The organism is uncultured Veillonella sp., assembly GCF_963534045.1.
GTDB lineage: Bacteria > Bacillota > Negativicutes > Veillonellales > Veillonellaceae > Veillonella.
Genome location: NZ_CAUSQT010000002.1, coordinates 1 through 57,671, shown reverse-complemented (window position 1 = coordinate 57,671; position 57,671 = coordinate 1). Strand labels below are relative to the sequence as shown.

The 57,671-nt window shown below is 41.6% G+C and carries 53 protein-coding genes, 2 pseudogenes and 1 other annotated feature (1 of these 56 running past the window's edge); of the genes and pseudogenes, 4 read left to right on the top strand and 51 right to left on the bottom strand.

Features of this window, described 5'->3' with window-relative positions; all coding sequences use genetic code 11:
* Nucleotides 1-171 carry the 5' end (the start) of an isoleucine--tRNA ligase gene (gene ileS, locus RYP29_RS00925; protein WP_311531607.1) on the bottom strand. 2,664 nt of this gene lie to the left of the window's left edge, so 171 of the gene's 2,835 nt are visible here — the first part of the coding sequence; it begins with the start codon at nt 169-171; its stop codon lies beyond the left edge, outside the window.
* A gap of 424 nt (nt 172-595) precedes the next feature.
* On the bottom strand, nt 596-1,522 hold the full coding sequence (locus tag RYP29_RS00920) for a hypothetical protein (protein ID WP_311531605.1): 927 nt from the start codon (nt 1,520-1,522) through the stop codon (nt 596-598).
* A gap of 653 nt (nt 1,523-2,175) precedes the next feature.
* Here RYP29_RS00920 and RYP29_RS00915 point away from each other — a divergent pair.
* Nucleotides 2,176-3,171: an STAS-like domain-containing protein gene (locus tag RYP29_RS00915; protein WP_311531603.1), complete on the top strand. Its 996-nt coding sequence runs from the start codon at nt 2,176-2,178 to the stop codon at nt 3,169-3,171.
* A 52-nt stretch (nt 3,172-3,223) separates the two neighbouring features.
* On the opposite strand, the gene RYP29_RS00910 is transcribed toward RYP29_RS00915, so the two are convergent.
* The 7 genes from RYP29_RS00910 to RYP29_RS00880 form a co-directional block, all read right to left on the bottom strand.
* Nucleotides 3,224-3,754 (bottom strand): hypothetical protein, encoded by a 531-nt coding sequence (locus RYP29_RS00910; protein WP_205095455.1) that lies wholly within the window; start codon nt 3,752-3,754, stop codon nt 3,224-3,226.
* Between the two features lie 164 nt (nt 3,755-3,918).
* On the bottom strand, nt 3,919-4,989 hold the full coding sequence (leuB, locus tag RYP29_RS00905) for a 3-isopropylmalate dehydrogenase (RefSeq protein WP_156719348.1): 1,071 nt from the start codon (nt 4,987-4,989) through the stop codon (nt 3,919-3,921).
* Nucleotides 4,990-5,264: 275 nt separating this feature from the next.
* Nucleotides 5,265-5,756 carry a 3-isopropylmalate dehydratase small subunit gene (locus tag RYP29_RS00900; RefSeq protein WP_009661705.1) on the bottom strand — a complete coding sequence of 164 codons (492 nt, stop codon included), beginning with the start codon at nt 5,754-5,756 and terminating at the stop codon, nt 5,265-5,267.
* A 1-nt stretch (nt 5,757) separates the two neighbouring features.
* Entirely contained in the window at nt 5,758-7,017 is a 1,260-nt protein-coding gene (gene leuC, locus RYP29_RS00895; protein WP_311531599.1) for a 3-isopropylmalate dehydratase large subunit, read from the bottom strand.
* 4 nt (nt 7,018-7,021) lie between these two features.
* Complete coding sequence (locus RYP29_RS00890; protein WP_311531598.1) at nt 7,022-8,563, bottom strand: 2-isopropylmalate synthase; 1,542 nt, start codon at nt 8,561-8,563, stop codon at nt 7,022-7,024.
* Between the two features lie 359 nt (nt 8,564-8,922).
* Nucleotides 8,923-9,126, bottom strand: a binding site (T-box leader).
* 216 nt (nt 9,127-9,342) lie between these two features.
* Nucleotides 9,343-9,750, bottom strand: a complete 408-nt coding sequence (locus RYP29_RS00885) for a hypothetical protein (protein WP_311531596.1) — start codon at nt 9,748-9,750, stop codon at nt 9,343-9,345.
* 359 nt (nt 9,751-10,109) lie between these two features.
* Nucleotides 10,110-10,739 carry a hypothetical protein gene (locus RYP29_RS00880; RefSeq protein WP_311531595.1) on the bottom strand — a complete coding sequence of 210 codons (630 nt, stop codon included), beginning with the start codon at nt 10,737-10,739 and terminating at the stop codon, nt 10,110-10,112.
* A gap of 184 nt (nt 10,740-10,923) precedes the next feature.
* Between RYP29_RS00880 and RYP29_RS00875 the strand changes: the two genes are divergently transcribed.
* Entirely contained in the window at nt 10,924-11,205 is a 282-nt protein-coding gene (locus tag RYP29_RS00875; protein ID WP_004697933.1) for a type II toxin-antitoxin system RelB/DinJ family antitoxin, read from the top strand.
* A 294-nt stretch (nt 11,206-11,499) separates the two neighbouring features.
* Nucleotides 11,500-11,847: a hypothetical protein gene (locus RYP29_RS00870; RefSeq protein ID WP_311531592.1), complete on the top strand. Its 348-nt coding sequence runs from the start codon at nt 11,500-11,502 to the stop codon at nt 11,845-11,847.
* 159 nt (nt 11,848-12,006) lie between these two features.
* Here the strand turns inward: RYP29_RS00870 and tnpA are convergent, their stop codons facing one another.
* The 21 genes and pseudogenes from tnpA to RYP29_RS00770 form a co-directional block, all read right to left on the bottom strand.
* Complete coding sequence (gene tnpA, locus RYP29_RS00865; protein ID WP_005375295.1) at nt 12,007-12,471, bottom strand: IS200/IS605 family transposase; 465 nt, start codon at nt 12,469-12,471, stop codon at nt 12,007-12,009.
* A gap of 185 nt (nt 12,472-12,656) precedes the next feature.
* Nucleotides 12,657-15,209: a S8 family peptidase gene (locus tag RYP29_RS00860; RefSeq protein WP_311531590.1), complete on the bottom strand. Its 2,553-nt coding sequence runs from the start codon at nt 15,207-15,209 to the stop codon at nt 12,657-12,659.
* A gap of 19 nt (nt 15,210-15,228) precedes the next feature.
* Nucleotides 15,229-16,212: an ATP-binding protein gene (locus RYP29_RS00855; protein ID WP_311531589.1), complete on the bottom strand. Its 984-nt coding sequence runs from the start codon at nt 16,210-16,212 to the stop codon at nt 15,229-15,231.
* A gap of 51 nt (nt 16,213-16,263) precedes the next feature.
* The gene (locus RYP29_RS00850) at nt 16,264-16,503 is read right to left on the bottom strand and encodes a single-stranded DNA-binding protein (protein ID WP_311531587.1); all 240 of its coding nucleotides are present in this window, start codon (nt 16,501-16,503) and stop codon (nt 16,264-16,266) included.
* 221 nt (nt 16,504-16,724) lie between these two features.
* Nucleotides 16,725-17,025: pseudogene (locus RYP29_RS08910) on the bottom strand (plasmid mobilization relaxosome protein MobC).
* A gap of 35 nt (nt 17,026-17,060) precedes the next feature.
* On the bottom strand, nt 17,061-17,291 hold the full coding sequence (locus RYP29_RS00845) for a DUF4316 domain-containing protein (protein WP_311531585.1): 231 nt from the start codon (nt 17,289-17,291) through the stop codon (nt 17,061-17,063).
* 448 nt (nt 17,292-17,739) lie between these two features.
* Nucleotides 17,740-18,705: a transposase gene (locus RYP29_RS00840; protein ID WP_311531583.1), complete on the bottom strand. Its 966-nt coding sequence runs from the start codon at nt 18,703-18,705 to the stop codon at nt 17,740-17,742.
* A 337-nt stretch (nt 18,706-19,042) separates the two neighbouring features.
* Complete coding sequence (locus RYP29_RS00835; RefSeq protein WP_311531581.1) at nt 19,043-19,348, bottom strand: transposase; 306 nt, start codon at nt 19,346-19,348, stop codon at nt 19,043-19,045.
* Nucleotides 19,349-19,488: 140 nt separating this feature from the next.
* Entirely contained in the window at nt 19,489-20,229 is a 741-nt protein-coding gene (locus RYP29_RS00830; protein WP_311531578.1) for an ATP-binding cassette domain-containing protein, read from the bottom strand.
* A gap of 1 nt (nt 20,230) precedes the next feature.
* A complete protein-coding gene (locus RYP29_RS00825) occupies nt 20,231-20,998 on the bottom strand; it encodes an ABC transporter ATP-binding protein (protein ID WP_311531577.1) in 768 nt (255 codons plus the stop codon).
* On the bottom strand, nt 20,991-22,505 hold the full coding sequence (locus RYP29_RS00820; protein ID WP_311531575.1) for an ABC transporter substrate-binding protein: 1,515 nt from the start codon (nt 22,503-22,505) through the stop codon (nt 20,991-20,993). The genes RYP29_RS00825 and RYP29_RS00820 overlap by 8 nt, the downstream gene beginning before the upstream one ends.
* A 66-nt stretch (nt 22,506-22,571) precedes the next feature.
* The gene (locus RYP29_RS00815; protein WP_311531574.1) at nt 22,572-23,381 is read right to left on the bottom strand and encodes an ABC transporter permease; all 810 of its coding nucleotides are present in this window, start codon (nt 23,379-23,381) and stop codon (nt 22,572-22,574) included.
* Nucleotides 23,374-24,324, bottom strand: a complete 951-nt coding sequence (locus tag RYP29_RS00810) for an ABC transporter permease (protein ID WP_311531573.1) — start codon at nt 24,322-24,324, stop codon at nt 23,374-23,376. Before RYP29_RS00810 ends, RYP29_RS00815 begins: the two co-directional genes overlap by 8 nt.
* A gap of 179 nt (nt 24,325-24,503) precedes the next feature.
* Nucleotides 24,504-25,088: a hypothetical protein gene (locus tag RYP29_RS00805; RefSeq protein WP_311531572.1), complete on the bottom strand. Its 585-nt coding sequence runs from the start codon at nt 25,086-25,088 to the stop codon at nt 24,504-24,506.
* Between the two features lie 46 nt (nt 25,089-25,134).
* Nucleotides 25,135-25,734, bottom strand: coding sequence for a hypothetical protein (locus RYP29_RS00800; RefSeq protein WP_311531571.1), 600 nt, complete (start codon nt 25,732-25,734; stop codon nt 25,135-25,137).
* A gap of 91 nt (nt 25,735-25,825) precedes the next feature.
* Nucleotides 25,826-26,584 (bottom strand): SDR family NAD(P)-dependent oxidoreductase, encoded by a 759-nt coding sequence (locus tag RYP29_RS00795; protein WP_287509937.1) that lies wholly within the window; start codon nt 26,582-26,584, stop codon nt 25,826-25,828.
* 627 nt (nt 26,585-27,211) lie between these two features.
* Nucleotides 27,212-28,207, bottom strand: coding sequence for an electron transfer flavoprotein subunit alpha/FixB family protein (locus tag RYP29_RS00790; RefSeq protein WP_311531570.1), 996 nt, complete (start codon nt 28,205-28,207; stop codon nt 27,212-27,214).
* A complete protein-coding gene (locus tag RYP29_RS00785; RefSeq protein ID WP_311531569.1) occupies nt 28,207-29,211 on the bottom strand; it encodes an electron transfer flavoprotein subunit beta/FixA family protein in 1,005 nt (334 codons plus the stop codon). The genes RYP29_RS00790 and RYP29_RS00785 overlap by 1 nt, the downstream gene beginning before the upstream one ends.
* Nucleotides 29,212-29,215: 4 nt before the next feature.
* On the bottom strand, nt 29,216-29,494 hold the full coding sequence (locus tag RYP29_RS00780) for a ferredoxin family protein (RefSeq protein ID WP_118354208.1): 279 nt from the start codon (nt 29,492-29,494) through the stop codon (nt 29,216-29,218).
* Nucleotides 29,491-30,798, bottom strand: coding sequence for an FAD-dependent oxidoreductase (locus RYP29_RS00775; protein ID WP_311531568.1), 1,308 nt, complete (start codon nt 30,796-30,798; stop codon nt 29,491-29,493). The genes RYP29_RS00780 and RYP29_RS00775 overlap by 4 nt, the downstream gene beginning before the upstream one ends.
* 164 nt (nt 30,799-30,962) lie before the next feature.
* Entirely contained in the window at nt 30,963-31,427 is a 465-nt protein-coding gene (locus RYP29_RS00770) for a hypothetical protein (RefSeq protein WP_311531567.1), read from the bottom strand.
* A gap of 437 nt (nt 31,428-31,864) precedes the next feature.
* On the opposite strand from RYP29_RS00770, the gene RYP29_RS00765 reads away from it, so the two are divergent.
* The gene (locus RYP29_RS00765; RefSeq protein WP_311531565.1) at nt 31,865-32,326 is read left to right on the top strand and encodes a helix-turn-helix domain-containing protein; all 462 of its coding nucleotides are present in this window, start codon (nt 31,865-31,867) and stop codon (nt 32,324-32,326) included.
* 67 nt (nt 32,327-32,393) lie between these two features.
* Here RYP29_RS00765 and RYP29_RS00760 read toward each other — a convergent pair whose 3' ends face one another.
* The 21 genes and pseudogenes from RYP29_RS00760 to RYP29_RS00660 form a co-directional block, all read right to left on the bottom strand.
* Nucleotides 32,394-32,711 (bottom strand): type II toxin-antitoxin system RelE/ParE family toxin, encoded by a 318-nt coding sequence (locus RYP29_RS00760; RefSeq protein ID WP_311531563.1) that lies wholly within the window; start codon nt 32,709-32,711, stop codon nt 32,394-32,396.
* The gene (locus RYP29_RS00755; protein ID WP_205095492.1) at nt 32,695-32,964 is read right to left on the bottom strand and encodes a type II toxin-antitoxin system Phd/YefM family antitoxin; all 270 of its coding nucleotides are present in this window, start codon (nt 32,962-32,964) and stop codon (nt 32,695-32,697) included. The genes RYP29_RS00760 and RYP29_RS00755 overlap by 17 nt, the downstream gene beginning before the upstream one ends.
* Before the next feature lie 128 nt (nt 32,965-33,092).
* The gene (locus RYP29_RS00750) at nt 33,093-34,409 is read right to left on the bottom strand and encodes an aminotransferase class I/II-fold pyridoxal phosphate-dependent enzyme (RefSeq protein WP_311531562.1); all 1,317 of its coding nucleotides are present in this window, start codon (nt 34,407-34,409) and stop codon (nt 33,093-33,095) included.
* Between the two features lie 166 nt (nt 34,410-34,575).
* Nucleotides 34,576-36,435 carry a TonB-dependent receptor gene (locus tag RYP29_RS00745; protein WP_311531560.1) on the bottom strand — a complete coding sequence of 620 codons (1,860 nt, stop codon included), beginning with the start codon at nt 36,433-36,435 and terminating at the stop codon, nt 34,576-34,578.
* A gap of 28 nt (nt 36,436-36,463) precedes the next feature.
* Nucleotides 36,464-37,375, bottom strand: coding sequence for an ABC transporter substrate-binding protein (locus tag RYP29_RS00740; protein ID WP_311531559.1), 912 nt, complete (start codon nt 37,373-37,375; stop codon nt 36,464-36,466).
* A gap of 1 nt (nt 37,376) precedes the next feature.
* On the bottom strand, nt 37,377-41,000 hold the full coding sequence (cobN, locus tag RYP29_RS00735; RefSeq protein ID WP_311531557.1) for a cobaltochelatase subunit CobN: 3,624 nt from the start codon (nt 40,998-41,000) through the stop codon (nt 37,377-37,379).
* A 3-nt stretch (nt 41,001-41,003) separates the two neighbouring features.
* Nucleotides 41,004-43,055 (bottom strand): VWA domain-containing protein, encoded by a 2,052-nt coding sequence (locus tag RYP29_RS00730; RefSeq protein ID WP_311531555.1) that lies wholly within the window; start codon nt 43,053-43,055, stop codon nt 41,004-41,006.
* A 2-nt stretch (nt 43,056-43,057) separates the two neighbouring features.
* Entirely contained in the window at nt 43,058-43,987 is a 930-nt protein-coding gene (locus RYP29_RS00725; protein ID WP_311531553.1) for an AAA family ATPase, read from the bottom strand.
* A gap of 30 nt (nt 43,988-44,017) precedes the next feature.
* A pseudogene (locus RYP29_RS00720) lies at nt 44,018-44,803 on the bottom strand (ABC transporter ATP-binding protein); the annotation flags it as partial.
* Nucleotides 44,804-44,862: 59 nt separating this feature from the next.
* Nucleotides 44,863-45,900, bottom strand: coding sequence for an iron ABC transporter permease (locus RYP29_RS00715; protein ID WP_311531550.1), 1,038 nt, complete (start codon nt 45,898-45,900; stop codon nt 44,863-44,865).
* Entirely contained in the window at nt 45,893-46,846 is a 954-nt protein-coding gene (locus tag RYP29_RS00710) for an ABC transporter substrate-binding protein (protein WP_311531548.1), read from the bottom strand. Before RYP29_RS00710 ends, RYP29_RS00715 begins: the two co-directional genes overlap by 8 nt.
* 81 nt (nt 46,847-46,927) lie before the next feature.
* A complete protein-coding gene (locus RYP29_RS00705; RefSeq protein ID WP_311531546.1) occupies nt 46,928-48,913 on the bottom strand; it encodes a TonB-dependent receptor in 1,986 nt (661 codons plus the stop codon).
* A gap of 136 nt (nt 48,914-49,049) precedes the next feature.
* Nucleotides 49,050-50,996 (bottom strand): TonB-dependent receptor, encoded by a 1,947-nt coding sequence (locus tag RYP29_RS00700; protein ID WP_311531544.1) that lies wholly within the window; start codon nt 50,994-50,996, stop codon nt 49,050-49,052.
* A gap of 154 nt (nt 50,997-51,150) precedes the next feature.
* Nucleotides 51,151-51,894 (bottom strand): energy transducer TonB, encoded by a 744-nt coding sequence (locus RYP29_RS00695; RefSeq protein WP_295230160.1) that lies wholly within the window; start codon nt 51,892-51,894, stop codon nt 51,151-51,153.
* A gap of 4 nt (nt 51,895-51,898) precedes the next feature.
* Nucleotides 51,899-52,303, bottom strand: coding sequence for a biopolymer transporter ExbD (locus RYP29_RS00690; RefSeq protein ID WP_295230159.1), 405 nt, complete (start codon nt 52,301-52,303; stop codon nt 51,899-51,901).
* Nucleotides 52,300-52,911 carry a MotA/TolQ/ExbB proton channel family protein gene (locus RYP29_RS00685; protein WP_311531540.1) on the bottom strand — a complete coding sequence of 204 codons (612 nt, stop codon included), beginning with the start codon at nt 52,909-52,911 and terminating at the stop codon, nt 52,300-52,302. Before RYP29_RS00685 ends, RYP29_RS00690 begins: the two co-directional genes overlap by 4 nt.
* A 547-nt stretch (nt 52,912-53,458) precedes the next feature.
* On the bottom strand, nt 53,459-54,409 hold the full coding sequence (locus tag RYP29_RS00680; RefSeq protein WP_311531538.1) for an ABC transporter substrate-binding protein: 951 nt from the start codon (nt 54,407-54,409) through the stop codon (nt 53,459-53,461).
* 81 nt (nt 54,410-54,490) lie between these two features.
* Nucleotides 54,491-55,555: an ABC transporter substrate-binding protein gene (locus RYP29_RS00675; protein ID WP_311531536.1), complete on the bottom strand. Its 1,065-nt coding sequence runs from the start codon at nt 55,553-55,555 to the stop codon at nt 54,491-54,493.
* 151 nt (nt 55,556-55,706) lie between these two features.
* Complete coding sequence (locus tag RYP29_RS00670; RefSeq protein WP_311531534.1) at nt 55,707-56,840, bottom strand: M48 family metallopeptidase; 1,134 nt, start codon at nt 56,838-56,840, stop codon at nt 55,707-55,709.
* Nucleotides 56,841-57,023: 183 nt separating this feature from the next.
* The gene (locus RYP29_RS00665; protein WP_298606706.1) at nt 57,024-57,386 is read right to left on the bottom strand and encodes a CGGC domain-containing protein; all 363 of its coding nucleotides are present in this window, start codon (nt 57,384-57,386) and stop codon (nt 57,024-57,026) included.
* Nucleotides 57,387-57,510: 124 nt separating this feature from the next.
* Entirely contained in the window at nt 57,511-57,651 is a 141-nt protein-coding gene (locus tag RYP29_RS00660) for a pirin-like C-terminal cupin domain-containing protein (RefSeq protein WP_311531670.1), read from the bottom strand.
* Between the last annotated feature and the right edge of the window lie 20 nt (nt 57,652-57,671).

Below are 57,671 nucleotides of genomic sequence, written 5' to 3'. Positions count from 1 at the left end.
TGGAGGGCCATCATGCAAAATGAAAGGTTTTGCGTCTTTACGCAATTCCAAACGTTTTTGATAAATTTTGTTGTCTTCCCAGAACTTTAAGATTTCTGGTTCGCGCTTAGGCAAATTGCCGCGCATTGGGAATTCTGTTTCAGGCAAATGTAACGTCTTACCGTAATCCATGATGTGCTCCTTTTACATAAAAAAATCGCCCGCCCCCGAAGGGACGGACGTAATATCCGTGGTACCACCCTACTGACTCTCGTTACTGGTGAAAGCTAGCGCCCTCGCATATTCTGCGATTATTACACCATGCTAAGCATAATTGTAACACATAAGGCGAGCTTATCACGTAAACTGTGAAAGCCACTTAAACATATAACGGTGTTCACCGGCAGGGTTTCTGCTTGCTCCAAAGTGATCCGCAAATCTCTAGATTTCCAAACCTTTCAGCCCATGAGTTTGGTCTCTACTAAATCCGTCTGAGACGTGCCGTCTTTTTCAACGCAATATTCATATAATAGATAATTATAGGGCTCATAAGGGCATATTGTCAAATATATTCTACCCAAAATGTTATATCGTGTTTAACATATAACATTTCACATTATAATTCTTGTGGCACATACGGCTTCTGCACAGAATCTAATAATGAAAAATTCATTGGACTACGTACCATTTCATTATATTGCTCAACAACGGCCTCTTCCGTTTCACTAGAAGGATTAACCATAAAATCCTCAATCGCTTTATCAAGATGTCTCTTTTGCTCTAACCGATTCTGAGCCTCGGCGGCAGTAATCTTTGCCCCAATTCCATCAGCTGCTTCTTTCTGCGCTTTCACCCATTGGAAATCACTATCGGATTTATGCTCCACAATATGATCTACTATACCGCTATAAATAAGCATCATTTCCGTCATATTAGCGCCATTCGTCTGCCCATTATTGCGCATCAACTTAACAAGACGTTCTCCCTCCTGCTTGTGATAAGTTTTAACAATGGTATCTAATGCATTATATTTTGGTCCAAATGCTTCGATTAATGATGAAAGCTTCTCCAACTGCGTATGAGCAAATGCATAATTATCTGATTCATAGCGTTTTTCTTTATAATACGTATCTAGCTCTTTCACGGCTACCACAACGTCGTGCAATACCGGTAATAAAGCATCTGTAGCTGCTTCCAAGTCACTATGTGTGTGCCCCGCTTCTCGCGCAGCAATGAGTTCTTGCTCAAGACGTTCATAATCCCGCACCTTAAACTCAGCTAGAGGTACATTTTGTTGTGCTTGTTGCACCGTTTCCATATGTTGATGACTATATTTTACACTAGTGAAATTAAACTCATTTGTAGCGGCCAAATAAAATCTAAAAACGCGCCAGACCTCCTTCTCACTATCGCTTTGCGTAGCTTTTACCTGACTGTTTGTCTTTAAATTATCCATATTAAACTCACAGCCACTTACAAAGCCTACACTCGTCACGATGCACACAACTAAACCTAGGCGTCGCCACCAATTCTGACCACTCATCTATCTCTCCTAAATGCTCTACATTCCCATAAATTAATATTACAGATATTGTATAAAATTAATACATCCAATTCAAGATGAGGAAATAGCTGTACATACAGAGAAATGAAACTACTTCGGAACGGTATGATAAAACTGCAAAAATAGCGCAATAATTGTAGATATGTATCAATTAATCATAATAGCTATATTCTCCTTGTTTTTACAAACATTAGTTCTATAATATAGATATAAGAAAACCCCATACAAAGTATGGGGTCAACTGAGACAACCGAGAGACGAACATTCCGTCCTATCTAGGTCTCTAAACGTTATCTTATATGTTAAGTATAACAAGTGCCCTAACTCATGTCAATTAAAGGAGAGAGAAAATGAGACAGACACATCGCACACTAACTAATGTTCCTATCTTAACATTACCAAATGATTTTACATTTAAAGCAAAGGGAGTTATTGATTTTGATAATGTACTTAGTATATTTGATTGGTCTGCCAAGTCAAAACATATAATTATAGATGCAAGATTTTGCCAAAGTATTGAGTACCAAACACTGACATTACTCATACTCTATATATGGCAATTAAAGCAAAAAAAGATGCATATAAATTTACAATATTCTAAGCATTCTTTATTTGGGAAAATGTGGCAAAGAATGAATGGAACCTCATGCTTTAAAATCCTTAATAACACACAAGACAATTTTCACTACGTCTACAACAAGCCCATATTCGCCATCAAATACAAAGATCATAATATTACGAAAATGCTAAATACAATTCGCGATTATGCAATGGATCTGCCTACAGATTTAATCAGAGGATATGAGGATGCTGTTCGTTATATCATATCCGAACTAACATATAATGCATTAGAACACGGTTTTAATCCTCAAATTCCATCATTATTACAATTCAACTGGTATCGAGATAAAAACCAACTATCATTTATTCTTGCTGATCTTGGTGTAGGTATAAAAACACATTTAGAGCAAACCTATGCTCCTTTCACAAGCAATACAGATGCCATCGCCATGGCCCTAGAGCCTGAAATCTCTGGTACATTTGGCGTCAACGTAGGTCCTTACAAGCAACAAAACAATGCAGGCATGGGCCTTTACTTATCTAGTAATCTTGGCAAAACATTAGAAGCAGATATGTACATTGTATCGGGCGATGGTGTCGCACATATTTCCCCATTAGATGTAACATACACGACACTAAGCAACGCTTGGCCAGGCACGTTTATATACATGACCATTGGCTTCGATAGATTAAAAACATATGACCTACACAAACACCTAGAGGAATTCAGAAAACATGCTACCGAAACTGTAGCTAAACGAAATAATATAGTCCGCGCTCCAGAATTATACCTAGATATGTACAACTATTGTGGTGAACGATGTGAAGTCAAATTAGAAGCCATTAATCTTAGAGAACGAAAAATCATTCCGGCCATAAAAAAAGGAGAAACCGTAATACTCGATTTCTCTCATGCTATAACAGCTACACATAGCTTCTTAACCGCTTTATTAGCAGATCCAATTAAAATTCTAGGCCTCAAATCATATAAACAAATCAAGATTATAGGGGCTAATGAAACCATTCGGACAGTTATAGATTTTGTGTTTGATACATATACAAATTAAGGGGGTGACCAATGGTCACCCCCTATTTCGTTCTAGCTTAGGTTACTATCATTTATTCAATTATAGATTTTGGTATAGCCTTGTAGATATACAAGGAAATATATCCATCAACCATACTATGCACAATAGTGCCGCCCCCAACGAGGACGAATACGACGTACATCAAGTCGATATTTGGCAATGTAGTAGTTGTATAGAATAGTAAGCATGCAACAACTTCACCAATAGCATGAATGATAGCGCACACAAAGTTAAAAGTCACAAAAGAAAGAGCATTTGATAATACTTCCATGTGATTTTTAAGATACCAAGCACCAAGCAACGCAAAAAAGATATGTGATGCTGCACGCATAACAATAACAAGAGGAAATCCTGCTACAAAGAATCCTAACGTGGATCCAATAACTACACAAGCCGCCGATTTACGTGATAAAAACATAGCCAAAAAGATTGGCACATGACTGGCTAGTGTATAAGACGCCGGTGGTATGACAACTTTCAACGGCATTACGATAGGGATCATAATTGCTAAAGCCATTAATAACGCAGTAATAGTGAGATTTCTGTAAGTAGTTGATTTCATGGTAAATACCTCATTCTAAAACTATACTAAATACAAACTAAAAAATACCTCACCAAATGCGATGCAATGTCGTAAGCGTTCTTTTACCGCACATGATATAGGATCATGCATCTAACTATATGATAGAAATCAGAGAACTAGTCAAGATGCACGACCTTACATGATTACAAACGTTCAATAACAGCTTGTGCCATTTCTGTCGTACCCACACGTTTTAAACCTTCGCGATAGATATCGCCTGTGCGATAACCATCAACGAGAACTTGTTCAACAGCCTTTTCAATAGCGTCAGCCACTTGAGGTAAATCAAGGGAATGACGGCACATCATAGCGGCGGACAAGATTGTGCCCAATGGGTTTGCCAAGTTTTGGCCCATGATATCTGGTGCAGAACCGTGGATTGGTTCGTACAATGCTGTGCCTGTACCCATGGATGCAGATGGTAAAAGTCCGATAGAACCAGAGATAACAGCACCTTCGTCAGATAAGATATCACCGAACAAATTAGTTGTAACGATAACGTCGAATTGTGCAGGATTTACAACGAGTTGCATCGCTGTATTATCTACATAGAAGTAATCTGTTGTGATATCTGGATTAGCAGCCGCTTTCTCTTGGGCAATTTTACGCCACAAACGAGAAGAAGCCAATACATTTGCTTTATCTACGGATACAACCTTTTTATTACGTTTGCGAGCTGTTTCCATAGCAATGTCCATAATGCGCTCTACTTCGTAACGGCTGTATGTTTCTTTATCCCAAGCAAACTCGTTAGCACCTTCACCTTGTGCCTCTTCGCGTTCACCAAAGTAAATACCGCCAGTCAATTCACGAACGATAACGAAATCTACATCTTGTACAAGTTCCTTTTTAAGTGGAGAATACTCTTGCAAGGATGGATAGATTTTTACAGGACGCAAGTTGCAGAATAAACCAAGCTCCTTACGAAGACCAAGAATTGCCTTTTCAGGACGAATAGAAGGATCTACATTATCCCATTTAGGACCACCTACAGCACCAAGCAATACAGCATCAGCCTTTTTACAAGCCTCAATAGTATCCTCAGTCAAAGGCACGCCGTATGCATCAATAGACGCACCGCCTGCTTTTTTATCAATCCAATTAACCTTTACACCGGCTTTCTCAAAAGCCACATCGCACACAGCCTTCGCTGCTGCGATAATCTCAGTACCAATACCATCACCAGGGATCAATACGATATTTTTTTCGCTCATCTGTATATTCCTCTCCGACGATGAAGCCCCGTTGCAAGCCTCCATTGCCTTAACGGGCCGAGGCCATAGGCCTCGCCCTAGCAAAAGTCGTTTGCGACGGGGCTTCATCGTCTACATGTATCCATATGTACATCATTGCGAAAAAATCGCAATGATAAGCTACGTAGAGCCGAGGTGCATGCTCTGACGCGACTTTAGTAGGTCGAGCCCCTTGGGCGAAGACCGTTAAGCTAGCTGGAGCGTCAGAGCATCACCGAGGCTCGGCCACGTACGTACTACTTGCGATGTTTCGCAAAGTTTACAAGACCTCCTGCTGCCGCAATGTCTTGAATGAATTGTGGCAATTCAGTGCCTTGGTATTGTTCGTTTTTAGTCAAGTTGTACACGATGCCTTTAGACAAGTCTACGCCGATAGCATCGCCTGCATCAATACGGTCTACTTGTTCGCCGATTTCAATCACTGGTAAACCGATGTTGATGGCATTACGGAAGAAGATACGTGCAAAGGAGTGTGCTACGATAACAGGAACACCTTTTGCTTTGATAACGCCTGGTGCGTGTTCACGAGAGGAACCACAACCAAAGTTTTTGCCAGCTACCATGATTTCGCCAGCTTTCACATTAGGAGCAAAAGTTGTATCAATGTCCTCCATCGCATGTTCTGCCAATTCGTTCCAATCAGCAATTGCCAAGTAACGAGCTGGAATGATTACGTCTGTATCTACATCGTCGCCGTAGCGCCAGATTTTTTTACTTTCAAAATCCATATTAAACCTCCTCAGGGCCTGCAATGCGGCCTAATACAGCACTTGCTGCCGCCACATAAGGGCTTGCCAAATATACTTCAGAATCAACGTGACCCATACGACCACGGAAGTTACGATTTGTAGTGGAAACGGTTCTTTCACCAGCGGCCATGATACCCATGTAACCGCCAAGGCAAGGACCACAAGTTGGCGTGGACACCGCACAGTCGGCTTGGATAAAGATGTCCAACAAGCCATCTTTCATAGCTTGATCATATACATCTTGAGAACCAGGAATTACGATACAACGAACGAATGGAGCTACCTTGCGACCTTTGAAGATTTCAGCAGCTGCCACCAAGTCTTCGTAACGGCCATTTGTACAAGATCCGATGATAACTTGGTCGATTTTGATATCCTTGTCGATTTCGTTGATGTAATGCGTATTGGATGGCAAATGAGGGAATGCCACAACTGGTTGCAATTTAGCTAAGTCGATTGTCACAGTTTGGGCATACACAGCATCAGGGTCAGCATTGATAGGTTCTACAGGGCGATTTACGCGACCTTTAATATATTCTTCAGTAATTTCATCATATGGGAATACGCCACATTTACCGCCTGCTTCGATAGCCATGTTACAGATTGTGAGACGGTCAGCCATAGTCATATGTTTCACGCCTTCGCCAGCGAATTCAAGGGCCATGTAACGAGCGCCGTCTACACCGATTTTACCGATTAAATCAAGGATTACGTCCTTACCAGTTACCCATTTATTAGGTTTGCCAACAAGCTCAACCTTGATGGTTTCTGGTACTTTGAACCAAGTTTTACCTTCTGCCATCGCAACGCCCGCATCAGTGGAGCCAACGCCTGTAGAGAATGCATTTACTGCACCATATGTACAAGTGTGGGAGTCAGCACCGATCATCATTTCGCCAGGACCGATCAGACCTTTTTCTGGCAAAATAACGTGCTCGATACCCATGCGACCTACTTCAAAGTAGTTGGTAATGCCATGTTCACGTACGAAATCGCGCATGACTTTCGCTTGTGTAGCAGATTGAATATCTTTATTTGGTGTGAAATGGTCAGGCACCAAGTAGATTTTATGACGGTCAAATACTGGTTTTTCAATCTTTTTAAATTCACGAAGCGCTGGTGGGAATGTGATGTCGTTCATCAACACAGCGTCCAAATTACACTCGATGATTTGGCCTGGTTTTACCACATCAAGACCTGCGTGGCGAGCCATATTCTTTTCAGTAATGGTCATACCCATAATATTATTCTTCCTCCTGTTGTTCTAGCTCCATAGCTAGGAAAATAGAATTAACTGCATTAATATATGCGTTCACACTTGATTTAACGATATCGGTGCTAATACCACGACCGTGGAAAATGCGACCATTATATTCAACCTTAAGGGTTGCTTCCCCAAGGGCATCCTTACCAGCTGTGATAGCGCGGATTTGATAATCTTTCAAACTGATTGGCATACCAACCACGCGTTCAACCGCTTTAAGGGATGCGTCAACTGGGCCATCACCAACCGCAGCATCTGCTCTTTCACCATCCGGCGTATTAAGACGAACGTCAGCGTATGCATAGCCCTTTTCGCCCAATTGATAATGTTGAGAAACAAGCTCGAATGCTTTTTTGTGATCCATGTGTTCCACAACAAGGGCGATGATATCATCGTCGTATACTTGTTTTTTCTTATCTGCCAAATCTTTAAATTTAGCAAATAGGTCGTTGATTTTTTCTTCTGTGAAAGTTTGATGGAATCCCAAGTTTTTCAAATGGTCTTCGAAGGCATGACGGCCGGAATGTTTGCCAAGAACGATGTTTGTCTTTTCAGCACCTACGGACTCAGGCGTCATGATTTCATAAGTTTCAGGGTTGCTAAGCATGCCATGTTGATGGATACCGGATTCATGAGCGAATGCGTTAGAACCAACGATTGCTTTATTTGGAGGTACTGCCACACCTGTTAAGCGGCTCACCAATTTAGACAATTTTGTGAATTGTTTTGTATCGATGTTTACTTGTAAATCATGGAAATAGTCATGACGTGTTTTAAGAGACATCACAACCTCTTCGATGCCTACGTTACCAGCGCGTTCACCAAGACCGTTTATCGTACATTCTACTTGACGAGCACCGGCTTCGATAGCTGCCAAGGAGTTAGCATTTGCAAGGCCAAGGTCATCATGGCAGTGAACGGAAATGATAGCATTTTCAATACCAGGTGTATGTTCTTTGATGTAACGAATCTTAGAAGCAAACTCTTGTGGCATCATGTAACCAACTGTATCTGGTACGTTGATGATTGTCGCACCGCCAGCAATAGCTGTGCCATATACTTGGCAAGCAAAATCTAAGTCTGCACGAGATGCATCTTCGCCAGAGAATTCGATTTCATCAACTTTTCCTTTAGCCAATTCTAGAATAGCTTTAACCTTATCTAGTACTTGCTCACGAGTCATTTTCAATTTATATTGCATATGGATTTCGGAAATAGCGATAAACACATGTAAACGGCTGCGCTCTGCATCCTTCAATGCATCAATAGCCTTGATAACGTCCTTCTCATTACAACGTGCCAATGCACAGATTGTTGTGCCCTTTACCTCACGCGCAATAGTTTGAACCGCATCAAAATCCCCAGGAGACGCGGCAGGAAAACCTGCTTCAATAACATCAATACCTAACCGTACAAGACCTTTTGCAATCTCAATTTTTTCCGGTGTGCGAAGTGCAACGCCCGGTGTTTGTTCCCCATCACGAAGGGTTGTATCAAAGAAATATACGCGATTTTGATCCATAATTTCCACCTTTTTCCTATCATTAATTAACAACTCATTGTATCTATTTATTGTGAAAGTTTAATAAACAAGACACAGTATTAAAGTGCGTGCTCGTAAGCAACTTTAGTAGGTCAAGGCCCTAGGCCGAAGACCCTTATCGTCCTGAATACATACTTTCCCATCTAACATTTATAAAAGTTTAATCAAACAAAACGTAGAATTAAAGTGCGTGCTCGCAAGCGACTTTAGTAGGTCGAGGCCCTAGGCCGAAGACCGTTAAGCTAGCTGGAGCGTCAGAGCACCACTTTAATTCGGTCACGTAGTATGGTTGACTAAACTTTTATAAAAAAAAGCCCCTCAGAACAACTGTCGTTGCTCAAAGGGGCGTTATATTCATAACACGGTACCACCCTAATTGGGACTCGTTGCGGGTATAACGGAACCACCGTCGATGACTACTGCTGCATTCGCCACCAAAGCTCACGGGAGAGTGTCAGCGTACAACCTCTATTGCCTCGCACCAACCGGCAACTCTCTGAAAGCAGGATCTGTAAACCTTTATACCCATTCATAGCTTGTTTTTAAGATATAAAGATATTGTACTTTATTCTATAGAGTAATGTCAATTAGGATATGATGAAGATTTACTGAGTCAATATAGGACAATAAAAATAGCAGGGTGCCCACCCTGCTATTTTTTCGTTCATATGAGACTATGTCACATATTGACATCCCTTGTCATATATAGAATAACACTTCACTATAGTATAGTCAATGTGCCCTCTACGCAATCAATCTTAAAAGCTTATCCACTCTAAATTCTCAAAATTATTTAGAATTCGTTTATCCATTTTTACCACTTGATTAGATAGCTCTATTTGACCACTAATAAAGAAAATATCTGTATACCATTCTTTTAAACTAGCATATACTTCACTCTCTAAATCAATAATAATGGTTTCAATAGGATCCCAGGTTTTACATCTTACAGACTCCACCATAACCATGCTATCGCCTATGAAAGTAATATCTCTACCATATATCCAAAACGGTAATACGTTTCCCTTTATAGAAATGGAATATATAGCATCTCCATGAGGCGGTTCCGTTTCATATTGTGCTTTTATTTTGTACTTTTCCATTATCTCATTGCTAGCATTTTCTATATATGGCAATGTTGAAATCTTATAATTATCTGAGTTCATATAAGCTCCGTTATTTTTAATATCAACAACAACAAAGAGGACTGTATATCGCTATTTGTGTAAAGAGTAATTTGCTATACTATAAGTGTTGCTAACCCTAATCTGGCAACAGAAAGGGGGTGTAGTTATTGCACAACAACTATCAATTTTGGCTAGCCGTCATGGTAAATGTACTCGCCTACTACATTTGCAAGTGGTTAGACGCTTTCCTAGCCCTTTTCTTTAGCAACTAGCCCAACGCTCTAACATTAGCGTAATAATGTAAAAAATCCCTCGGAGTTGCAGCTCCGGGGGATTTTGTAGTTAATTGCACAACTATCAATTGCCTATCTATAATATACTACACTCAAAGTGTTTTTTCAATAATCTACGCTCTTAATCATTTCTTTGGCCCGTTCAATAGAAATAGGCTCATTAAATAAGAACACATGGTTCTGCCCCGCATGTTCCCAAGATGCTAAGTAAACGGCTTCATCTACCATTCGATAGGTTATCGTCATCCCATTTATAACATCGGTTTTCTGAGGTAAGTAATCCTTATAATCGCCTGCAATATTACCTGATACTGTAGATACTCGGTATTTGATATACTGCGGCATATCATCAACTCTGTCAAAATATTTCCCTTTTAAAAGCTCATGATAGGAATATACCACTTGTAGTACGTCATGATCCACAATACCTACGTGTACAACACGTAGCCCCTCTACTCTACTTGGCAACTGCGGATTAAAGTTCAAATGTTGCTTAGCCTCATATACAGTATCAAATACCTCTATCGCCTGCCCCTTACGAGTACTTCTATAATCCTCATCAGTCATACTGCAACTACCAAGTCCATCAGGGCATGGAAACTCATTTCGGTAACCATAAGGCTGATCATAAATAGAATTACCATTAAGACGGAATCTCATCAAGTCATCTGCGGACACAACATTGATGGAACCTATAAAAGCTAGCGTAGCTAACGCACATACAACCTTTTTCATTATACATTCCCCTGTAAACAAACTACATATAGCAAGTTAATTATATCACCTAAAAAGCTAATATTCTTATATTCATAAGTATTTTTCGTCCAAGAAAAGATATGTATTATGCTTGCAATTCGCAGTTATAAGATTGCAATTATATAGCATTTGCATTACAATAGAAGTAACAGGAGGTGATACTATGGCTAAAACAGCCTCTATCAGTTTGCGTATCGAGCCAGCTGTAAAAGCACAATTAGAAGCACTATATGCTAGCTTTGGCATATCCGTAACTGATGCGATTAATATTTTTCTCCACACATCACTAATGGAAGGCGGATTTCCATTTCAACCTAAACAACCTCGTTATAATGCAGAAACAGAAGCTGCTATTCAAGAAACGAAAGATATATTAGCAGGAAAAGTAAAAGCAAAATCATATGCTAATGTAAAGGAAATGATTGAGGATTTAGGATTGGAGTAATCGCTTATGTTGAGATTAGTGCTTAGCAGTAAGTTCAAAAAGGACCTAAAGCGCTCAGATTTATTCTAACGAAGCTAAAGAGGAATGTGAAATCATTCCTCTTTTTTATGCTCCAAAAATTAAACCAGCTATCATCATAAATCTATCACATTTGATAGTATCTATCGCAAATCATTCTACTATTCAAAATAACTGTAGATGTTATAATGAAATTATCAAAAGGAACAAGTGCTCATATGATACTAAATGCACTATTCCAAAACTATTATTAGTAGTTAGATGGAGGAAATAATCATGACACATACACAATTAACACAACTCGTACAAGCGTTATTAGATGCACCACAAAGCAATGCAACGGTAAAAGAATTTGCTCAATCTTGGTTTGATGCAGAGGGTACAGAAAAACAAGCAGAGCTTACAAAACAGCTCGTATCCGTAGCAGAACAAAACATTGCCCTTATCGACGAAACAATCGCCTTTGCAGGTTCCGAACGCGCTGTACAAGCCCTTGGAGAAGAAGGTGCTGCTAACCTATTACAACACGCTAAAGACATCAAAGCAGAAGGTGCAAAATTCTGTGACTGCCCTAGTTGCACTGCCGCAAAAAATATTATCGATTTGAAAGCGGAAATTGAATAAACCTATATGTTTCAAATCATAACCACCCGTAGAACGGGTGGTTTGCTCTGACCCTATAAGGGTCTTTCTCTAGTGGTGGCCCTCTAAAGAGGGCATTGAATGATCTGACAACCACTCTATTACCACTGGCTGCCCCCTACTCGGGGGCTTTTATTTTGCCTATTTTACCGGCTCACCCGTAAACGGGTCGGTATATTCTTTAAAGTTTAATGTATCTTGTGCTATATCTTCTTGTAGTTGATTGCGAATATACTCTTTTATCGCTCCTTCGTATCTTCCCACTGTATCCACATAATATCCTCTACACCAGAAATGTCTATTTCCATACTTATATTTTAAATTTGCGTGTTTATCGAATATCATGAGGCTACTTTTGCTTTTTAAATATCCCATAAAACTTGATACACTTAAATGTGGTGGAATAGTTACTAACATATGAATATGATCCGGACAGCATTCTGCCTCTATAATCTCTACATTTTTTCTATTACATAAATCTCTTAAAATTTTACCTACATCAGCTTTTATCCGACCATAAATTATTTGTCTTCTATACTTTGGTGCAAAAACAATATGATATTTACATCTCCATTTACTATGTGATAAGCTTTTTACGTCATTCATTGACATTGAACCTCCTATGTTGAAATGTTGTGGTTGCCAGACCAACTTCATTTTATCACTAGGAGGTTCTTTCCTTTTCTCTAAGAATTTTTACTGACCCCCAGTTTAACTGGGGGTTTAGTCATGCCTATTCGGCGTACAAAAAAATGGAGGAGAATCGATTGACGCTCCTCCAAATAAAGATATTACTGTTTATTCTCTGGCATTTCAACCTCGATTTCACCGCTTTCAACAACCGATTCAATTTCAGCACGTATCGGTTCATAGATTGGTATGTCCTGATTGATAGCCTCGAAACTAACTGCTAACGAATACTTTGCTTTAAACAAACCTCCCCACCCTTTATGACCACGAACCGCAATGCAAAAAGCATCACTCAATTGATTGGATTTGATTATACACCAATCCTTTTGAAGGGTACCATTTTTTCGTGAATACCCCTCCGCTGCACCTCGATTGGTTGCCTCTCCGAGCACCCAGTTAAAATCGCCATCATCGTCAATAATAGAGCCCGTTTCAAAGATACGACGAGCAAATGTTTCCGCATTCTCTCCAATCCGACTACAGCACCAGTCTAACCATGTTGACAAATACCCTTTTACATAGCGCCGAGTCCGGCGAGGATTCGCTACATAAGACAGGGTAACTTCGACCAAAATATCATAATCCTCACCAACATTAGATAATTCTTCCGGGATAGGAACTCGAAAAATATGAGCTTCATCATCTCCAAGTTCCATAAGCGACGGTGTTACCAATGTTATTCGATATTCATCATTGTGAGTAGCACGTTCGACATCTGGAACACCATATCCTATATAGCGTAATGTAGAAACGCACTCTTCTTTACTAACATCATTAATATTCTTGGGCCATCGAGCAGATTGGGCTATTAATGCTCTATATAGCAACGCAGGTGATTCTGGCAAAACCTTTTCAATCTGTGATGCAATGTAAGTGACTTTTGGTGCTGAAAAAGACGTACCCACATCATCACGTGCAAAAGCAGGACCTTCCGGAGATTTACGAATCAGTTCCGGACATACTTCGGGAGGTGTTGTAAGTTGAGGCGGAACACTTCCTTTATTATATATGTGTGTTCCCCCATATTCGACAACTTCTGGCTTTAAGACATCCCATATACCCGGCCCTGAGCGCGAAAATGAAGAAACCTCCATTTGCTTTCCCAAAGCAATAAAATCATCAGTCTCTAACTCAGTCGCTGACACAGATCCCACAGTGATTGCTTGTAGACTCTGCGCTGGATTTGAAATTCTACACAACTCTCTGTCAAGATATTCTGGATATGGATATCCAACCTGCCAATAGGCTGATATTACATCTATGGAAATATTCCCAGCCGCCTGTACAAACAAAACGTCATTGTTGTAAGACTGACTATCGATTTCAGCCGCCCAGGAAGTCATGTGCTTCATTTCACAAGATCTGCGGCTCCCAATAGAATGATTAAATATTCTGGTCGGTGGTGAACTCTCAACATTATATTTTTGAACTGCAATAGCTATTGTCTTGGGCGGATACACATCTTCTGGCAGGCAATTATTTTCATCCAAAATTCGCATATTGCGAATCCAACAAGGAAGGTGATAAATTCCATCTGAAGGAATTGTTCTTGGATATAAAACTGCACCAGTTACTCGTGTTCCGTGTCCACCACCAGCAACTTCGTCAATTGTGTTCAGATTATTAGGAAGCAAACTTACGGATTCATCACTAATAATTGCCGGCGCTAAATATTTATGTTCCTCTTGAATTCCACTATCCATTACACATACAATGGGAGCAGATTGGATAGGAGCCTCAATTTGTACGTTTTCGGTAAAACTATCGTTATTTTCGGGGGCCTCTCCCATAACTATTGTTTCAGCTTCGGATACTTCAAATATATATGCAAAATTCAACACTAAGTCAAGCAAACATTTACCAGATATTTTTAGACGTGCCGAGAAACTATCAGGCAAATCAGTCATTTCCGATATACCATCGGCAAATTGCATAATTTCACCATCATAATCAGAAACAAAACTTTCTATTGTTGTCTCTCGTTTCATCTTGGTTTCGTCCCAAGTCATATAGGCAGCATTAAACTTTTCCCTCCACCGTTGCTCACGAACAGAATAATGTTCATCGGTTTCATCATCTTTACGCTTGGGTCGTTTTGGCAACTCGATGTTTCCACAGCAGCTTACACCAATATCGATTGTATATATTTCATCTGGTGAAATAGTTGCCCATTTTGCGTAAAGTTCTTGCGACAAAACCCGTTTAAGCCTATCATCATCTTCACAGAGCGCATAGACTTTTGCTGGCGAATTACACTTTGTGGTTACATTTGCAATAAAAGCATCTGCTTTCTCATTTAAAGCCGAAAAATCAACATCTTCTGTAGCAACTATAATAAATCCTTCCTCAATTTCACAGACGATTTCAAATCCTAGTCCTCGCAAAAAATCAATATTAGCAGAAGGATCTATTTCTAGCAGTATGGGAATACCAGTTTCTATTTCAGGTAAGGCGTTTTCTGAGCGCTCTACACGACGCTCTTTCCAAAAACGGGACAATTCAGCAGAGCGATGTTTCACATAGCCACCATGAGCAATTCGATTAGCAGTATTCCTTTTTGTCTGGTCAGATACTGCGCCGCCACCACGCAATTTCGGTTTCCCTTGAAATAATAGTGGAAGAGGTAAATGCGTAAAGTCATTATTCTCTGCCATTGTCATACCTCCTTACAGATTAAAATCTAGAACTTTCTTCCAATGCTTTTACGAAATGTTCATTACATACTTTTTTGCTCCCTGCAAGAACACCAATCTTTGCAGCCCGTTGCGCAATCAGGACAATATTAGCGGCAGAGTATCCATCCAATTGATTTGATATTTGATCCATATCAACATCCGGAGAAACTGGTATTGCAGATAACGTCATCTCCAATAAGCATTTACGTTCTGATTTTCCCGGCATCGGCATTTCAATAACATCATCGAATCTACGGAAAAGAGCCTCATCAAGCGACACTTTTAAATTTGTAGTGGCTAAAACCAATCCCGGAGCATCGTATTCGTCTAACAAAGTGAGTAGCATATTGACGATTCTAGGGACTTCTCCAACATCCTGTGTCGTAATACGAGATTTAGCAATAAAATCACACTCATCAAGAAGCAAAACAACAGGTTCGCTTTTGCAATAATCAAATACCATTCGAAGATTTGATGCTGACTCTCCAAAGTAAGAAGAAAGCAAAGAATCGAAGCGAACTTTCAATAGCGGTAACCCGAGATTCCATGCAATTCGTTCGGCACTTAAAGTTTTACCACACCCTGGAGGACCATAGAGAAGTATTTTCCTTTTAGGTACGAGGTTAAATTTTTTTAACCTTTCGCGCGCCACATACTCCTGCTCAATCGAAAGAAGACGTTCTTCAACTTCGTTCGGCAAAATCATATGATGCTTTAACTGTTCTCTCGGAATATATGACACCAATTGTGAGTTTGTACGCTTGCTCTTAGGTAAAGTAGATAATCCACTTTCACTTTTTTTGCTCTCAAACAGAGTGTATTTTGGCTTTTCTGACATTGAAATTTTTTCTAATGAGTCTGCAAGAATGTTATGACCGAGTTTGCGTTCCTCTTGAATGATCGTAATAGCTATTTTCTTTAATGATGGTATATCTTCGGAAAAAATAGCTCGAAATAGTCTCTTATATAATTCTGCTTTCATATAGCTAATCCTCCCTCTTGAATAATTGTCATTCTGATAGCGTATAAATTATCAATTGTCGCTGACTTTATACTTCTGCTGTCCAGAGGAAGTTTTTTCAATTGGTTCCAAATGAGTTCCAGATGTGTGAACATAGTTTAAGAACAAAGTCCCCAATAACAATCTGTCACTTCTGGATATTCGGTTCCACTCATAGCCTTTAAATAAATCTCGTACAAGAAAAATCTCATTAGTATGCAAATTCTTTGTTTCTTCTATAGCCCAAGCTAAAAGATCGTTTGCAGTTGGCAATTCATGTCCTCCTCGTTGTAAACAATTTGATGAATAACGTTGTTTGTATCATAGCACGCTAACAAACCAAAAGCAATAGCATACATGCGTAACCTCCAAGATAATATAATCCGTGTCAATACAAATCATGGGGTTGTAACAAAACAGCCCCTTAATCATGCCTATTCGGCATACACTAAAAAGGAGGGGGCAACCACATAAAAGCCACTCCCCCCTCCAAATCATTTTTTCACCAGTGCAGACCATTCCGTGAGCACATCGTACACCTGCCCCACAACTTTTTATAATCTCGCTGGAGCTCTGTTCCTCCGAGTACACGCCGAAGATATTAGTATGGACGGCCATCTAATTAAAATTGTTGACGCACCATCCCTATAGGGAAAACATCTCCCAGACAAGAGCAAGATCTACATGGAGGATATAGACGTGTAAAGCCATCTTCCGCATATAAGCCACAGCATTGGTGATGCCCGCCTCGGCCATGCGCTGTTGTATCTGAATTAATTCATCTGCCGTGGCCATCACATGAAAGTGCCTGTCACACTTGCGCTAGACCGTCAGAGTTCTTCCCATTCCCGGCTCCGCTTGTGGGCAAGCGACTCCTTCACTCTGTCCAGTTTCTTCTTATCTGACCACTTAGGAAGCGGCGAGGGCAGCAGGTTGTTCAAAACACCGTCCAGCATATTCTCATTCTGTTCCTCAGAAAACTCAGCAATATGCAAATAGTTATCCTCCACCATCTGTATGATGACCTGTTCATCCGTCAGCTTGCGGATGATGCAGGGCATATCCGTAAAACACGCAAGCTCGCCGGCCTTCTGGCGGCGGTGGTCTCGGCGCTTCGGAGATGTTCTTGCTTAGATGCCGGATAGTCACATTTTGCTTTTCCATCGACCATTCGCCTTACCTCCTTCTTATTTGATGGCATGCCTAACCATTTCCGGTCAAGCCCCACAGATAAGGATACCTCCTTTCCCTGCACATAAAAAACTGCCCTTCATCTCAATAGGACGATAAATTTGATCTGCACCCATTTTCTTGGACAGATATAATTAAGCTATTTTGGGAGAATGGGGATGTAACAGAATGCGGTTTTACCGCATTCTAGTTGCAGTCCCTTTAAAATATAAAAAACACCAAGACATTTAGATTTGTAAAACCTTATGTTTTCTTGGTGTTTCTTGTTTTTTTGGCGCACTTAAATAGGCCTCTAGGCCTATTTAAAAATTTCTTGGTTTAAGCAGTTTGTTTTGTGGTAAATAATGTTGTATTAACTCGTCCTGCTTGTATTCGGTTATGTAATTTTGCAATATTAAATCCCATGGCCAATAGATATAGCATCTTATGCACGTTTCCACTACCACGGTGTAAAAAACGTCTAAATCCAAGGTCTTGCTTTAACACACCAAATGCGCCTTCAACTTGAATGGAGCGGTTAATTCGTAATTGAATGCCTATATCACTGAGTAGTCTATCTTGGTTTTCTGCCAATACAGCATCATACGCAGGCGTAGTTTCAATTCGATTTACGGGATTTACTGTCGTTGGTTTTACATACCGTTGGCATTCCTTTTTGTATCCGCATCGGTTATAAGACTCACAAATATATACCTTTCTCTCAGATATAAAGCCTGTTTTAGCTTTAGCATTATGAGTAAAAGCATATTTTAATTTACGCCCTTTAGCACATATAAATACATCTTCTTCAGGTATATACTCCATATTACGAGATTTACTAATATCTTTAGTCCAAGCTCTAGTTTTCGCCTTTTCATAATATTGTGGTTTTATACAAGATAGGTAATGGTTGTTTTTTAACCAAGTTAAGTTCTCATGGCTATCATAACCAGCATCAGCTACCACATATGTGAATCGGCGACTATGGATCTGTTCTAATTGCTGTACAAATGGAATTAATGTATTCGTATCGTTGGGCTTAGGGAATACACCAACTCCCATAATATATTCAGAATGAACAGCTAATTGTACATTGTAGGCAGGTTTAAGCTGTCCATTACGCATATGGTCTTCCTTCATACGCATAAAGGTAGCATCATGATCTGTTTTAAAATAACTGTTGCATTCACCCATAATATATAATTGCTGTTCATATTCTTTGCGCTTGTCATATAGAGCTTCAGCTCGCTCATACAGCCGTTGTAATGATGTTTTATGCTTACCTTTTCCTTGTACGAATTCCATATGTTGTATATATACTTTCTTTGGCTAAGAAAGTATATATACACTCATCATTCATACAATGGGTATCTAGCCCTAATTCACTCCAGATGTCTTGCTTTAATATAGATAATTTAGATGGTAGTGTATCTAATTTTCTTTGTACTGCTTTTCGCCAGATGAAGGTGTACTTATTAGCATTAACCTCTAGTTTAGTTCCATCAATAAAGACTTCATTGAATGTCAAGGTATTACGTCTTCCAATAGCTTCCATTAACTGTGAAAACAGATTCATTAATATATCTAGTGTACAACGTGCAAAAAATCGTTGGAAAGTCATATGACTAGGAGCTGAATAGCCTTAAAGAAGCCACATATAATTAATATTTTCTTCGCATTGTTGTTGTATCATACGTGTAGAATACACGCCGTTGGACATAGCATAGACAAAAATTTTGAACAGAATATGCGGTGGAACTTTAGATTTTCTCCCTTTAGGAGAATACAAATGCTGTAACTCTTTATAGTCTAATTCCTCCAATACAGCATCGAGTAACCGCACAGGCGCTGTTTCTTTTATCAAAATGCCATAATCCAATGGTAAAACTAGTTGGCGAGGCATTACTAGTTTGGTATAATTAGGTTCATTGGTATGGTTTTTGTTCATAATTTAATTATACCAACGAAAAGGGCCCTTCAGGGTCCTTTTTTCTTAGAAATATTGAAAAAAAGCTATTGGTTAATCATATAAAATCAACTAATAGCTTTTCTAGTGTAAGGGGCTGTTTTGTTACAGCCCCTTTCTTTTTATAAACTTGCTTCCACAAGTGCTTTTGTATAAGGATGTACCGCTTCTTTGAGTCGTTTTGATTCGATAATTTCAACGATATGTCCGTCTTTCATAACGATGATTCGGTCTGTTACGGCTTGTAAGAGTCCGATGTCATGGCTGACAAACACATAGCCGAAGGGTTGTTCCGAATGTAGTTTTTGTAATAGGTCTAGCGCCAACTTTTGGTTCACCGCATCAAGGGCTGATGTAGGTTCATCAAAGAGTACTAGTTTTGGATGCATCAACATAATCCTTGCCAGTACCAACCGTTGCAGCTGACCACCACTTACTTCATGAGGATATTTCTGAACAATAGTTTCAGGTAGATCTACATGTTTAATCCATTTACGGACATCTTCCTTTGCAGCGGCTATATCCATAAGCCCATAGTTGATATACGGCTCTAAGAGAAATGCTTCTAAGTTCATCCTCGGTGGAATCACCGCCAAGGGATTTTGGAACATCATCTGCATAGAGCGATATATTTCTGTATGATTTTGAATAGAATGGATTTCCTCACCAAAGAGTCGCAAGATGCCAGATGTAGGTTTTTCTAGCATAGCAATCAGCCTAAGCAGCGTACTTTTACCAGAACCACTACCGCCAGCGATACCTACGCGTTCATTCGGTGCCACAGAGAAAGATACGTCATTTACAGCATAAACCGTATGATGGTGGTTCGTATATTGTTTACATACATGCTCAACTTGAATCATACTACACCACTTTCATTACGGAATCTAACAATACACGGGTATACTCATCTTTTGGATGGTTTATTACATCTTGAGTCGTTCCTACTTCAACAAGCTGCCCCTTATTCATGACGCCAATGCTATTTGCAATACGTGCAGCAGCCTTAATGTTATGGGTTACGATAACTACCGTTGCACCAAGGGCTTGCGTCACTTCACGTAATAGGTCTAATACAGAGGCTTGCACGAGTATATCTAAGGCGCTAGTGGGCTCATCGGCAAAGACAATAGTAGGTTTTAAGATGAGACTCAATGCTATGGCTAACCGTTGTTGCATACCACCACTTAGCTGGAATGGATAGGATGCTAATATACGTTCTCCCCCATCGAGATGAACGAGATTAAGCATATCAATAACACGGCGGGAATCATAGCTTTCACCATGAGCACGGAACAAATCCTTAAAGTGATTGTCTACGGTCCGATTTGGATTTAAATAGGCACTAGGATTTTGAAAGATCATGGAAATCTCTGTACCACGTAATTTGCGCCAATCGCTATCGCTCAAGGTAGAGATGTCGATGCTATTTAACAAAATTTGACCTGTTATAGTAGCTTGTTTCAACATGCCAAAGGCGGCGCGGACTAACGTAGATTTACCAGATCCGCTTTCACCAACGATGGCAAAGACCTCGCCATTAGGCACGGAGAAGGATATATTGCGTACCGCCTCTTCCGTACCATATGCAATTGTTACATCATCAAATACGATACAGTCAGATTTATTCAATAGTAGAATCCTTTGTTAATAAGTAGTAATCGATAGGATGTGCTGGTACATTTTTAACCTTATTAGTGGATACAACTGTTGCACTTGGATACAACAAGTAAATATCTGCTACATCATCAACCAAGATTTGTTGTGCTTGTTTAGCAATAGTAGAACGTTCATTTTGATCAAATGTTACGGATAATTGATCGATTAACGCATCTACTTGAGGGTTAGTATAACCACCAACATTGGCTTTTGCGCCAGATTTGTAGAACAAGCTGAGGAACCAATAAGGGTCGTTTGTAGACATGGTAATAACGTTGCGTTCTACCAAGTCAAAACCATCTGTACCAAGTGTATCCACTTCATCAGGGCTTTGTAATTTTTTAAGCGTTACATTGATACCCGCTTGTTTCAATTCTTGTTGGATTTCTTCGTACATGCTAGTGTCCTTACCCCAAACAGCTAATGTTAGAGATAATTCTTTACCATCTTTAGCATATACACCATTTGCATTTTTAGCATAACCAGCTTGTGTTAAGATTTGATCCGCTTTTGCTACATCAGTTGTCGCTTTGTTAGCGATTGTATCGTAACCTAGGTTTGCAGAAGGTGGGAATGGTGCTGCACCTGGTGTGGAACCATTACCGATGATTTTCGCCATGGAATCATAGTTAATGATATGAGCTACTGCATTACGTACAGCTTTGTCATGTAATGGAGATGCTGCAGTTTGGTTTATTTTTAACATAAAAACACGTACGCCAGCGATGTCTTGAATATTGAAACCATCCTTGAACAAGCTGCGGTTAGCAGAATCTATTTTTTGGATAACGTCAACGTCTTTAGATTGCAATGCCATCGCGCGTTTATTATTGTCTTCGATATCTTTGACTGTTACAGAATCAAGACCTGGTTTGCCGCCCCAGTAATCTGCAAAGGCTTCTAGTTCAATGGTTTCACCCTTTGTAAAAGATTTAATTTTGTAAGGGCCTGTAAGAACTGGTTTAGTAGCCACGTCCTTAAGATCTGCTGTGTCCATGATGACAAATGCAGGTTCTGTTAAGCTAGATAACAAGGAACCATTTGGTTCTGTTGTTTTAATAATCAAGTTTTGACCATCTACTGTAATGGACTCAATCTTAACAGCCTTTGCAGAACGAGCACTTTGTTTCATAGTGTACTCGATGGACTCTTTTACCTTTTGTGGCGTCATAGGTGTGCCATTTTGGAATTTAACATTTTCACGGATATGGAATTTCCATGTAGTAGGGTCCACATTTTCCCAAGAATCTGCTAATTGTGGGGCAAATTTCATGTCTGGTGTTACAGTTGCCAATGTTTCACCTGCACCGATACGCGTCAATGTCCACGCATCCCACTCGTGTGTTGGGTCTAATGTTTCACCAAACCAATACAGACCAACATTCATGTGTTTTCCTTGCTTAGCCGTATCACTACCACACCCCGTCAAGAGGGCCACCATAGACAACATGGCTAAACATACTAATAACCAACGTTTCATACTTTCTCCTTTAAAAATACATCGCCCACTAGGGCTTTCACCATAAAAAATCTATACAAAGCGCAGTTAACGAGATACATCGAGTGCATCGCGCAACGCATCGCCAATATAGTTGAATAAAACAACAGTAATAAAAATGGCAAGCCCTGGATAGATCAATAGCCACGGTGCCGTTTGTAGGAAATCTCGGGAACTTAATAAGATTGTGCCCCACTCTGGATCTGGCGGTTGTACACCGATACCGATAAGCGAGAAACTAGCTACTAAGATAATAACGTCTCCGAGATGTTGAATGATTACAATCAATAGGGGTGGCAGCACATTTGGCAAAATGTATCGCCACAGGATGCGCAGATTTGATGCGCCCGACATGCGAGCGAAGGTAATGTACTCCGCGTGGCGTTCAATCTGTACAAGACCACGTGTAATGCGCGCATATTCCGCCCATTTTGTAATACACAAGGAAATAATGACATTCGGAATGGTAGGTCCCATGATACCGATGAACGCGATGGCAATTACCATATTCGGAAATCCTAACACCAAATCAATCAAGCGAGACAGCCAGCGGTCAATACGAGGCGTAGAAAATCCTGCTACCCCACCAATAACGATGCCGATAGCACCGCTGATACCAATGATGATGAAAGCAATTCCTAATGATGCTTTACCGCCATAAAGGATGCGAGACCACACATCACGGCCCAGCTGATCAGTGCCTAATAAGTGCGTGCTACTAATATCTTGCAATCGGTCTGCCACATTCGTAGCCTCTGGATTAAATGGAGCTATGTATGGAGCACAGAGGAATAGTAAAATCCATAAAGTTGCTAAGACTAACATAATGTATAAGGTGTACGGCTTTTGTCTATTCATAAGAGCCTCCTTGTATAGCGGCCCTTCGCTTAGGGTTTAGCCAATAACTCAATACATCAATGATGATATTGATAATAATGAACACCAATGTAATCCAAATGATATAGCCCTGCATCAATACAAAGTCTCGCGCCATAATGCCTTGTACCATCATGTACCCAATACCCTTGATGGCGAATACTGTTTCAATAACAGCAGAGCCACCAAGCATAGCGCCCATCGTTACGCCCATCATAGGTAATAACATCAGTCCTACATGAGGGAATATATATCGAGTAAATACCATCCACTCTGGTAAGCCTAATGCACGCGCCCCTTGAACGAAGGGACGCCTGGATATCTCTAAAATAGCATTACGCAAGCGACGGATATATAGTCCACATAGCCATAGAGCTAATGTAACAGCTGGCAATATATAAGCAGAGAAACCATTTGTGTTCGTTACTGATACAATCTGTAATTTAACGCCAAATAAGTAGAGCAACAATAACCCCACCCAGAAGCTAGGAATCGCTAAGGCTAGAAACGTCAATAATCGTACACCATGATCCACCCATGAATCCTTGTACTTGGCGGACAGCATCCCTAGTGGAATGGTCACTACAATTCCCATGACAAGTGCTAGTGATACGAGGCCCAATGTATTAGGCAAGGCCCCCGATAACAATGTGATTACCGGCATTGAATACAGGATCGATTCCCCAAAATCACCCCGTACAATTTGTCCAAGCCAACGCACATACTGTTGCCACCACGGATCATTGAGACCTAATTGTTCTCTTAATTGATCCACCAACACCGGATCAGGCGTGGCACCCACGAGATTAAATTTCATTGCCACCGGGTCGATAGGCGACAATTTAATCAATACAAATGTACCGATAGTAACAACTAGTAAAATACCAACTATACTCACCAAACGCTGTAATAATAGTCGATACAATCCATCACCTGCCTTCTATTATCAATTAAATTTTCTATGGTTTTATTGTATCAACACTACGTATAAATATGTATACCCGTGCAGGTATATTGCAACAATTCTCATTATGAAAGTTTCACATAGCGAAAAAACAGCCCCTCATACGAGGAGCTGTTTATATGTATACATTTTAAATTATATTATTGCATATGTGTTTTTTGTGCCACTGTGTTAGCAACGATTGCCTTCGCCATATTGCGATTTACAGGACGTTCAAATGCTAATGCATGGCTTTGACCATCTTTCACCCATGTTGCAAGGTATACCATGTAATTGCCGCCTTTGAAAGTAACCTTTGTACCGTTTACTTTTTCAGTAGCCGTAACTTTATAGGTATTGTAATCACCGCTGATGTCACCTTTTGTATTTGCTACACGATACACGATGCGTTTACCTGCTGCTTGGTTACGCGTTGCATCCTCACCGGCTTGGTAATCGTAAACCACTTGCAATATATCCTTATTAATTGTGCTTACCGATTTAATATTGTAACCTACAGGCAGTACCTTCGGCAATTGCGGTGTAATATTCATGTATTTAGCCGCTTCGTCTACAGTATTGAATTCACGAATTGGACTTGGCATACCAACCATTGGCGCTGCCTGTTCTGCAACTACAGGTTTAGCTGGATCAGGTGGTACATCAAGAGTGCTTTGCGCACTAGCAACACCATAAGAACCTACACACGCACAAGCAACAGCCATTAATACAAATTTTTTAATCATAGGAATCCTCTCCATTCTCTAAACATAAAAATTATTAAGAATACCTTTATTTTGTATGTGGTATTTCTTCAACAATATTACGAATAATCGCCTTCGCCATATCTCGCGTAACGGGATGCTGAAACTCTAACGAGTGATTCTGCCCATCTTTCATCCACGATGCAAGATAGACCATTTTTTTACCACCTTTGAAAGTAACCTTTGTACCATCTACGCGTTCAGTTTCTATCACCTTATGAATCTTACGGTCACCACTAATATCACCGGTTAACTTAGATGAGCGATATATAATCAGTGCACCACCAGCTTTGTTGTAATATGGCTCCGCACCAGGTTCATAGACATAAACAACTTGTAATATATCTTTCTCTAAGGTTATGACAGATTGAATATTAAAGCCTACAGGTAACAGCTTTGGCATCTGTGGTGTTATATGCATATATTCCGCTGCTTCTTTAACTGTGGTGAACACATGTACAGGACTCGGCATAATAAAATTTGGCTCTGCAGCTTCAACTGAGATTCCGCCAGTCATAGACATGGAACCACCCTCACCAGACGGCTCGTGAGCACTAATAATGCTATAAGAACCAATAGTTGCACATGCTAAAGAAGCCACTAATAATAACTTTATCCTTGTTGTCATAACAACAATCTCCGAAAATAAATTTTGTAAAATTATATTTATCAAAACATACTCAACAAGTATACCCTAAATGATATAGGATTTCAAATAACTATTTCTTATGCACCATAAAGCCCGCTGCTTGTTGGTTCGCCATAATTGTTACATCTGAAATTTGCATGCGTTTTGGTTGGTTAGTTACATACAATACAACATCCGCCACATCTTCTGGTTGAACTGCCTCAATGCCAGCATAAACGGAAGCTGCTCTTTCAGCATCTCCGTGAAAGCGAACTTCACTAAATGGAGTTTCTACGATACCTGGTTGAATGGTAGTAACCTTAATATCTGTAGCGATAGTATCCATACGAATGCCATCGGCCAACATTTTGACAGCTGCCTTTGTAGCACAGTAAACAGCACCACCTGGATATGCATAAATACCAGCTGTAGAGCCCATATTTACGATATGACCTTCGTTTTTATCAATCATAAATGGTAAAACAACTTTAGTTACATAAAGAAGACCTAATACATTCGTATTAATCATTGTCACCGCATCATCAACGGAGCTATCTTGGAATGGATCAAGCCCTTGTGCAAGACCTGCGTTATTTACAAGCACATCGACACCACCGAATGCTTCAATAGCAGGTTTAACCTTGGACTCTACATCTTCGCGTTTGCTCACGTCGAGAACGAGCGTATCAACACGAATGCCATATTGCTGCTCAAAATCTTCCTTAATCGCAGCCAAACGGTCTGCACGACGACCAGCAAGTAATAAATTATCGCCATCCTTGGCGAAAGCACGGGCACACTCAAGGCCGATACCAGAAGTAGCACCTGTAACGAAAATTTTGCGGTTCATATGTATTCCTCCTTCTATTTAACAGTGATGACAGGGGCGGAAAAAAGACACGCTATCGCGCAAGCGGGACCCGAAGTCTTTTTCCCGCCCCTATCATCACATACTTTAAATACATCGGTCCTGAATTACATAATGAAACACAAAGATTTTCATTACTAAACAAAGAAAAAGAAAGTAATTCAGGACCTCTATCAGATTGTACCCTCTCTACGGTAAGGCCAAAGTCGGTTTTGGAAGCCCACCAGGACCTGTTTTAAATACGTTATCCTTATTTCCCGCAAATATTTTCGTTACAGGAATAAAGAAAAATAGTAATTCAGGACCTTAATTATAATTTATGTTTTGTGGATTCTTCTATTAGATTTGTATCGATAATTACTATAACACCATTTTACCATATTTCTACTTATATTATTTCAACGAACATGTCGGTGCTAATTTAAGGAGAAGCATAAAAAGATTGGGTCCATGGCTATATCGACTGTAGAAGAAAGAAAGGACCCCTTTCGAAAAACGACTTTGGCCCTGCGGAGGCCGCAGGCCGGAGTCAGACCCGGCCGGTGGAGTTTTTCGGAAGGGGGCCTTTCTACTACGGCAATTAAGCTAAGGGCCCAATCTTTTTATGTTCTATTTTAAATGCGCCAACATATCGTTGAGAACTTCCATACAATCCCCAACAATCCCATAGTTCGCGTGTTGGAATATTTCCGCCTTCGGATCATTGTTAATGGCCACAATTGTATCGGCCCCAGAGATGCCGCTTACGTGTTGGATTGCGCCAGAGATACCAAATGCCAAATATAGTTTAGGGCTTACGGTTTTACCTGTTTGGCCTACTTGGTATGGCAATTCAATCCAGCCTTTTTCAACGAGTGGACGTGTAGCACCTACAACGCCGCCGATAGCATCGGCGAGTTCGTAGAGTTTATCAAAGTTTTCCTTTGAACCCATACCACGACCGCCAGCTACGATGATATCCGCTTCTTGGATATTATAACCAGACTTGCTGAATGGAATAAAATCTAGTCGTTTGGTGCGAATGTCTTCAGGCTTGAGGTCAAATTGTTCAAGTTGGATACGGCCCCAACTGTCCGCAATGCGCTCAGGTTTTTTGAATACATTAGGTCGAACAGAGCCCATTTGTGGACGATGGTTTGGCGAAATAATTTCCGCCAAGATATTGCCACCTAAAGCAGGGCGGGTCCATTCTACAAGGCCTTCTTCTGTATCTACGGTTAGGATAGTGCAATCTGCTACAACGCCATTTTGCATGCGACCAGACATGCGCGGTGCTAGGTCACGGCCATTGTTGGTAGCACCAATTAAAAGGATATTCGGTTTATGGTCTTCAAAGAAATCCGTCAATACCTTTGTATAGCCATCTGTTGTATAGTATTTCAAGAGAGGGCTTTCAAAAACGTGAACAATATCGGCGCCATGAGCCACAAGTTCCTCAGCCTCAGCTTGTACGTTCTCGCCGAGGAGCATCACTTGCACGAGCTGGCCCAGTTCCTTAGCGATACGGCGAGCTTGACCGATAAGTTCATACGTAACTGGATGCACCACATCATCGATGGTATCAGCTACGACAAAAACGTCTCTGTATTCATCAAAATTTGTCATTATCGGTCACCTCCTTTGGCAACAGCATCAGCCTTAGCAGCCACTGCAGCAAATGTATTTGGATCTACCGCCTTAGGTTCACTAGGCACTACGCTTTCAACAGACGCAGCCCGCTGTACAGGGTCGTTTACGTCAATCCCCTCATCATCTTGAGATTCCACAACCGGTGCATCATTCGGCACCAAGAGGTGGGCGAACTTTTCAGGCTTGATGTGGTATGCCAATTCGAGTACCTTTTTGGCCCCTTCGTCGACGGATGAAAGCATTTCTACCTTGCCACGAAGCGGTGGTTGGTACACCTTGCGCACCCGTGTTGGGGAACCGGTAAGACCAATGCGGCTTTCATCAATATGAGGCATATCACGCAAGGTAATGTGATTAATCGTATATCGTTTCGCGTAAATAGAGCTCCAAAGGCCTGGTTGACGAGGCTCATTGAGTTCGGCCGTCGTCGTCACAAGCAATGGCAACGGCGCTTCAATCACTTCGTAACCGTTCTCGTGCTCCCGCTTTACAATCGCCGTTTGAGAAGCTTGATCTACGGAAAATTCACAAGCATAGGTAGCTTGTGCCATGCCGAGTTCCTCTGCAATTTGAGGACCCACTTGCGCTGTATCGCCATCGATGGCTTGTTTACCGCAGAAAATAATTTGGAATTGACGGTTCATGGTCCGTTGAATATGACGAATAGCAGATGCAATCGTATAGCTTGTAGCCAATGTGTCAGCACCACCAAAGGCACGGTCCGTTACGAGCACCGCATCATCAGCGCCTAGCGCCAAGCATTGACGCAACGCCTCTTCCGCTTGCGGAGGACCCATGGTCACAACCGTAACGCGGCTCCCCTCAATTTGGTCTTTCACAGTCAAAGCCGCCTCAAGCGCGTGCATGTCGTAAGGGTTTACGATGCTAGGCAGGCCTGTGCGGATGAGATTATTTGTTTCCGGATCTAGTTTAATTTCCGACGTATCCGGCACTTGTTTTATACAGACTAATAATTCCATGCACTCACCCCTGTCTAAACTCTACGCCCTTAGCGTTTCGAGGATATTTCCAAGATTTAACAATCGTATGTCCACACAATACACGGCATGTGCCACATTCGAGGCAACCGGCAAAATCAAAAGCCAGCGTGCCGTCCTCTTGCAAAGTGTATAGACCTGCAGGACAACCATTCACGAGCTTCATCGCCTCTTCGCGGCTTACGCTTTCACCATCAATAATGATATGAGGACACGTTTCATCTACATAATATTTATTCGCGCCCAAACGCTCTTCTAATTTCATAGGGAACGCACCCCTTTCCATGCATCACGAATCAATCTGAATAGGCCTACATCCTTGACGCGGCGCAACAATTTTTTCATCAACGGCACCGCACCGTCGCCATTAACAGTGAATACGTCATGCATAAGATTGTTTACAAATGCAGGATACGCATTAAAGATACGCGGATTGGTCGCCAAGAATTTCGGCATATTTTTATACAATTTCAAATCCCGACGCAACCAAGACGCCTTGATTTGTTTTTCGTACAATTTAGTAACGCGGTCCATATTTTCATCGCGCAATGCCACATTGACCGCCTCAGCCGCGCACATACCGGACTCGATAGCAAGGTCCATACCTCTAATCGTGTACCCCAGATTCATACACATCCGCGCCGCATCGCCAACGACGATGTAACCCTTGCCACCCAATTTTGGCATCGCCTTATAACCGCCTTCAGGCACAAGATGCGCGCTGTGTTCCTTTAATTGGCCGTTCTTTAAAAGCGGTGCAATTCTAGGATGACTGGTGAAAGCCTCCAACATTTCGTCAACGGACTTATCTGCCGAGCCTATGTCCTCAAGGCCTACCACCATGCCTACGGAAAGGCTGTCCTTATTCGTATAAATAAAGCCGCCACCTAATAGACCATCTGTCATATCACCCAACGTGAGCCATGCCATGCCTTCATCACTAGACAACATAAGGCGATTCTCGAGGTCCTCTTTTTTGAATTTATATACCTCTTTCACGCCAACAGCCATCGTGCTAGGATCGGTAGGACCTGTAAGACCTGCTTCCTCTAGGAGTACTGTATTGGCACCCTCTGCGATGATAACGAGCTTGGCATACACCTCATCATCGTGGCAACGCACACCAACGACGCGGCGTTTTTTGCCTTCCCCTTCGGTGATAAGCTCCGTTACCTGTACATTAGAAACGAGCAAAGCCCCTTTCTTCTCAGCCTCTTCGGCAAGCCATTTATCGAACTTAGCACGCAACACAACGTAGGACTCTTCATTTTCTTTCACATCTTGGTAACTATATTCAATGGTCGTCATCTCATTGCCAGCACCGATGGAAATACGTTCCTTCGTCACCTTTCTTTCAAGAGGCGCACGGTCCCTAAAATCCGGCACCAATTTCTCCAAAGAATGCGTATAAATGCGACCGCCCATCATATTCTTCGCACCAGGCGCCATCCCGCGCTCAATGACTAGCACCTTCACACGCTGCTCCGCCAAACGCAACGCCGCCGCAGCACCCGCCGGCCCTGCCCCCACGACGATGACGTCAAATCTCTCATTTCGATCTATTGCCATATACTCAGCTCCTTTTTATGAAAGCCTAACTTACATAAGTCTATATATTATATATTCACGATACAGATTGAAAATACCTTTTTAACATAGCACATGTACATGAAAATTTTATAAGAAAATAAAAAATGGGCTGGTCGAGACCAGCCCTTGTTCCTCTAACTATATTATTTCCGAAGTTGCTTATAAAACTTCGAGTCATACAAATCATGGAATTTAATTTTATAAGCCAAATAAAAAGCCGCTTCGCCGATACCTTCATCAACTGCCCCTTCCGCATTACTTGCATGTAACTTCAAAGGTCTCCAGAGATTTGTATCAGGATTTAATACAAACATACTACGATAATGGTAATGATAACTAAAATGTTTTGTTACAGCATAAAAATTAGTTGCACCACGACTCGCGTTAGGTACACATACAACATTAATCGCCAACTTATAGTACGGTGGATCATACTCTTCATTCACTAGTGAAGTTTTATCTAAATAAAAAGCAGTCCCTGATGGATTCTCATACATAAGAATTAGATTAGGATTGTTATCATAATACATTGGTACCTTAGCATTTGCAGTAGCACCAATCAAAAACAATAAAATGGCCCCTAAAATCAAAAAAAGTTTTTTATTCATACATAACACCCCTATACATAAAACTAAAACAATACCTTTATAATAATAACACAATCACAAAGCAAAAAGAATCAATAATACGGATATTCATAAAATCCCCTTATAAAACTAATTCGAAAGCCTGCGTGAAACGCAGGCCTTTCTCCTCCACACCTAAAGTTTTTGGCGAGGAGGTGTGGGGTTCCATAAGTCGACTTTGGCCCTGCGTAGCCCGAAGGGCGAAGTCAGACCCGGCCGGTGGAGACTTTTGGAACCCCACACCTCCGTCCCATAAAAATTTATAAATTTTCCTAGCTTTCACATAAAAATTAGCGTATGATAAAAGTAATAAAAACCCTCTATACGGAGCAAGACGCGTATATAATACGACCGCATAATGCAAGACCACGGTCAAAGTAAGGCACTCAACACTTTGGTATTTACCTCAAGGAGGCCATATGGATCCGCAAAGAATTCTGAAAGCATTATCCAATCCACATCGGTTAGATATTATATTGTGGCTAAAGCACCCAGAGCAAGAATTCGGTGTTCAAGTACACTCTAAAACTCTCATCGATTTTCCAAACAGCGTTAGCGTTAAAAGTATTCAAAAACGCTGCGGTGTATCGCAATCGTCTGTATCTACATTTATGACTATGCTAGAACGAGCAGACCTTGTAGAATCAAGAAAAATTGACCAATACACCTATTATAGGCGCAATGAAAAAGTTATCCGCGAGTTTGGCGAATGGTATAACAAAGAAGTTTCTATTCAAGCAGATAATATCGACAAATTACTAGAAACAGTAACCTTAGACGACACCTCCTATCCATCAACAGAGGATAGTTCTATGCCTGAAGAAGAGCAGGCTGTTAGCATCGCTACTAAGGGACTCGACCATGAAAACGATAACACTTAGATACCACAAGGAATCAAAAAGAAGCTATAATGCTGAGGATAACCTCTAGTATTATAGCTTCTTTTTATCAATCATCTAATAAAGTTTGTAAATCTCGTCGATTATAGAAAATATGACGAACTTCCATTACATCATTAATTACAACATAAAAAATATAAAAATTACGCACGGTTATTTTATAATACGGGTGTTCTCTATATTTTTTACTTGGATAAACGGCAAAAGATTCTGGGCACTCTAACCTTGTATATATGGCTGTTTCGATATCTGATACGAGAGCATGCGCAGCCTCTCTATTATGTAAAATATAGGTTATATAATCAACAATATGATTTAATTCATGCTCAAATAATGGTAAAAATGTAAGTTTATATTTCCGCTCCATCAATTCTCTCCCTTACACGACGAAAAACATCAGTGCCAGAGAATCTAACTTTATTTTCTTTTGCTGCAGAATCAGCCTCATCTAATGCATACTCAATAGGATCTGTTAATGCAGAATATTGTTCAATACTCATTAACACCATGGTTCCATATCCATTCTTAGTTAAAAACACTGGAGAATTAGTTGTAATTACGGTTTCTTCAACTTCTGAAAACTTATTTCTCAAATCTGATACAGGTCTAATATTAATCAATATTTACACCTCCTTATATCATAATATTATCATCACTTTATCATAATTATTACAAAAATACAAGGTAAAAATAAAAGGACTATAACAAAATGCAAATTAAAATCACATTATAGTTATAGTCCTTTTATTTATCGTTGTGCTTCGTATGCTCTAAATAGTTTAGATAGCAATACAGGCGCTAGTTTTAAAAGATCTGGATTTTCGCAGAAGGATACGCGAAGTTGTGTCTTACCAGGATTGTGTTTATCACCTGCACCGCTATAGAAACCATTAAGCGGAGCCATAAGCAATGTATAGTCATTGCCATCATCCAAGGTTACACGACCATGTTCAGCACACCAAGCAGCAAATTCAACGCCGTCGAAGCCCGGTTTTGCTACATTGCGCACGTCGATAACAAAATAGATGGACGCTTCTGGATTGGAGATGATGAAATCTGGTTCTACCTCTTTAAATCCCTTGTGAAGTTCATAAATCATTTCGCGGTAGTAATCGCGTTGTTGCTCATACCAGTTATGAAGTTCAGCATGGCTTTCATGAGCCAAGGCGCCAAAGATATATTGACCTAGTGTGTTAGCACTGAGGTTTGCTGTATATTCGGCAACGGATTTTTCATAGCACAACGCATTGTCTGTAATGATAGCGCCAATGCGAAGGCCGCAAGCATTCCACACCTTGGAAGCCGTTTCAAGACTGATACGACGCCCTTCGATACCCGGTACATCCTTGTTTGTCAATGTCCAAATACTAGATGTTTCCTTACCTTTTTCGTAGGCCAATTCACGATACGCTTCGTCAGAAATAATCCATAAATTATGTTTTACGCACAAAGATGCATATTCAATCAAGGTTTCCTTGCTGAATAGCTGACCTGTCGGATTATCGTAAGGAATAATCAACAATGCACCTGGTTTTGTTTCTATAATGCGTTTTTCCACGGTTTCAATGGATGGCAATTCAAATTCGCCATTTTCATTGAGGCGACGTTCTACGGTTACCGTTTTACGACCGATACGATGACCTACCGCATCATAGTTTGTGTAAGAAGGGTTGAACATCAAGAGAGGGCGTTCCTCTTCCCCTGCACCGCCACAAACGCCAAGCATGATGATTTCCATCGCCATGGATGCGCCATCCGTAACGAGTACATTAAGGCCTGTTGTATCAAAACCTTGGCTACGCAAAATATGCAAGAATGCTTCGCGACATTCATCGGTACCCGTTGTTGGCACATACGGTACGATGCCTGTACTGAAAGGACTATTAGGTCCTCCTAGCGTGAATAGTCGGCGCTGCATGGCGGGATGCATAGGACGCATAACATTACCAATAGAACCATTAACCAAAATAGGTGGGTTCTTTCGCTCTAAAAATTTAATTTGTCCCATGCGGATCCCCGACGGCTTACGTGCCATCATATACGGGGATAAAACCGGTAGTTCCATACAGAATCCAACTCCTCTAAACAAACGCCTTACAAAAAAATAAGGCTGTAATACGCATACATTGATATATATAGATACATTCTATTATAGTGCTTTTACAAGAGAAAATCTATAGTTTTATCACAGTAGCTTACAGCCTTATCAATTTTTATTCTTAACCAGTGAGTTAGATAGTAACTTCAACACCTAAGCGGAAGTTGCGACCTTGGCCTGGCCACCAGTCACCAGGGTGCCCCCAATTAACGCTAGATTGTTCCGCATAGTACGTATCAAAGATATTATTAATACGACCAAATACAGTCACGTTTTCACGTACCCGATAGTTCGCACTAATGTCAGCCAACCAGTATGTTTTACGTGGGAATACATTAGCAGATTGACCAGGACGATCGATGACACCACGGATATCCAAATGAGCATCCCATTTAGCATCATTGTAATCAAGTCCTGCATTAACGGCGTGTTTAGGCACATACCCATCGCGATTTGCTTTGCGCGTAGGCGTTGCATCGATATGAGTATATGTGTAACCAAGGCGCGCAGCCAAATGTTTTGTCAATTGTTTACGCACATCAGCATTAATGCCATAGGCTTTTTCAGTATCGAAATTGTGATATTGGCCCGCGAACGTTGCAGGATTTGTCATAACCCAACCAATTCTATCTTTTGTATGACGGCTGAAGAAGCTGAGGTTGCTGTTCCAAGTTTTACCGAATTTGTGATGTACACCAAGGTCAAATTCACGACCGGTTTCAGGTTTTAAATTACGATTACCATTTGTGCCATCAAAGAGTTGGTAAGGTGTAGGAGCTAAGAAATACTCTTTGTACGCAGCATATACATTTGTTTTCTTGTTCACATCATAGCCAACGCTAATGGATGGCGATGTATGGGTACCAAATGCAGAATGGTGGTCAACACGAACACCTGGTGTTACCGTCCATTTAGGAGCCACTTTCCACTCATCTTGAAGGAAATAAGATGTATTCGTAAGCTTGATACCACCCATGTTAACGACCTTATCTTGGCGCCAATCAAAACCGCCAACTACGGTATGGTCTTTGGCTTTATACGTTACTTGATCACCGATACCGCGTGTTTTCACGTCGATTGGATAATGATCGTATACTGTTTTATAGTGATTGTTCATCAAGTATAATTGATGGCTCCAACGATTGCTAATCTTGTTATTCCAAATAGCGCGTAAGGAATCACTTGCTTCTGTACCATAACGAATGTGATTGAGAGCACCCAAGTGGTCAGAATACATCACGTCGCCACGATATGTATCATAGAATACCTTCACATCATTTTTATCATTAATCGTATTGCCTACCATGAAGGACCCATTATGGCTATTAGCATGTTGTGGAATTCGCGCCCCATGACCATCCTTGTAAGAACCAATGATGTCCTTTTGCAAGCCTACGCGCCAGTACCAATCGTTTTTGCTACCTTCATTGGTAATCGCGTATTGCTCAAGATTATTGCTACCACCCATAACACGAAGCTTAGTTTGAACACCTTCTTCAGGTTTCGCTGTGATTACGTTGACCACACCACCGATGGCACCAGAACCGTATAATGTAGAACCTGCGCCACGTTGAACTTCTACGCGGTCAATGCTAGACATATCTTTCAGAATTGTCATCGGCGGATTCACGCCAGCCGCGCCCATATTGATACCGTCCACCAAATATAGTACTTGGTCGGAACCATTGATACGGAATGCATTAGAATTCGTGTAACCTACGCCACCACCATACGTATTGATATCTACACCTGGTACAATACGCATCGCTTCATTCATGTTAGTTGCGTGACGTTCGCGGATATCATCGCCTGTGACTACGCCTACGCTAGCTGGTACTTGTGAAAGCTGTTGTTCACTACGCGTTGCAGTAACGACAATGGTATGGGAATCTTGTGCATCAGCAGCTAATACGCTAGGTGCACTAATCGTGCTACCAAATACAAGAGCTAATCCCACATACAGAGATAAACGTTGTTTCTTTGATACTTTCATAAAAACCTCCACACACATCAAACTATAATTACATACTATAAATATTTTGTGCCATAGATACCATTGCACGGGTCATAAATTGAGAATAACTCATGACCTGCGAGGAATCTACGAGATACACACGACGATTGGTGATGGCCTTAACACCTTGCAAAGCAGGATCAGAGTAAAGCTGTTCTGTCGTTGCTGGCGTAGTACCATCCGATGTATAGGCCACAGAAGGAATAAAAATGATATCTGGGTTAGATTTTATTAAATCCTCTCTCGTCCCATTATCAAAAGGGCCTAAACCTATTTGAGCGGCCGCATTGTTTACCTTCAAATAGTTACACATATCATCAAAGGTAGACCCCTTGCCGCCTGTTAAGCCAAATTGTGAATAAAATGCCACTAAAGGGCGTTCACCGCTATACTTATTCGCCAGATTTTCTACAGTTTTTAAATCTGCATCCATGCTAGCTATCATGGATTCATCAGATGCATGTAATAGTCCGGCAATCTCATGAATCGTAGCTTTTGCTTCTTCTACCGTAGTAGGCGTTTTATATACATAAACAGGAATCTGCATATTGCGCATTTCCCCAATCGCATCTGGAGACATCCAATTGGGTACTAATACTAAATCTGGCTGTACAGAGAGCATGGACTCAGCAGATGCTTTCACATGTTTCTCTACCTTAGCCGACGCGTCGGGCACATTATTAGGTACCGTACCAACAGCGGCTACACGGCTTGGATCAACCAAGGATAGAACTATATCCTCTGTACTCGCTGCAATAGGAACGATGCGCTTTGGCTCATTAGGCACCGTAACAATCGTGCCTGTACCATCCGTAACCTGATGTGTAGCGCCCGTAGTCCCCGTTTGTGCAGGACCACAACCGACCACAAACAATACCATCATCAGTATGGCGCATATAATCGATATTCTTTGTTTCATATTAACGACCTTCTATAACACCTTCTATGGAAATATATAAGGACTGCAAATTCTCTAGCATCGTTGGAGATGCATCCCAGTAGCCACGTTGAGCGGCTTCTAACAAAATTTCCGCAATGCGCTGCAAGGCCCACGGATTTACATCACGCATCCATTCTTGCACCGTTGTATCTAAGGCATACTTGTTCGCATAACCTTCATAGACCCAGTCGGGCACTATATCACTCGTCGCATCCCAGCCAAAGCTATGGGATACCACATTGGACATATCCGATGCACCTTTATAACCATGATTCATCATAGCTTGAATGAATTTCGGGTTTTGTGTTTCCCCTTGCACAACGCGGCGCAGCTCATCCGACAAGGACCGCATCACAACGCGGCTACGGTCGGTGCTATCCCCCACATAGGCGCGAGGCGCACTGCCCTTTGCAGTCCGTACTGCTGCAATGAGACCTCCATGATAGCTATAATAATCATCGGCACTCAAAATATGAGTTTCTCGATTATCTTCATTCTTAATGGTCACATCCATAGTAGTAAGGCGCCGTTGAAATAATCGCATATCTTGGGGAATGTCTTTATGCAAATGAAAGCTACTCCACTTGCTATACACTTGCGCAATATCTTCTACGGACTGCCAGTTTTTGCCTTCTATCAAGGCACCTACACCGGTGCCATAGGCCTGTGGTGGATCACCAAAGATGCGAAGTCTCGCCTTCTTAGTAGCTAATAATGGGTCTTCACCCTGTTCAACGAGCCAATCTACATCATCGTGAATATGTTTTTTTACATAGTTATCATCTGGGGACTCATCTAGTTCTGACACCATTTCCACGGCCTTATCAAGCCAACTAATGGCAGTAGGCATCATATCTCGAATGAGGCCACTGATGCGACCCATTACGTCGATACGAGGCCGTTGTAATTCTTCTAAAGGAATCACCTCTAGACCTGAAATGCGACCATTGGACTGCCATTTAGGACGAATCCCTAATAAATAAAGAAATTCCCCTAAACACTGGCCGTGGCTTCTAGAGTTGCTACTAGCCCAGAGAATGATGCCTACCGTTTCAGGGTACCGTTGCTCGTTTAAGATATAGTCAGTAATGACTTGATCTGCCAAATCTATCCCTAGCTGATAAGCAATCTTTGTGGGTAGTGCCCGTTCATCGAGGCCATAGAAGTTACGCCCCGTAGGCAATACATCAACTTGACCGCTGGAAGGAGCCCCACCAGGGCCGGGTTCAACATATTTTCCCTGCAAGCCCTGCGAAATGGATGTAACCTCATTCTTTGTTTGCCCTAATTTAGGTATATACTCGCGCACAATGACTGCGGCCAAAGGCGCTAGCCGTTCTGGTGCTGTATAATCTGGTGTATTCACCACATACCTTACAAACGCACGCAGTTCATTCCAAATTTGATCAATGATGTTACTATAACGAATCCCCTCGTCATTTACGTCCCCTGCATGTTGTTCTATATAGGACCAATCATAACCTAATTCTTCGGCTAAGATTTCAAGACCCGATGCAATATCCCCTTGTGGCGTCCGTACAATGGCGGTAATAAATTCCTCTAGCTCTACACCTTCAGGTCCTTGCCCTAAAATGTGCAAGCCATTTCTCATCTGCATATGCTTTAGGTCGCTTAACTTTTCATGGACAGCTGTAATAAGATCGTCCATCTCCATCGTAGCGCCTTGTTCTTCATCGATGAGATGACACGCCATGGCTTTCTCTCGAATCACGTTCTCTATATCCGATACACTCTCAGGATGCTCTTGCTCAAAATGACTATGCTCATCGAGCAAGGCTTCTAGTTCTTCAAACTCATCATATAGACCAGCTGTCGTCATCGGTGGCGATAAGTGGCCTACTAAACAAGCGGAGCTACGCCGTTTTGCCTGAATACCCTCACCTATGATAGTCGTCCAGTAAGGGTAAATATTAGGCAAACTAGAAATGCCTATTTCAGGATAACAACTAGCACTGAGGCCAGCGCCTTTACCAGGCAGCCATTCTAATGAGCCATGGGTACCCACATGAATGACTGCATCCGCTGCAAAAACATGACGTACCCAATGGTAAAAGGCTATATATTGATGTGGCGGTGGCAAACAGGGATCGTGATAAATAGCAGATACATTTTCCCCAAAACCACGAGGTGGCTGCACCGTAATCCATAGATTGCCATTGGAGAATCCAGGGATAATGATTTCATCATCGTAGACGAAGACATCTCCTGGCGCCGCGCCCCAAGACTCGATCATAGACTTTTGCGTATCTGCTGGCAGCGTTTCAAAATACGTTTTGTAATCATCACTACTCAAACGCCCTTCTGCAGAAGCTAAGAGCTCATCAGTGAGCATAGACCTGTCATTCGTCATATGAGATATGACTATATCCATCAACTCTGCACTCGTTTCTGGCACAGTATCTACGGTATAGCCCTCGTCTTGCATACTCTGTAATAGTCGTCGTACCGATTCAGGCGTATCAAGTCCTGCAGCGGACCCAATATTGGAATTTTTAGGCGGATAGTTATGCAGGATAATAGCTACCTTTCGCTCCGATACTGGAATATATCGTAATTTAGACCATTTAATGGCCCGCTCTACAACAGCAGCAATGCGTTCTTTCACAGGTAAATACATATAATGCCCCTGCTCGTCATAAGTTTGACAAGCCACGACGCCACCCTGAATGACGCCATCGAGTTCCGGTTGTGATATGGATAAATTCACATCTAAAGGCGTCACACCTTGTGGATCTGCAGCCCAGGTTTTCTCATCCATGTATATGGTATAGCCCTGAATGATAGGCACATCCTGTAACTTTAATTCCTCCAAAGTTTGCGCCCCTAAGGACTGATAGGAGAATTTACAAGTATTTATGAGCACATCAAAGGGGAATACATCCTTACCAAAGAGATGATTCATGGACAGCTTCATATTAGGAATGCCTACACGAGGATTCGAGCCATACTGTCCATAAAAGATAATCGGATTGTACTGATGTTTATAAATCTCTTCGAATAAGGCCTGTTGATACTCAATATCCCCCATAATCCATTCGTCGCGATAGAAATACACCGCGATGGACGGCCAATCTGGATTTCCTTCAGCCTCCATGAACTCATCATAGGTTTCGTAGATATTTCCATCGCGGCCCATGATGGCTTGCCACGGAATGTGATCAGGTTCCTCCCATTCGGAGATCGGTTTTGTACTGAAAGCACCGTTAATAAGGCGCACATAGTTCATGACGCCACTGGTGCGGCGGTAGCTTTCAAGAAATCTCCGTTGATTTTCGTCTATATTGCGATAGAGAATATCTGTTTTCTTAGGCTCTACCACATCGATCCAATACTTAGGATGATGCGCATACAGCCAACGCTCTAGACCTTCTAAAAATGGCGAATCTAAGCCAACCCCCATATTCGTTACGAGAACAACATCTGCAGCGCGTAGGCGGCTTTCAAAATCCTCATCCCAAAGGGGCTGTTTTTTCATATTACAGATGTCCACCTCACCCTGTATTAATTCAGGATAGGTGGCAACAGCCTTTTCTATATATTGGATTTGTTTTCCTAAATTAGAAATATACATGAGACGACTCATGATCTACCTCCGCGATACTCGTAAAATATCATCCGCCGTAATAGTATCCATGGCGTAATAACTGCCATTCATTAATTTACATAATTCTTTAGCAAGGCCTAGCTTGATAAAGCCCGTTTCCGTATCGATAACGATACAATCTACAGGCAAGGTTCCAAGAATACGAGCCCATTGTTTAGCCTCTGCTACGGGATCCTCAGAATCCCCCGACGTAGCTCGACCATCGGTGATACATATAATCTGAATGCGTTCTGCCCGATGGGCACGCAACAATCTATCGCACATGGTGTAGGCCATGCGTAAACCGTGAGCTAATGGCGTTTTACCACCTGTAGACATAGAGGCTAATAGTCGCTCTGCGCGCTCTACGCTACGGGTGAACGGCAATAACACCTCTGCCGATTCCTTGCGAAAGGCAATGAGTCCTACTGAATCACGATGGATATAGGAGTCTCGCAAAAGACTCAAAATAGCTGCCTTAGTAGCCTCCATGCGATGCCGTGCCGCCATAGAACCGCTAGCATCCACCACAAAGAGTTGGTATGCGCCAATACGTTTTTCTCGAGCTTTACGGCGATAGTCCTGTGGTTTTATTACTATAGATAAGCCCTTAGCTTCTTGTTGTTCTAATGGCAGAGACTGCGTAGATTGTGTTTCTTGTTCCACCTTAACAGCAGCTCGCAACCGTTGGTAGGGTGCTGCCGCTCGCAATGTATCGACTAAGGCCAAGTCCTCAAGAGCATGTTCATCTTGATAGGCCCGAATCATGCGCCCTCGAGTATCCTTTGTTTTAGTCATGAGTCGACGACCAGAACCCTTGCGATACTGACGGTCTACCGTCTTATAAGACTGCAATTTCCAATGAAACATCTGGTTAGCTATACGGGCAACAGTATCAGGCAAAGATACAGAAGATAGCCCGTTAGATACATCAGCATTAGTGCTTCTTGAATCAGAACTATCAGGTTCCTTAGCGTTAGCGTCATTAGTGCCACTAGTTTCTTCTTGATTAGCGTTGCCGAATACGTCTTGATTAGACGCTCCATCTTCGGTACCACTTATATCATTATTGGAATTATCTGATTCATTAGGATTGGATTCATCACCATTAGAATCTTCTTCACCCGAATTACTCGAGTTATATACATCAGAGTCCTCTGTTATTTCAGTATTCTTCTGCAACTGATTTTGGTCGTTTGTACTGCTTCCATTATCCCCTTGTGATGATTGAGATTCTGATGCTTCATCTCGCTTCATACGATGGGGCAAGACATATAAAGCGGCTCGGTCTGCATGGATTGGCTTGCAGTACGAGCTGCCATCAAGAACGGCAAGAGATTTCATAACTTGCAGCAATACGTATTCTGCACCATGGCCTACGGTGCGTGCTTGTAGTGCATAGGATATGGCTAGTGAAAGCATAGCATCCGAAACAGCAATATTCTGAACTCGTTTAATAGCTATGAGAGATAACATGTCCTCAGCTGAAATAACATCTATTGAGCTAGTTTCCTCCTCACATAGAGCATCGTCCAAGTCTGATTGATTATCCCTTGCTATAGATGCTTCACCACATTGAATTTCTTCTCGATTTTGTTGCAACACAGCTATACGAGATTCTAATGTAGGTGCAGCCATAGATACATGCACATCGACGAGTTCCCACTCCGCATCATCTAGTGTTCTATCTTCATGATTGATAGTCATGATGAGCAGTATTTGACGTCGCTTCGCCTCTACTAATAAGGCACGACGAACCTCAGGTGCCAGAACGTGACCATCATCGACAACCCAGCATCGAGTGCTAGTGTCATCTAAAAGGCCGGCGGACATAATCATCTTGCCCTGCTCTAGGGATGCTTCAAAATCGATAGTCTCTTGTAATTGCGAATTATCTACATACACAGGTATCAAACGATAGGGAATATGCCACACCTCGAGGCACTGGCGAAGGATATAACTTTTACCCACACCAGTACCACCAGAAATAACGAGAGTATGAATCTGATTGTTTACAAGGCCTATTTTGAGGGCCTCTTGTACAGATGTTTCCATAGCTAGCCCTCAAGCACAGCCGTTACCACTGTATCAATACGGTCTTCATCATGACCTTGTTCCTCAAATGGCAAACGACGTAAACGATGCTTCAATGCTAATCGTGCTGCTATCTTGAGGTCGCTCTCTGTGATTTGATGGCGACCGTGAAAGGCTGCGTGTGCACGAGCGGTGTGCATCATCGTAATATCTGGACGATGACCATCAACGCCAACACCAATACTAATGCTTGCAATTTTCAACAACACCTCATCGGTGGGAATGATGCTTGGCAATAATTCACGAGCTTGTAATAAGCGTTCGTGTAATGCTCGTTCCGATTCCGCATAAGACGCTACGAAACTTACCGGGTCGTCGCCAAAGGCAAGACGGCGCTTGATAACCTCCATGCGTTGTGCTGGATCATGCTCACCATAGACCATGACGGAAAGACCAAATCGATCTAATAGTTGAGGTCTAAGGTCACCCTCTTCTGGGTTCATCGTGCCTACGAGGATAAAACGAGATGGATGGGAATGGCTCACCCCTTCACGTTCCACCGTATTCACTCCCATAGCAGCTACATCTAGTAAAATATCTACAATATGGTCATCTAATAGATTGACCTCATCTACATAGAGAATATTTTGATGCGCTGCGTAAAGAATGCCTGGTTCAAAGGCTTTCACACCTTCTTGCAAAGCCTTTTCTAAATTTATGGATCCAATGACACGATCTTCTGTAGCATTGATAGGCAATTCTACAACGGTCATTGCGTCGGCCCCTAGTTCCATAGGCGGTAATAGATTCGCTAGCGCACGGACCGCTGTAGATTTAGCAGTGCCCTTTTCACCTTCAATTAGCACGCCACCGATGGATGGATTGATGGCATTGAGTAAAAGGGCTAATTTCATGTTCTCTTGGCCCACAATAGCTGTAAATGGATATAACATAAGCCTAACCTCATTAAGGATAGAAAAATTCTATTTCAACTCAGGATCGATAGATATGTCTGTACTACCACCTGTTTGTTTAAAGTCATCAATATTCGTAGTACCCTTAGGGAATACAAATATTCGTTGTTGTTTAAAGTACGGATCATCGTAGACCGCTGCCGACAAACGGAATGCGTTCCGTAAATTTTCAGCAGTCAATACGTCCCGTGGCGTACCTACATCGACAATGTGACCATCGCTTACCAAGACGAGCTTGGTGCAATATTTTGCAGCCAATTCTAAGTCATGAACGACGATTAAAATTGTCTTGCCTTCGTCACATAATCTACGGCCTTCGTGAAAGATATCATCAGCGTACACCAAATCAAGGGCTGCCGTCGGTTCATCTAGTAACAGCACCTCGGTTTGTTGTGCTAATGCCTTAGCTAGAAATACCCGTTGTCGTTCACCGCCACTAAGATTTTGTACAGAGCGATGTCGCAAGTGATATACTCCCACCTCTTTCATCGCCTTTTCTACGATGGCCTTATCATCTGGCCCTTCTTGTTGCCACCATTTCAGATAGGGGTAACGCGCCGTCATCACAATATCGATGGCTTCATAATCAAAGGAAACATTCACAGACTGTTGCATATACGCCACATGATGAGCAATTTCCTTATCGCTCATGGCTGCGATGCTTTTACCATCCCATAAAACCTGACCACCAGACGTAGGATAGAGGCCGCGCAAGGTTTTTAACAGCGTCGTTTTACCTGACCCATTAGGGCCGATAATACCGACGAATTCACCGCTATTAATAGAGAAGGACGCATCCTTTAGAATTGTAGTTTCCCCTAATGTGACAGATAGGGATTGAACATCTAGTTTCATTAGGCCCCTCCTTTGCTACGCAAGCGATGTAGTAAATATAAGAAATATGGTGCCCCTAAGAGAGCGGTCATAATGCCAACGCGAATTTCTATAGGTTGTGCGATAACGCGCCCCAATGTATCACAGAATACGAGGAACAGCGCCCCGCCAACGGCCGACATAGGCAATAGTATGCGATGATCCGGTCCTACCAAAAGGCGTACAATATGAGGTACCACTAGGCCTACAAAGCCGATAGAACCACTGACACATACAGCGGTAGCTGTAACGACAGATGCAAGGAATAGGAATAGCATACGGTACACCATAACAGGTAAACCCAATGCACGTGCCTCGGTGTCACCGAGAACGAGTACATTCAGATGACGGCCGAGCATCATCAAAATAACACTACCCGTCATGATGGGCCCTACGGCTAGTGCCACATGATCCCAACGACGGAAATCAAGGCCACCTACCATCCAGAATAAGAACTCACGCAACCGGTATTCGTTAATCATCGTCAAAATACCGGAAGTAAAGGCACCGAGCAACATGCTTACAGCTACGCCAGCCAACAATAAGGTGGTTGTATCCAGCTTATTATTGCGCAAGGTCAACAGAATGGTAATACCAACGGATATAAAGGCACCAATAAAAGCAAAGGCAGGCATATAAAACATACCAAGAGATGTAACGCCAAGAGCGATGGCAATAACGGCACCAAGGGAGGCCCCTGCCGATACGCCCATGATACCTGGATCTGCCAATGGATTGGAGAAAACACCTTGCATAACGGCACCCGCCAAAGCGAGTGCACCGCCTACAAGGAGGCCAATGATAAGTCGTGGCATGCGGATAAACCACAATACCGCCTCTTGTTCAGCCGTAATCGGCTCAGTAAAATGAACCGGTATACCCATACCATTTAATATACTTTGTATGCCACCACCGATAGGAATCATAATCGTTCCTACATGTAGCGCCAATAAGCTTACAATACATAGCAATCCCCCAATTATGGCAATTGCCATGATTTTTTGTTTCTGTTTAGTCATGAGAATTCCTTTCTAACTGAGGATACACTGTATGCATAATAGCTAGCATCGCTTCACCAATATGCTGATTCATGGTATATAAGTACGCCGCCGGCAAGGCTTTCACACGGTCTTCTCGTATGGCGCGCAGATTTTGAAAGGCCGGATTGTCTAGATAGCGACTAGATAAGCTCTTATCCATGCCCTTATAGGATGGAACAAAGATATAATCTGGATCCATGGCTAATACGCGCTCATCTCCAAACGGTGTCCGCGGTGGTAAACCGAGAAGATCAGGTGCATTGTAAATACTCATGTATTTACACATATCATCAAAAAGACTACCGGTTCCCGTGTACCCATCCATGGATGATACAAAGAGGACACTTTTACGCTCCGCTGGTGAAATCGATGCCCCAAGGCGTTTCATCTCAGATAATTCGCGGCGAATTTTCTGTTCATAAAAGTGCCCCTTTTCATCTTCTCCTACAATATTCGCAATGTCCGTTACATTCTTGATAACCGATTCCACTGTAGTACCTGTTGGCACTACAACAGTAGGTATGCCCATATGACGCAAACCTTCAGTAACATCAGCCGTGGTATAGTCAGGAGCAATCACCAAATCAGGATTTAAGGCGATGATTTTTTCTAATGGATATGAACTCATAACTGGTTTTACGAGCTTTGCTCGCTCCGCTTCCAGGGAGTACTCAGGATAGGTGGATAATTGATTAATACCTACTAATCGGTCCGGTTCTATAAGGCCTAGTAAAATCGTATCGTATGCAGAAGATAATGCTAAAATACGTTTCGGATGATCAGGCACTGCTACGCGAACCCCATCATAGCTTTCAACATAACGAGTGTATGGCAAGGCCTGCGTTTCATCTTGTGGACCACATCCGGTTATACCTACAAAAAGGAGTACCATCAAACATATAAGATACACAATGTTCTTGTTCATGATGATACTCCTTGTATAGTTATAACCGATTATTAAATGATTCCTGAATAGTCAATCTAAATGATTAATACAATGTCCCTTTTAGAATTTTTGAGTGTAACTAAGTTGGTAATTAAATGGCTCATCCCAATATTCCCAATCCCCGTTGGAAATAACATTGTGACGATTCAACAAGTTACGCGCATCGAGTCGTATAGATGAGTTCTCATTGAACTGATACCCTACATACGCATTCCACGCTACAAGATTTGGATTAATGCCGCCATCGCGGTTCTTCATCCGTTTTGTTACAAAATTTATACTAGATCCAGCTGTCCAAGTGGAACTATTGTAATGAACCCCCCCTGTAAATTGTAATTTTGGATTGGCTTGTTTCCAATAATTTTTATCGATTTCCATTTGTTTTGGATTCGAATACGATGCACCAACAGACATCTTTAATCGATCTGTCAACTTGCGACCATATTCGGCTTCGATGCCCACATTTCTATATCGACCACCGTTGACACGAATCGTCATTTTACCGTTGCTATCTGGTTTCCAAGAGAAGAAATTTTTGAAATCCATGTAGAATGCAGCCACCTTCCAACTATCTTTATTGGTAATGTGCTTGTAACCCAATTCATAGTTCCAACCTTCTTCAGGTTTTAGATTACGTCCGCTAACCGATTGATATTGTCGGTTTACCGTTTTAAATGTATCGCTTAGATTAGGCATGGTGAAAGCTTTGCCTACATTCATATATAAAGAAGATTCTTTATTAATACGGTGATTCAATTGAAACTGTGGTGTCAACACATGTTGATTCTTTACAGGATCCTTGATGTCCGTATAGCGCAATCCTACAACGGTAGTCCATGTAGGATTGATTTGATAGGAATAGCTACCATAAAGAGCTAAACTGTGGCGATGAGGACTCGCATAGACTGGGCCTGATGTAGTACGATATGTTTCACGCTTACCAAGTACACCGGCAATTAGATAATCCTTGCCACCTCTAAAATCCCATTCATGTTGTACATCAACCCCATATTGACGGGCAATATAGTTACTATCGTTAGATGTATAGGATGGAAGACTATGTTTACGGTTTTTCCCCTTCAAATCTCGGTCATTATAAAAGAGTGTACCTGTCGTAGTTCCCTCTTTATAAATCAAAGATGCGTTGTTCTTAGAGTCATCGTATGCATATGTTGTAGAATGGCGATTGCGATTCGTCATATTACTTTCAGTACTCAACTGAGCATAGGCAGACTTACCTTCGAAGCGGCTAAAGTTCAATGTCACCTTATCGCTCAATTTGCCACTCATAAATATACCTAAGGAATTGCCTTTATCCCGTGCGGTATAGTATTCATAACCACGAGGATGACTCACCGAATCTGTACGAATAGGTGTAGACGGATCTTGTTTACCAAAGAATCCTCGTTCTATGCCAATCAAGAAACGAGGTGTGCCATAGTTGATTTTATAAGTTTGGCTGCCCATATTACCTACGCCTATAGTAGCAGAGCCACCTTCTTTAGATGGTGTTTTTGTAATGACATTTACTACACCACTCATGGCATCAGAACCATATAGAGCTGATGCAGCACCTTTCAATACTTCGATACGTGCGATAGAACCCGTTGGAATCGAGCTAAGGCCACCCTTCCCATTTAGATTCATCGGCACCCCATTTACGAGAATGAGAGAGCCCCGTTCTAAGCCACGAATATTGACACGGCTATCCATTGCACCATATTCAAGGCCCGAAGCGCCATAGGAGAAGGATGTAATGCCAGGCACCATGTTCACTGCATCAAAGGCATTTTTAGCACCGCTATTCATGATATCTTTGTCCGTAATAACATCCATCGCTGCCGGCGTATCTAGGTTCAATAACGCCATCCGATTAGCCGTTACATTAATAACATGACTTTCAGATGCACCATTTGCGTCAACAGATGTTGCTGTAGTAGGAGTATCTGTCGTAGCCGTTACATCTGCTGCATATGCATTCACAGATAACCCCATCAGTGCCAATCCTATAAGTACAGAAGTTCTTCGTTTCTTAAGATTAGTCATAACAAATCCCTCGTAACACACACACTAATTATTCATAAATATTACATAATTGTATTATTACACATTTAAAAGGACTGCACAAAACCCATACCCCCTATCAGTACTGGATTTATAGGGGACATGGGCCAAATAAATATTAGAATTTTTGTGTATAACTCAATTCATATGTAAATGGGTCACCCCAGTATTCATAATCCCCATTGGTGATGACATTGTGTCGGTCTAACAAGTTGCGCGCATCGAGACGAAGGGTTGCATCCTTGTTGAAGTGGTAACCTACGTACGCATTCCAAAGGGCGATATTAGGATTTAAACCACCATCGCGATTGCGCAAACGTTTTGTAACGAAGCTAAAGGAAGTGCCAGCTTCCCATGTTGGGCTTTCATAGCGAATACCTGTAGTGAATTGCAATTTAGGGGCTGCTTGTTTCCAGTAACTTTCATTCATTTCCTTTTGTCTTGGATTTGAATAAGAACCACTTACGTTCCATTTGAGGCGATCCGATAAACGTCTGCCATATTCAGCTTCAATGCCCACATTGCGGAATTTACCGCCATTTACGCGCACCAAAGGTCGCCCATTCGCATCTGGTTGCCATTGGAAGAAGTTTTTGAAATCCATATAAAATACGTCGACCTTCCAATCATCCTTTTTGTTGATGCGTTTATATCCGATTTCATAGTTCCAGCCCTCTTCTGGTTTAAGGTTTTTACTGCTTACCGCTGTATACCGACGGCTAACGCTGCGGAATGTATCGCTCAAACTAGGCATTGTGAAAGCTTTCCCTACGTTAACATACATGGAGGATTGCTTATTGATGGAGTGCAATAATTGGAATTGAGGCGTCAACACATGTTGATCCTTGATTGGGTCATCGATTACGGTATAACGCAATCCTAAAATGGATGTCCATTTAGGATTGATTTCATAAGAATAGCTACCATACACGGCATAACTATTGCGTTTCGGATGGATATATACAGGCACCGCCGTTGCATGGTATATTTCTTGCTTACCTGTAATACCTGCGATTAAATAGTCCTTACCATCTCTAAAATCCCATTCATGCTGTACATCAAATCCATATTGACGTGCGCGATAGCTTGTTTCAGTCGCCTTAGCTTGGGACGTATTGTGCGCCCGGCTCGTACCACGCATCGTACGGTCATTATAAAACAAGGTTCCTGTAGTACCCTTGTCCTTATAAATCAAGGATGCATTATTGCGATCATCCTTATAATGATACGTCGTAGAATGTCTTGCTTGATTAACCAGATTTGTTTCCGTACTAATTAGACCAAAGGACGATTTACTTTCAGCACGATTAAAATTCAATGTTACCTTATCTGAAAGCTTACCACTCATAAAGAGCCCCAAAGAATTGCCCTTGTTGCGAGTACTATAGTAATCGTAGTGTTTAGTACCTGCATGGTCGTAGCGAATCGGTGTGGATGGATCCTGTGTACCCCAATATTTTCTATCAATACCAACGATGAATTTATCTGTACCATAAGACACATCAAAACGTTTAGACCCACGATTACCTACAGCAACTGTAGCAGAGCCACCCTCTGTAGATGGAGTCTTGGTAATAACATTAATAACGCCACCTAATGCCTCTGCACCATACAATGTAGAAGCTGCGCCTTTCACCACCTCGATACGTTTAATAGCGCTCGTAGGAATAGAGCCGAGACCGCCCTTACCATTGAGGTTCATAGGCACGCCATTTACAAGAACAAGGGCACCACGGTCAAGGCCTCGAATATTCGTACGGCTATCCATGCCACCAAAATCGGCACCGCCCGCACCATAGGAATTAATTGTCACACCTGGTACGTTCGCCACCGCATCAAAAGCAGTGGTAGCACCAGTATTTTTTAAATCCTCAGGTGTAATTACATTCATCGCTACAGGTGTGTCCAAATCTAGGAGGGCTGTGCGATTAGCGGTAACATTGATTACATTGGACGACTCTTGATTCTGATTAGTTGTCATATCTACCGCATAACCATTTACACTCATACTAAGTAACGCCATCATTGTGGCCACATATACACGTTTATTCATTTCATTCACCATCCTATATGTTTTATTAAAACTATGTTAATTCTGTTAATTTGTAGCCTCCGAACTACAGTGGGCAATTTGGTTGTAGTGGATATGAACCTTCTCATATCCACTACATAAACTGTAATTCATTTAATTCAATTTAGGCTCATTCCAAATATAATCATTATTCAAATTCATATCTTATATAAAAAACATCTGATTTAGGCTTACCAGTTGTATTGGTAGCCCCACCTGACCTAGCTGCAAGGGCAAGGGCATCATTATCAAGAAGGCTAGAGCCGCTACTCCTCTCAATTTCAGCCCTTACATAATTACCTTCGCCATCAAAATAAACCCTAATGGTAACTGTCCCTGTAATTCCTCTACGTACAGCTTGTGCTGGCATGACTTTATTGGCATCTAAACTAGCACGATAACCGGAAACATCAAAGTATCCCGAACCTTCCGTATCACTAGTCCCAGGATTGCGGCCCTGTGTACCAGGGCCGTCATTTGCTTTACCACCATTGCCAACGGGGCCACCACCCGGACCTGTTGTATCACCATCGCCGGAAACACCTACAGGATTATCTGTATTCCCATGTAGATTTACACTAGCCGCTTCATTGCCACCTAGATAAGGGTTAAGATTTTGCAAGCCCGGTGTCGGTTTTCCCGATAAATCCGGTAATACACTACCTGACTTACCGCCCGCAGCATTTTCTTTATCATCAGAGACAATTTTCTCTTGCTGTTTCTTCTCCTGCTCAGGAGGTTCCGGCTGCACCATGTCGAGATTGATGACCAAGTCTTTCTTTGGTGTTTCTGGTGGTTTTAAATGGCCGAACAAATCGCCTACAACACCCCAATATGCTAAGTTGACCACCAATGCAGCGATAAAAGGAATGCCATATCGTTTACTCACCATATGATCACTTCCGTTCTGTCGCTACGCTGACAAATCGAGCACCACTCATCTTAAGATTATCCAAAATGCTAATAACATCCTTATACGCAATATCTTCAGACGCACGAACGATAAAGGCTTGTTGTGGTTCCTTCGCAACGATGCCTTGAATTTCATTGCCTAAATCATCAGGCTTAATTTCACGTTCGTTCAAATACATCTTATGAGTGGCGGTTAAGGAAATCGTAATCGGCTCAATCGTTTTCGCCGTCGATGCAGACGCCTTTGGCAAATTGAGAGGAATTTGTTCCTCTGTATTCATATACAACGTACTCATCATGAAAAATACGAGCAAGAAAAATACGATATCGATCATAGGTATAATCATGATGGTAGGTTCTTTTTGTATCCCTACTGAACTACGTTTCATCGTTGACTCCTAATATATAAATCCAAGATAGAACCTAAGCGTTGTTCCAATTTTGCAATATCATAATTTACTTTACTTGTGCACCAGCTATGGATAGCTAATGCTACGATGGCTACTGAAAGCCCTGTTGCCGTTGCAATCAACGCTTCGGATACACCACCAGTAATAACAGTAGGGGCACCGATATCGCCACCAACAGCAGCGAATGAGCGAATCATACCGACTACAGTACCCAATAGACCTAGTAATGGAGCCATAGTAACCATCATGCTGAGCCAGTTAAGACCGCGTTTTAAACGTTCATCCATATAACCTACTACATCGTGAAGGCGATTTTCCAAACCTTCAAAATTATATACGGAATCTACAATTGGTATTACAAATTGACTAAGTGCATCATCATTATTCTTAATCGCTTGTTCTAATGCAATCCAATCATTCGCATTACGACCTGCTTCAATGCTAGACGACAATTGTTGAATTTCACTGTCAATGCGACGATACATACGAATTCGCTCAAATAAAATCGTACATGCGGCCAACATAAATAAAACTAGCGGATACATGACTACGCCACCCGCATTAAAAAGATGAATTGCATACTCCATAATAACCTCCTCAAACTTATAATTATAAATTTGTACTCTACTGCGTATAAAACACAAATGCAATCTGTATTAATCGTTATATTACGATTAATACTAAGTTATTTTATTATTTCATAAACAAATACGTAGCACAATAAACCTATACCCTGTATGGGTATGATATTTTACTGTATGTATTTTTATAATTACTAATTTTTCCATTGAATACATACATTTGTCTATTACATAAAACACTAATAATTCTCATGCTAAAAATTATTTATCTGCTCTCAATACATATAAAAAAGGCAGTCTATAGAAATGTTTTCTATAGACTGCCTATACAGATATTATCTAAATTCTTAGCATACTAAGAGGCTGAACATAACACCTCTATCAAGTACATATTTATTAATTCTATACAATTTTATGAATATTATTCATACCTGCATAACCATTCGTTTAAACTATCCTATGACACCGTTATATCATCATAATAAAACTTATGTATGTGCATCCTCTCGCTACGAAATAATGATACATAAACAATATCTTGCCTATCAATACACTATCTTGCATACACCACTTGAGCTATTGTATAAATACCTCGTCCAATATGGTAACTCTTGGCCAACAGGGCATCCGTAGACACGATAGCTACCTTTTTGTTTTTAATAGCTTTCAAATTTGCCAATGCAGGGTCATTATAGTAATTGGCATAGATGGCATCGCGATTATAATCCGGTGCATGTATGTCCATCGGTACAATGATAACATCAGGGTCGGCCTTGATAAGGTCTGCCTTTGTACCAAAGTTAGATTGTTTCACTCCGCTCTTAGCAGCTGCATTATCTACGCCCACATAGGTGAGCATATCGGCGATCAAGGTTTTCGGTTTACCATATAATCCGTTTTCATTATACACAGCAACGGTTTGCTTTGGATCGTCGCGATGCGCAAAATGAAGTGACTCTGTATCGCGGATATAGTTCATCATCGTCGATATAAGGCTGTCAGCCTTGCTTTCACGGCCTAGTAATTTACCTACATTGCGCGTCTGGTCCTCTACGTCTTTCACAGTCACAGGCGCTCTTAATAATGCTACCTTAATGCCCTTTTCTCGCAACGGCCTAACGAGTTCTATGGATTCAGCGCCATCTTCAATGATAACAATATCCGGCTTTAACGCCACTATAGCATTCACATCAGGCGCCACCCGTTGCTTAACGGTATTAGTCACTTGATACGGTGCTGCGGTAGTAGCCACTACGGAATCACCAGCTAGTTCGCTCACCAAATCCGCCACATTAGGCCCTACGGCGACGATACGCTCTGCCTTATGATCTAATGTAACCGTTGTGCTGGTTCCATCCACCATCATATAGTGCCCGTGAGAGCTTAATATGCCGAATAGGCCCCCACTTGTAAAGTTTTGCCAAGAACGGTACATACCAAAAGCCGCTACCACCAGACCCACAATACAAATAGCCAAAATAATCATCAAACGACGTAATTGCATAAGCTCTCCTCCTATGCTTTCAAAAAAATCTCATCATGCAATACACTGTAAACTAGCAGCAACAATATAAGACATATATCGCTAATTAGCTGGCACGCTTTGGTATTTTACATAATTCTTATACGACCAATCGCCATACAACCATTTCGACATCTGTTCCATTTCATAATACATCCACGACGAATAGCTCATGATGTGCATGTCATTAATAGGATACACATAGCCCTTTTTCACAGCTGTTATATTCTGCAAGTCCGGATCATGCATAATGGCATCTATATCCTGCTTATACTCAGGTTGTTTGACCGAATATATGGTGGGCACAAAAATAACATCAGGATTGATGCGAATCAAATCCGCTTTTGTGCCCATGTTTTCTTGCATGTTGAAAGTAGGATAGCTCGCCCGATAGTCCCAAACATCAGATAGAACATTAGGATCCTTACCACTATCTTTGATTTTTAAGTTACCTGCTCCATCAACGCCATGAATCATTTCGATCATATCGCGAAGCACGCCAGCCCGGTACACCCCATGCGTTGGATTGTACAAGGCAATCACCGGTTTTACATCATTTTTATGAGGCTCCACCTGTTTTCGTACCTTCATAACAGAATTGTTAATCGAATATTCCGCATTTTTGGTATCAAACAACTTCGCCACTTGATTCGTATTAAGGGTTACATCCTTTAAACTATCTTTCAGCGTATAAATAAATACAGGAATACCGGCGGCACGCAACGATGCCACTAATCCTGGTGGCGTCGTTTCCGGTGCGATAACCACATCCGGTTCATAGGATTTTATAGACTCCACCGTAGGCTGTACACGGCCCTTAATTTCTGTACCAGAGACATAAGGAGACCCATCGGTGGCTACAACATAGGGCTCACCAGCAGCACCAACCAAGTCCACCGTTCCGGTCCCCAATGTAACGACCCGTTGCACATAATCCGGCACGACCATCTCCGTATGTTGACTATCTTGAATCTTCCGGTGATTCGCAGCCGTTAACATCCGACCTATCACACCATGCCTCGGTATAACATCGCCTAACAACTCTGGCGCCATGCCGATAACTAAACCTATGGCAATACAAATGCCCATGACTATATATGGTAGTACAATCCATTTTATCTTCTTCATAAGCGGTCTCTCTCCGTATATCACTTACGAGTCATACGATTTCTTTGGTAAAAGCACAAACTACTACAACATAAGGTATTTCGCTGTCATACTATATGCTTGTTTAACTATTTCTTACTAACTTTTTTACTTGGTCTCGCTGCTTATTTAACTATTTCTTACTAGCTTTTTTCTTGTTTGTTTTTGCTGCTTGTTTGCCTTTCGCAGGGCCTGCGGCTTTCACAAAGGAATTATTCAAATTGGTAGCAACCATAAGGGCCACATCAGCATTAGGAGTTGTGACAATAGAACGACCTGCCACGGTCACAGTAGGTCCATCATAAGATGCACCACCTGGCTGAATTTGACCATTATGGTACAAGCGCGCCAATTTACCAGCCATGAAATAAGCTCGTTCTTCGCCCGTATAGCGACCGCTATTGGCAGGGCTATAGATATTCACGCCATTCACAAATACCGCGCCATTATCGACCGTAACGTGATTGCCAGAATACGTATACATGCGATCAATATTGTCCTTTACACGGCTGCTCGTCTTAGGGTGATTATTAGGGCTAAATACTTGGTTCAAACCTTCACGGTACAAATCACCATATTTATTACGAAGTACCGCCATAGAAGCAGCAGCACCGCCCACATTGTAAGGAGACTCGCTCAAAATTTTAAAGCCTAATTCGTCAGCCGCCTTTTCTTGGCCCATCGTGAATACTTGGTTCTCCATGTAATTACCAGCAATATTGGACAAAATAGCCGCATTACCGCCACCGCCAGCAGCAAGGCTCACCGCTGTAGATAAACCTACTTGCTTCTTGAGACCATTGACAATGTCCTTGTGCTCGCCATGAGAAATTTCATGAGCCATAACATAAGCGAGTTCATCATCATCTAATAGATCCAAAGCGCCCTTGTTAACAGACATCACGCGACCAACCGTAGCGAACGCATTGAAATCATCACTAGGATTTGCGTACACCACATACGAACGCTTGACGCTAGGCGAAGCCTCTAAGGTCTTCATGATACGTTGCACCCGTGCTTGGGCTGCACTATCCTCTAAATAGCCAGTTTGTTTCTTTGCACGAGCTAAGCTTTGTTCTTGGCCTTCCTTAGAATTATCCATTTTATTGAAAGCCGTGGATACATATGCATACGCCACTGCACCACCAATTAACGTTTGTGCAGCCCCCGCAGAAGCAGCCTCTACCGTTGCGGGTACTACGGCAACTGTTGTTAATGAAAGCCCCATCACGGCGGCTAGTATCAAAGATTTAATTTTCTTATTCATATTTGATCCTCTCATTGTCTCTCAAAATAAACGCGTTCTATGCTCTCGTTATCTCTCAAAATAAACGTGTGCTATTCTCTCATTATCTCACAACATAAATGCGCCATAGGAACACAAAGATTTCTAATAATTCGATTCATCGGCGAGTTCAATGGCCACCTTATCATCTTAAACAATAGATCCCTAATTATTGGATTCACCAACAAGCTCAATAGCTACCTTACCATCTTTAGATACAGCACCACCATGAGTGTACCCAACAACATCAAACCCAGCTGCCGCGCATTGGCGAGCTATGCTTTCATAATTATCATTCTTACCACGCGTACAGGTGGAAAGATGAATGGTAGTAACACCATTTTTCTTGAAAGAAGCCAATTTCTTCTCCAAATCGCCACCGCTATGGGTAAAACCAACTAGCTCAGTATCCTCATCTGTATAGCGCTCGAAAGAATCTACTTTATTCATATATGCCTTAAGACAACCACCGCAAGAACAACGTTGCATCGTGTCTTCGTTCACCAGAACTGCAATTTTCTTAGTCATAAAACCTCCTGTCAAAACATTGTACGCAATAATTATACCATAATCAATATAAAACAATGTGTCTCAAGATACATTACTTACAAGAAACACCCTGATGTACGCCATTATACATCAGGGTGTTATATTACATAATATCTTCCTCGCGGCCAAATTTACCGTTTTTGTATTCCCCATAAGCGAGGATAAGCTCTGTTTTATTTGTCATAACAAATGACCCTTGTTTTACCACAGGTTCATTGAGTGGTTCTCCAGCGAGAACGAAGATTTCAAGACCTTCATCACCAG

Bases quoted from the DNA above. Each gene is read 5' to 3' on its own strand.
- RYP29_RS00690 (WP_295230159.1), bottom strand. From the start codon at position 52,303: ATGAAACGTAGTTCAGTAGGGATACAAAAAGAACCTACCATCATGATT.
- RYP29_RS00780 (WP_118354208.1), bottom strand. From the start codon at position 29,494: ATGAAATTAGAAGAGCGTTTGGGCGCGAATAAATATTATGTAGATGAA.
- RYP29_RS00700 (WP_311531544.1), bottom strand. From the start codon at position 50,996: ATGGTGAATGAAATGAATAAACGTGTATATGTGGCCACAATGATGGCG.
- RYP29_RS00870 (WP_311531592.1), top strand. From the start codon at position 11,500: ATGACACATACACAATTAACACAACTCGTACAAGCGTTATTAGATGCA.
- RYP29_RS00790 (WP_311531570.1), bottom strand. From the start codon at position 28,207: ATGACAAATTTTGATGAATACAGAGACGTTTTTGTCGTAGCTGATACC.
- RYP29_RS00775 (WP_311531568.1), bottom strand. From the start codon at position 30,798: ATGGCAATAGATCGAAATGAGAGATTTGACGTCATCGTCGTGGGGGCA.
- RYP29_RS00715 (WP_311531550.1), bottom strand. From the start codon at position 45,900: ATGACTAAACAGAAACAAAAAATCATGGCAATTGCCATAATTGGGGGA.
- RYP29_RS00915 (WP_311531603.1), top strand. From the start codon at position 2,176: ATGAATGGAACCTCATGCTTTAAAATCCTTAATAACACACAAGACAAT.
- RYP29_RS00770 (WP_311531567.1), bottom strand. From the start codon at position 31,427: ATGAATAAAAAACTTTTTTTGATTTTAGGGGCCATTTTATTGTTTTTG.
- RYP29_RS00680 (WP_311531538.1), bottom strand. From the start codon at position 54,409: ATGCAATTACGTCGTTTGATGATTATTTTGGCTATTTGTATTGTGGGT.
- RYP29_RS00685 (WP_311531540.1), bottom strand. From the start codon at position 52,911: ATGGAGTATGCAATTCATCTTTTTAATGCGGGTGGCGTAGTCATGTAT.
- RYP29_RS00705 (WP_311531546.1), bottom strand. From the start codon at position 48,913: ATGACTAATCTTAAGAAACGAAGAACTTCTGTACTTATAGGATTGGCA.
- RYP29_RS00845 (WP_311531585.1), bottom strand. From the start codon at position 17,291: ATGCCCTGCATCATCCGCAAGCTGACGGATGAACAGGTCATCATACAG.
- RYP29_RS00670 (WP_311531534.1), bottom strand. From the start codon at position 56,840: ATGAATAAGAAAATTAAATCTTTGATACTAGCCGCCGTGATGGGGCTT.
- RYP29_RS00910 (WP_205095455.1), bottom strand. From the start codon at position 3,754: ATGAAATCAACTACTTACAGAAATCTCACTATTACTGCGTTATTAATG.
- RYP29_RS00890 (WP_311531598.1), bottom strand. From the start codon at position 8,563: ATGGATCAAAATCGCGTATATTTCTTTGATACAACCCTTCGTGATGGG.
- RYP29_RS00885 (WP_311531596.1), bottom strand. From the start codon at position 9,750: ATGAACTCAGATAATTATAAGATTTCAACATTGCCATATATAGAAAAT.
- RYP29_RS00725 (WP_311531553.1), bottom strand. From the start codon at position 43,987: ATGTTATATCCATTTACAGCTATTGTGGGCCAAGAGAACATGAAATTA.
- RYP29_RS00665 (WP_298606706.1), bottom strand. From the start codon at position 57,386: ATGACTAAGAAAATTGCAGTTCTGGTGAACGAAGACACGATGCAACGT.
- RYP29_RS00785 (WP_311531569.1), bottom strand. From the start codon at position 29,211: ATGGAATTATTAGTCTGTATAAAACAAGTGCCGGATACGTCGGAAATT.
- RYP29_RS00730 (WP_311531555.1), bottom strand. From the start codon at position 43,055: ATGGAAACATCTGTACAAGAGGCCCTCAAAATAGGCCTTGTAAACAAT.
- RYP29_RS00880 (WP_311531595.1), bottom strand. From the start codon at position 10,739: ATGAAAAAGGTTGTATGTGCGTTAGCTACGCTAGCTTTTATAGGTTCC.
- RYP29_RS00795 (WP_287509937.1), bottom strand. From the start codon at position 26,584: ATGAACCGCAAAATTTTCGTTACAGGTGCTACTTCTGGTATCGGCCTT.
- RYP29_RS00765 (WP_311531565.1), top strand. From the start codon at position 31,865: ATGGATCCGCAAAGAATTCTGAAAGCATTATCCAATCCACATCGGTTA.
- RYP29_RS00695 (WP_295230160.1), bottom strand. From the start codon at position 51,894: ATGGTGAGTAAACGATATGGCATTCCTTTTATCGCTGCATTGGTGGTC.
- RYP29_RS00900 (WP_009661705.1), bottom strand. From the start codon at position 5,756: ATGGATTTTGAAAGTAAAAAAATCTGGCGCTACGGCGACGATGTAGAT.
- leuB (WP_156719348.1), bottom strand. From the start codon at position 4,989: ATGAGCGAAAAAAATATCGTATTGATCCCTGGTGATGGTATTGGTACT.
- RYP29_RS00840 (WP_311531583.1), bottom strand. From the start codon at position 18,705: ATGGAATTCGTACAAGGAAAAGGTAAGCATAAAACATCATTACAACGG.
- RYP29_RS00815 (WP_311531574.1), bottom strand. From the start codon at position 23,381: ATGAATAGACAAAAGCCGTACACCTTATACATTATGTTAGTCTTAGCA.
- RYP29_RS00800 (WP_311531571.1), bottom strand. From the start codon at position 25,734: ATGACAACAAGGATAAAGTTATTATTAGTGGCTTCTTTAGCATGTGCA.
- RYP29_RS00830 (WP_311531578.1), bottom strand. From the start codon at position 20,229: ATGATTCAAGTTGAGCATGTATGTAAACAATATACGAACCACCATCAT.
- RYP29_RS00745 (WP_311531560.1), bottom strand. From the start codon at position 36,435: ATGAAAGTATCAAAGAAACAACGTTTATCTCTGTATGTGGGATTAGCT.
- RYP29_RS00675 (WP_311531536.1), bottom strand. From the start codon at position 55,555: ATGAAGAAGATAAAATGGATTGTACTACCATATATAGTCATGGGCATT.
- leuC (WP_311531599.1), bottom strand. From the start codon at position 7,017: ATGGGTATGACCATTACTGAAAAGAATATGGCTCGCCACGCAGGTCTT.
- RYP29_RS00820 (WP_311531575.1), bottom strand. From the start codon at position 22,505: ATGAAACGTTGGTTATTAGTATGTTTAGCCATGTTGTCTATGGTGGCC.
- RYP29_RS00860 (WP_311531590.1), bottom strand. From the start codon at position 15,209: ATGGCAGAGAATAATGACTTTACGCATTTACCTCTTCCACTATTATTT.
- RYP29_RS00920 (WP_311531605.1), bottom strand. From the start codon at position 1,522: ATGAGTGGTCAGAATTGGTGGCGACGCCTAGGTTTAGTTGTGTGCATC.
- RYP29_RS00875 (WP_004697933.1), top strand. From the start codon at position 10,924: ATGGCTAAAACAGCCTCTATCAGTTTGCGTATCGAGCCAGCTGTAAAA.
- RYP29_RS00805 (WP_311531572.1), bottom strand. From the start codon at position 25,088: ATGATTAAAAAATTTGTATTAATGGCTGTTGCTTGTGCGTGTGTAGGT.
- tnpA (WP_005375295.1), bottom strand. From the start codon at position 12,471: ATGAATGACGTAAAAAGCTTATCACATAGTAAATGGAGATGTAAATAT.
- RYP29_RS00740 (WP_311531559.1), bottom strand. From the start codon at position 37,375: ATGAAACAAAGAATATCGATTATATGCGCCATACTGATGATGGTATTG.
- RYP29_RS00855 (WP_311531589.1), bottom strand. From the start codon at position 16,212: ATGAAAGCAGAATTATATAAGAGACTATTTCGAGCTATTTTTTCCGAA.
- RYP29_RS00750 (WP_311531562.1), bottom strand. From the start codon at position 34,409: ATGGAACTACCGGTTTTATCCCCGTATATGATGGCACGTAAGCCGTCG.
- RYP29_RS00760 (WP_311531563.1), bottom strand. From the start codon at position 32,711: ATGGAGCGGAAATATAAACTTACATTTTTACCATTATTTGAGCATGAA.
- RYP29_RS00710 (WP_311531548.1), bottom strand. From the start codon at position 46,846: ATGAACAAGAACATTGTGTATCTTATATGTTTGATGGTACTCCTTTTT.
- RYP29_RS00835 (WP_311531581.1), bottom strand. From the start codon at position 19,348: ATGAACAAAAACCATACCAATGAACCTAATTATACCAAACTAGTAATG.
- cobN (WP_311531557.1), bottom strand. From the start codon at position 41,000: ATGAGTCGTCTCATGTATATTTCTAATTTAGGAAAACAAATCCAATAT.